The 57,671-nt window shown below is 63.5% G+C and carries 50 protein-coding genes, 1 tRNA gene and 1 riboswitch (2 of these 52 running past the window's edge); of the genes, 22 read left to right on the forward strand and 29 right to left on the reverse strand.

Going from position 1 to position 57,671, the window contains the following annotated elements:
- From BMY91_RS07120 to BMY91_RS07150, 7 genes are all read right to left on the reverse strand, one after another.
- Positions 1 to 169 carry the 5' end (the start) of a copper homeostasis protein CutC gene (locus BMY91_RS07120; RefSeq protein ID WP_090820321.1) on the reverse strand. 590 nt of this gene lie to the left of the window's left edge, so the window shows 169 of its 759 coding nt (coding positions 1-169); the start codon lies at positions 167 to 169; its stop codon lies off the left edge, out of view.
- Between the two features lie 35 nt (positions 170 to 204).
- Positions 205 to 621 (reverse strand): acyl-CoA thioesterase, encoded by a 417-nt coding sequence (locus tag BMY91_RS07125; protein ID WP_090820706.1) that lies wholly within the window; start codon positions 619 to 621, stop codon positions 205 to 207.
- Positions 622 to 695: 74 nt separating this feature from the next.
- Positions 696 to 2,774 (reverse strand): ABC transporter ATP-binding protein, encoded by a 2,079-nt coding sequence (locus BMY91_RS07130; RefSeq protein WP_090820323.1) that lies wholly within the window; start codon positions 2,772 to 2,774, stop codon positions 696 to 698.
- Entirely contained in the window at positions 2,771 to 4,504 is a 1,734-nt protein-coding gene (locus tag BMY91_RS07135; RefSeq protein ID WP_090820325.1) for an ABC transporter ATP-binding protein, read from the reverse strand. The genes BMY91_RS07130 and BMY91_RS07135 overlap by 4 nt, the downstream gene beginning before the upstream one ends.
- 227 nt (positions 4,505 to 4,731) lie before the next feature.
- The gene (locus tag BMY91_RS07140) at positions 4,732 to 6,822 is read right to left on the reverse strand and encodes an MDR family MFS transporter (RefSeq protein WP_090820327.1); all 2,091 of its coding nucleotides are present in this window, start codon (positions 6,820 to 6,822) and stop codon (positions 4,732 to 4,734) included.
- 9 nt (positions 6,823 to 6,831) lie between these two features.
- Complete coding sequence (locus BMY91_RS07145; protein WP_090820329.1) at positions 6,832 to 7,314, reverse strand: MarR family winged helix-turn-helix transcriptional regulator; 483 nt, start codon at positions 7,312 to 7,314, stop codon at positions 6,832 to 6,834.
- Positions 7,315 to 7,487: 173 nt separating this feature from the next.
- Positions 7,488 to 8,387: a LysR family transcriptional regulator gene (locus BMY91_RS07150; protein ID WP_090820331.1), complete on the reverse strand. Its 900-nt coding sequence runs from the start codon at positions 8,385 to 8,387 to the stop codon at positions 7,488 to 7,490.
- Between the two features lie 94 nt (positions 8,388 to 8,481).
- Here BMY91_RS07150 and BMY91_RS07155 point away from each other — a divergent pair, with 94 nt between their 5' ends.
- Complete coding sequence (locus BMY91_RS07155; RefSeq protein ID WP_090820333.1) at positions 8,482 to 9,510, forward strand: MBL fold metallo-hydrolase; 1,029 nt, start codon at positions 8,482 to 8,484, stop codon at positions 9,508 to 9,510.
- A 34-nt stretch (positions 9,511 to 9,544) separates the two neighbouring features.
- Positions 9,545 to 10,879 carry an MFS transporter gene (locus tag BMY91_RS07160; RefSeq protein ID WP_090820335.1) on the forward strand — a complete coding sequence of 445 codons (1,335 nt, stop codon included), beginning with the start codon at positions 9,545 to 9,547 and terminating at the stop codon, positions 10,877 to 10,879.
- 63 nt (positions 10,880 to 10,942) lie between these two features.
- On the opposite strand, the gene BMY91_RS07165 is transcribed toward BMY91_RS07160, so the two are convergent.
- Both BMY91_RS07165 and speB read right to left on the reverse strand, forming a co-directional pair.
- Entirely contained in the window at positions 10,943 to 12,646 is a 1,704-nt protein-coding gene (locus BMY91_RS07165) for a thiamine pyrophosphate-binding protein (protein WP_090820337.1), read from the reverse strand.
- Complete coding sequence (gene speB / locus BMY91_RS07170) at positions 12,643 to 13,713, reverse strand: agmatinase (RefSeq protein ID WP_090820708.1); 1,071 nt, start codon at positions 13,711 to 13,713, stop codon at positions 12,643 to 12,645. The genes BMY91_RS07165 and speB overlap by 4 nt, the downstream gene beginning before the upstream one ends.
- 229 nt (positions 13,714 to 13,942) lie before the next feature.
- Here speB and BMY91_RS07175 point away from each other — a divergent pair, with 229 nt between their 5' ends.
- Both BMY91_RS07175 and BMY91_RS07180 read left to right on the forward strand, forming a co-directional pair.
- Positions 13,943 to 15,916 carry an APC family permease gene (locus BMY91_RS07175; protein WP_090820339.1) on the forward strand — a complete coding sequence of 658 codons (1,974 nt, stop codon included), beginning with the start codon at positions 13,943 to 13,945 and terminating at the stop codon, positions 15,914 to 15,916.
- A 205-nt stretch (positions 15,917 to 16,121) separates the two neighbouring features.
- On the forward strand, positions 16,122 to 17,027 hold the full coding sequence (locus BMY91_RS07180) for a DUF559 domain-containing protein (RefSeq protein ID WP_090820341.1): 906 nt from the start codon (positions 16,122 to 16,124) through the stop codon (positions 17,025 to 17,027).
- 23 nt (positions 17,028 to 17,050) lie between these two features.
- Here the strand turns inward: BMY91_RS07180 and BMY91_RS07185 are convergent, their stop codons facing one another.
- Positions 17,051 to 17,626, reverse strand: coding sequence for a helix-turn-helix domain-containing protein (locus BMY91_RS07185; protein ID WP_024819844.1), 576 nt, complete (start codon positions 17,624 to 17,626; stop codon positions 17,051 to 17,053).
- A 266-nt stretch (positions 17,627 to 17,892) separates the two neighbouring features.
- Between BMY91_RS07185 and BMY91_RS07190 the strand changes: the two genes are divergently transcribed.
- The gene (locus BMY91_RS07190) at positions 17,893 to 19,428 is read left to right on the forward strand and encodes a sodium:solute symporter family protein (RefSeq protein WP_175538530.1); all 1,536 of its coding nucleotides are present in this window, start codon (positions 17,893 to 17,895) and stop codon (positions 19,426 to 19,428) included.
- Between the two features lie 610 nt (positions 19,429 to 20,038).
- A riboswitch (SAM riboswitch) is annotated at positions 20,039 to 20,158 on the forward strand.
- A 17-nt stretch (positions 20,159 to 20,175) separates the two neighbouring features.
- Positions 20,176 to 20,475, forward strand: coding sequence for a hypothetical protein (locus BMY91_RS07195; RefSeq protein ID WP_090820345.1), 300 nt, complete (start codon positions 20,176 to 20,178; stop codon positions 20,473 to 20,475).
- Here the strand turns inward: BMY91_RS07195 and BMY91_RS07200 are convergent.
- Positions 20,472 to 20,657, reverse strand: coding sequence for a hypothetical protein (locus tag BMY91_RS07200; RefSeq protein WP_090820347.1), 186 nt, complete (start codon positions 20,655 to 20,657; stop codon positions 20,472 to 20,474). The two genes, BMY91_RS07195 and BMY91_RS07200, sit on opposite strands and share 4 nt — an antisense overlap.
- A gap of 231 nt (positions 20,658 to 20,888) precedes the next feature.
- On the opposite strand from BMY91_RS07200, the gene BMY91_RS07205 reads away from it, so the two are divergent.
- The 3 genes from BMY91_RS07205 (at position 20,889) to BMY91_RS07215 (ending at position 24,127) form a co-directional block, all read left to right on the forward strand.
- Positions 20,889 to 22,091: a VIT1/CCC1 transporter family protein gene (locus BMY91_RS07205; RefSeq protein ID WP_090820350.1), complete on the forward strand. Its 1,203-nt coding sequence runs from the start codon at positions 20,889 to 20,891 to the stop codon at positions 22,089 to 22,091.
- 84 nt (positions 22,092 to 22,175) lie between these two features.
- The gene (locus BMY91_RS07210) at positions 22,176 to 23,069 is read left to right on the forward strand and encodes a matrixin family metalloprotease (RefSeq protein ID WP_177179864.1); all 894 of its coding nucleotides are present in this window, start codon (positions 22,176 to 22,178) and stop codon (positions 23,067 to 23,069) included.
- A gap of 122 nt (positions 23,070 to 23,191) precedes the next feature.
- Positions 23,192 to 24,127, forward strand: coding sequence for a matrixin family metalloprotease (locus BMY91_RS07215; RefSeq protein WP_090820353.1), 936 nt, complete (start codon positions 23,192 to 23,194; stop codon positions 24,125 to 24,127).
- On the opposite strand, the gene BMY91_RS07220 is transcribed toward BMY91_RS07215, so the two are convergent.
- Positions 24,124 to 25,269: an LOG family protein gene (locus BMY91_RS07220; protein WP_177179865.1), complete on the reverse strand. Its 1,146-nt coding sequence runs from the start codon at positions 25,267 to 25,269 to the stop codon at positions 24,124 to 24,126. The two genes, BMY91_RS07215 and BMY91_RS07220, sit on opposite strands and share 4 nt — an antisense overlap.
- Positions 25,270 to 25,339: 70 nt before the next feature.
- On the opposite strand from BMY91_RS07220, the gene BMY91_RS07225 reads away from it, so the two are divergent.
- The gene (locus BMY91_RS07225) at positions 25,340 to 26,131 is read left to right on the forward strand and encodes a gamma-glutamyl-gamma-aminobutyrate hydrolase family protein (protein ID WP_090820355.1); all 792 of its coding nucleotides are present in this window, start codon (positions 25,340 to 25,342) and stop codon (positions 26,129 to 26,131) included.
- 128 nt (positions 26,132 to 26,259) lie between these two features.
- Positions 26,260 to 29,208 (forward strand): chitobiase/beta-hexosaminidase C-terminal domain-containing protein, encoded by a 2,949-nt coding sequence (locus tag BMY91_RS07230; RefSeq protein WP_256212626.1) that lies wholly within the window; start codon positions 26,260 to 26,262, stop codon positions 29,206 to 29,208.
- 137 nt (positions 29,209 to 29,345) lie between these two features.
- Here BMY91_RS07230 and sucD read toward each other — a convergent pair whose 3' ends face one another.
- The 6 genes from sucD to BMY91_RS07260 all read right to left on the reverse strand — a co-directional run bounded on the left by sucD (position 29,346) and on the right by BMY91_RS07260 (position 37,291).
- Positions 29,346 to 30,248 (reverse strand): succinate--CoA ligase subunit alpha, encoded by a 903-nt coding sequence (sucD, locus tag BMY91_RS07235; protein WP_090820359.1) that lies wholly within the window; start codon positions 30,246 to 30,248, stop codon positions 29,346 to 29,348.
- Between the two features lie 12 nt (positions 30,249 to 30,260).
- A complete protein-coding gene (gene sucC, locus BMY91_RS07240) occupies positions 30,261 to 31,430 on the reverse strand; it encodes an ADP-forming succinate--CoA ligase subunit beta (RefSeq protein ID WP_090820361.1) in 1,170 nt (389 codons plus the stop codon).
- A 274-nt stretch (positions 31,431 to 31,704) separates the two neighbouring features.
- A complete protein-coding gene (locus tag BMY91_RS07245) occupies positions 31,705 to 32,394 on the reverse strand; it encodes a hypothetical protein (protein ID WP_090820363.1) in 690 nt (229 codons plus the stop codon).
- Positions 32,395 to 32,402: 8 nt separating this feature from the next.
- Positions 32,403 to 33,848 (reverse strand): putative Ig domain-containing protein, encoded by a 1,446-nt coding sequence (locus tag BMY91_RS07250; RefSeq protein ID WP_090820365.1) that lies wholly within the window; start codon positions 33,846 to 33,848, stop codon positions 32,403 to 32,405.
- Positions 33,849 to 34,045: 197 nt separating this feature from the next.
- Positions 34,046 to 36,589, reverse strand: a complete 2,544-nt coding sequence (pcrA, locus tag BMY91_RS07255) for a DNA helicase PcrA (RefSeq protein ID WP_090820367.1) — start codon at positions 36,587 to 36,589, stop codon at positions 34,046 to 34,048.
- Positions 36,590 to 36,658: 69 nt separating this feature from the next.
- Positions 36,659 to 37,291: a response regulator transcription factor gene (locus BMY91_RS07260; RefSeq protein ID WP_177179866.1), complete on the reverse strand. Its 633-nt coding sequence runs from the start codon at positions 37,289 to 37,291 to the stop codon at positions 36,659 to 36,661.
- A 107-nt stretch (positions 37,292 to 37,398) separates the two neighbouring features.
- On the opposite strand from BMY91_RS07260, the gene BMY91_RS07265 reads away from it, so the two are divergent.
- From BMY91_RS07265 to BMY91_RS07275, 3 genes are read left to right on the forward strand one after another with little or no spacing between them, the layout of a single operon-like run.
- Positions 37,399 to 38,625 carry a sensor histidine kinase gene (locus BMY91_RS07265; RefSeq protein ID WP_143054045.1) on the forward strand — a complete coding sequence of 409 codons (1,227 nt, stop codon included), beginning with the start codon at positions 37,399 to 37,401 and terminating at the stop codon, positions 38,623 to 38,625.
- On the forward strand, positions 38,622 to 39,767 hold the full coding sequence (locus BMY91_RS07270) for a hypothetical protein (RefSeq protein ID WP_090820373.1): 1,146 nt from the start codon (positions 38,622 to 38,624) through the stop codon (positions 39,765 to 39,767). Before BMY91_RS07265 ends, BMY91_RS07270 begins: the two co-directional genes overlap by 4 nt.
- On the forward strand, positions 39,761 to 40,402 hold the full coding sequence (locus tag BMY91_RS07275; protein WP_090820374.1) for a response regulator transcription factor: 642 nt from the start codon (positions 39,761 to 39,763) through the stop codon (positions 40,400 to 40,402). The genes BMY91_RS07270 and BMY91_RS07275 overlap by 7 nt, the downstream gene beginning before the upstream one ends.
- Here BMY91_RS07275 and BMY91_RS07280 read toward each other — a convergent pair.
- From BMY91_RS07280 to BMY91_RS07310, 7 genes are all read right to left on the reverse strand, one after another.
- Positions 40,376 to 42,040 (reverse strand): glycan biosynthesis hexose transferase WsfD, encoded by a 1,665-nt coding sequence (locus BMY91_RS07280; protein WP_090820376.1) that lies wholly within the window; start codon positions 42,038 to 42,040, stop codon positions 40,376 to 40,378. The two genes, BMY91_RS07275 and BMY91_RS07280, sit on opposite strands and share 27 nt — an antisense overlap.
- Positions 42,033 to 42,914, reverse strand: a complete 882-nt coding sequence (locus BMY91_RS07285; protein ID WP_090820378.1) for a septum formation family protein — start codon at positions 42,912 to 42,914, stop codon at positions 42,033 to 42,035. The genes BMY91_RS07280 and BMY91_RS07285 overlap by 8 nt, the downstream gene beginning before the upstream one ends.
- The gene (gene xrtS / locus BMY91_RS07290) at positions 42,904 to 43,494 is read right to left on the reverse strand and encodes an exosortase S (protein ID WP_177179867.1); all 591 of its coding nucleotides are present in this window, start codon (positions 43,492 to 43,494) and stop codon (positions 42,904 to 42,906) included. Before xrtS ends, BMY91_RS07285 begins: the two co-directional genes overlap by 11 nt.
- A 5-nt stretch (positions 43,495 to 43,499) precedes the next feature.
- On the reverse strand, positions 43,500 to 44,861 hold the full coding sequence (locus BMY91_RS07295) for a glycosyltransferase family 2 protein (RefSeq protein ID WP_090820382.1): 1,362 nt from the start codon (positions 44,859 to 44,861) through the stop codon (positions 43,500 to 43,502).
- A 91-nt stretch (positions 44,862 to 44,952) separates the two neighbouring features.
- Complete coding sequence (locus BMY91_RS07300) at positions 44,953 to 45,135, reverse strand: hypothetical protein (RefSeq protein ID WP_090820384.1); 183 nt, start codon at positions 45,133 to 45,135, stop codon at positions 44,953 to 44,955.
- Positions 45,136 to 45,177: 42 nt separating this feature from the next.
- Positions 45,178 to 46,494 carry a PVV-CTERM domain-containing choice-of-anchor G protein gene (locus BMY91_RS07305; RefSeq protein WP_090820385.1) on the reverse strand — a complete coding sequence of 439 codons (1,317 nt, stop codon included), beginning with the start codon at positions 46,492 to 46,494 and terminating at the stop codon, positions 45,178 to 45,180.
- A 142-nt stretch (positions 46,495 to 46,636) separates the two neighbouring features.
- Entirely contained in the window at positions 46,637 to 47,482 is an 846-nt protein-coding gene (locus BMY91_RS07310; protein ID WP_090820387.1) for an inositol monophosphatase family protein, read from the reverse strand.
- A 33-nt stretch (positions 47,483 to 47,515) separates the two neighbouring features.
- Here BMY91_RS07310 and BMY91_RS07315 point away from each other — a divergent pair, with 33 nt between their 5' ends.
- The gene (locus BMY91_RS07315) at positions 47,516 to 48,142 is read left to right on the forward strand and encodes a hypothetical protein (protein WP_090820389.1); all 627 of its coding nucleotides are present in this window, start codon (positions 47,516 to 47,518) and stop codon (positions 48,140 to 48,142) included.
- Here BMY91_RS07315 and BMY91_RS07320 read toward each other — a convergent pair.
- Complete coding sequence (locus BMY91_RS07320; RefSeq protein WP_090820391.1) at positions 48,081 to 48,908, reverse strand: DUF998 domain-containing protein; 828 nt, start codon at positions 48,906 to 48,908, stop codon at positions 48,081 to 48,083. The two genes, BMY91_RS07315 and BMY91_RS07320, sit on opposite strands and share 62 nt — an antisense overlap.
- 51 nt (positions 48,909 to 48,959) lie before the next feature.
- Positions 48,960 to 49,769, reverse strand: coding sequence for a DUF998 domain-containing protein (locus BMY91_RS07325; RefSeq protein ID WP_090820393.1), 810 nt, complete (start codon positions 49,767 to 49,769; stop codon positions 48,960 to 48,962).
- A gap of 107 nt (positions 49,770 to 49,876) precedes the next feature.
- Between BMY91_RS07325 and BMY91_RS07330 the strand changes: the two genes are divergently transcribed.
- The 3 genes from BMY91_RS07330 (at position 49,877) to BMY91_RS07340 (ending at position 50,810) form a co-directional block, all read left to right on the forward strand.
- Positions 49,877 to 49,949, forward strand: a tRNA-Arg gene (locus BMY91_RS07330).
- A 1-nt stretch (position 49,950) separates the two neighbouring features.
- Positions 49,951 to 50,409, forward strand: a complete 459-nt coding sequence (locus BMY91_RS07335; RefSeq protein WP_090820395.1) for a DUF6314 family protein — start codon at positions 49,951 to 49,953, stop codon at positions 50,407 to 50,409.
- Complete coding sequence (locus BMY91_RS07340) at positions 50,406 to 50,810, forward strand: NUDIX hydrolase (RefSeq protein WP_090820397.1); 405 nt, start codon at positions 50,406 to 50,408, stop codon at positions 50,808 to 50,810. Before BMY91_RS07335 ends, BMY91_RS07340 begins: the two co-directional genes overlap by 4 nt.
- Here BMY91_RS07340 and BMY91_RS07345 read toward each other — a convergent pair.
- Together BMY91_RS07345 and BMY91_RS07350 are read right to left on the reverse strand one after the other, a co-directional pair.
- Complete coding sequence (locus BMY91_RS07345; protein WP_090820398.1) at positions 50,807 to 52,720, reverse strand: ABC transporter ATP-binding protein; 1,914 nt, start codon at positions 52,718 to 52,720, stop codon at positions 50,807 to 50,809. The genes BMY91_RS07340 and BMY91_RS07345 overlap by 4 nt on opposite strands.
- Before the next feature lie 2 nt (positions 52,721 to 52,722).
- On the reverse strand, positions 52,723 to 54,384 hold the full coding sequence (locus BMY91_RS07350; protein WP_090820400.1) for an ABC-F family ATP-binding cassette domain-containing protein: 1,662 nt from the start codon (positions 54,382 to 54,384) through the stop codon (positions 52,723 to 52,725).
- Positions 54,385 to 54,594: 210 nt separating this feature from the next.
- On the opposite strand from BMY91_RS07350, the gene BMY91_RS07355 reads away from it, so the two are divergent.
- The 4 genes from BMY91_RS07355 to BMY91_RS07370 form a co-directional block, all read left to right on the forward strand.
- A complete protein-coding gene (locus tag BMY91_RS07355) occupies positions 54,595 to 55,317 on the forward strand; it encodes a hypothetical protein (RefSeq protein WP_090820402.1) in 723 nt (240 codons plus the stop codon).
- Positions 55,314 to 56,021, forward strand: coding sequence for a hypothetical protein (locus tag BMY91_RS07360; protein ID WP_090820403.1), 708 nt, complete (start codon positions 55,314 to 55,316; stop codon positions 56,019 to 56,021). The genes BMY91_RS07355 and BMY91_RS07360 overlap by 4 nt, the downstream gene beginning before the upstream one ends.
- 240 nt (positions 56,022 to 56,261) lie before the next feature.
- On the forward strand, positions 56,262 to 57,077 hold the full coding sequence (locus tag BMY91_RS07365) for an amino acid ABC transporter substrate-binding protein (RefSeq protein ID WP_090820405.1): 816 nt from the start codon (positions 56,262 to 56,264) through the stop codon (positions 57,075 to 57,077).
- Positions 57,078 to 57,671, forward strand: partial view of an amino acid ABC transporter permease gene (locus BMY91_RS07370; protein WP_090820407.1) — the 5' portion only. 66 nt of this gene lie beyond the right edge of the window; 594 of the gene's 660 nt are visible here — the first part of the coding sequence; it begins with the start codon at positions 57,078 to 57,080; its stop codon lies off the right edge, out of view. It begins immediately after the preceding gene.

Genomic DNA, 57,671 nt, shown 5'->3' on the forward strand with positions numbered 1-57,671 from the left:
GATGGATTTCCAAACGTCCGTCCACGTGCTCCATGCTGGCTTCCATGAGACCTTGGCTGGGTGTAATTCCGCCCAGTTCAAGGCTGCTGCACAGTTCGATGCGGTTGGCTCCCTCGGCGGCGGCAGTACCCGCACCGGCAGCGCTGACGACGGCGATTTCAAGTTTCATGCTGAAACTCTACGGGCAACTCGATAGGAGCCGGGCTACCCGCGGTACTGCTCCAGCTTTTCCTTTTGCTCGGGCGAAAGCCTCAGGACCCGACCCGTGGCTTCGGCAACGAAGGCCAGATGCGTGCTGGCTTTGACGCAGTCCTCCCGGGTCACCGGGTCCTTGATGACGTAGTGGAGATCGAAGCTGGCGCCCTTGATGGCCCCTACCCAGATCTCCACGACGGCCGGAATGTTGCGGTACTCAAGCGTCCGGACATAGCGGACCTTATGCTCCACCACGAGGGTCATGATGCCCTCTTCAACATCGTTGAACAGGGCGGCCGGTGGTTCCACACCGGGAAGGCCCGCGCCGCGCGGTGGCCCGAAGGCTGCGATGCGGGCTTCCTCCAGCATGCGGACAATCTGCACGTTATTGATGTGTCCATAGGCATCCATGTCGCCCCAGCGCATGGGCACAAGGACCTCAATGCGCCGGGGTGACAAGGAATCCCGGGTGTTCACTCCAGTGCTCAGTGAATCCGTGCTCAGCTGTGCACCGCCGTCGAGTCGTCCACTGCGGTCTCTTCCTCACCAGCGAACTGGGACATGTACAAGCGGTAGTACGCACCCTGCAGGGTGAGCAGGTGGTTGTGGTTGCCCTGTTCCACGATCTTGCCGTTCTCCATCACCAGGATGGTATCCGCGTCCCGGATGGTGGAGAGGCGGTGGGCGATCACGAAGCTCGTCCGGTCCGTACGGAGGGCAGCCATGGCCTTCTGCAGCAACAGCTCGGTACGGGTATCCACGGAGCTCGTAGCCTCGTCCAGGATCAGCAGCGACGGATCTGAGACGAACGCACGGGCGATGGTGATGAGCTGCTTTTCACCGGCACTGACGTTGTTGCCTTCTTCGTCAATGATGGTCTGGTAGCCGTCCGGCAGTGCACGCACAAACCGGTCCACGTAGGTGGCCTTGGCCGCCTCCATGATCTGTTCTTCCGTGGCATCCAGCTTGCCGTACTTGATGTTGTCGTAGATGGTCCCGCCGAACAGCCAGGCATCCTGCAGCACCATGCCCACCTTGGAACGCAGTTCAGCGCGGCTGAGGTCCTTGATGTCCACGCCGTCCAAGGTGATCCGTCCGGCGTTGAGCTCGTAGAAACGCATCACGAGGTTCACCAGAGTGGTTTTGCCGGCACCCGTGGGGCCAACAATGGCAACCGTGTGGCCCGGTTCCGCGCTGAAGGACAGGTCCTCGATGAGCGGTTTGTCCTCTACGTAGCTGAACGAAACATGATCGAACTCGACGTGGCCGTCGGTCTTGGAGGGCAGGTGTCGCGTTCCGGTCTCCTCAACTTCTTCGTCAGCGTCAAGGAACTCAAAGACGCGCTCAGCAGAGGCGACACCGGACTGCAGCATGTTGGCCATGCCGGCAATCTGGCCCAAGGGCTGGGTGAATTCACGCGAGTACTGGATGAAGGCGGTGGCATCGCCCAGGCTCATGGAGCCGGAGGCAACACGCAAGCCACCCACTACGGCAATGCCGACGTAGGACAGGTAGGACACAAAGTTCATTGCCGGGAAGATCACGCCTGAAACGAACTGTGCACCGAACGAGGCTTTGTACAGTTCGTCGTTCTTCTCGTCGAAGCGCTGCAGCATGTCTGCGTCCCGGCCGAAGACCTTCACGAGGTCGTGACCGGAGAACGATTCCTCGATCTGACCGTTCAGCGCACCGGTGTTCTTCCACTGTGCGGCGAAGAGCTTCTGGCTGCGGGCACCGATCACGCCGGCCACGATTCCAGAGAGCGGCAGGGCGATCAACGCGATCAGCGCCAATTCCCAGGACACGATGAACATCATGACCGTGATGCCCAGAACCGTCAGCACAGAGCTGACCAGTTGCGAGAACGCCTGCTGGAGACCCTGCTGGACGTTGTCGACGTCGTTGGTCACGCGGGACAGGATGTCGCCACGCTGCCGGGTGTCGAAGTAGTTCAAGGGGAGTCGGTTGAGCTTTGCCTGGACATCGTTGCGTAGCTTCTTGATGACCCGCATGACGATCCTGTTGAGCAACCAGCCCTGGGCCCACAGGAAGATGTTGGCCACGAAGTACATCAGGAGCACGATCGAAATCAGGAACGTCAACTTGGAGAAGTTGATCCCGTTGGTGAGCTCCATCTTGGACACCATGTCCGCAAAGTTGCCCTGGCCCTGCTGGCGCATGAGCTCCACGAACTGTTCCTGGGAGACCCCTTCAGGGATCTGCTTACCCATGACGCCGCCGAAGATCACGTCCATGGCGCTGCCCAGAACCTTGGGAGCGATGACGTTGAGGACCACGGATACCACCACGAGGCCGATGACGATGTACACGCCAACGCTTTCCGGCTTCAACAGGCCCATGAGTCGCTTGGCCGATGGCCAGAACGCCTTTGCCTTCTTGGCCGGGACATCGCCGAACATGCCGCCATCGGCTTCTGTGGGGACGTATTCCTCTTCTACGAAGTCTTCGTCCTCAAGCAGCTCGGTTGCGACCTCTGCCTCGGCCGTAGCCTTGGCGTCCTTGGCGGCCTCTGCCTTGGCAGCCCAGCCACGCTTCTTCTGCTGGTTCTGCTCGCTCATGCCACTTCCTCCACGCTCAGCTGGGATTCAACGATTTCCTGGTACGTGGGTGACGTTTCCAGGAGTTCGTCGTGCGTTCCGCGGTCAACAATTCTGCCGTTATCCAGGACAAGGATTTCGTCGGCATCCGCGATGGTAGAGACGCGCTGGGCAACGATGATGACCGTGGCGTCCCGGGTTTTGGCCTTCAGGGCCTTTCTGAGCCTGGCGTCTGTAGCAACGTCCAAAGCGGAGAACGAGTCATCAAACAGATAGACATTCGGTTTGGTCACCAACGCCCGGGCAATGGACAGCCTCTGGCGCTGACCACCGGATACATTGGTGCCTCCCTGGGCGATACGGCGGTTCAGGCCAGAGGATTTTTCCTCAACGAAGCCCTTGGCCTGTGCTGTTTCCAGCGCATCCCACAGTTCCTCATCCGTGGCGTCGGGCTTGCCGAAGCGCAGGTTGTGCTCAATGGTTCCGGAGAAAAGGTACGGCTTCTGCGGAACAGCCGAGACGCGGCTGGTGATCTCCGACGCGTCCATCTTGGTGACGGGAACGCCGTCGAGCAGGACGTCACCGGAGGCGACGTCGTAAAGCCGCGGCAGCAGAGAGACCAAGGTGGTCTTGCCGGCGCCCGTGGAGCCAATAATGGCCAGTGTCTTGCCGGGCTCTGCGGTGAAGGAGATGTTGCTCAGCACCGGCGCCTCGGCACCGGGGTACTTGAAGGTCACGTCCCGGAACTCCACGCGTCCCTTCTTTTCTGCCGGCACCACCGGGGAGGACGGATTGTGGATGGAAGGCTCGACGTCCAGCACCTCGCCAATGCGGTCTGCACACACGGAAGCGCGCGGAATCATCATGGCCATGAAGGTGCCCATCATGACGGCCATCAGGATCTGCAGCAGGTACTGGAGGAAGGCCGTGAGCGCACCCACCTGCATGTCGCCGGAGTCCACCCGCTGGCCGCCAAACCACAGCACTGCTGCAGTAGAGAGGTGCAGGATCATGCCGATGGCGGGGAACATCAGGACGAAAAGGTTGCCGATCTTCACGGAGACAGCTGTAAGGTCCTCATTGGCGTCTCCGAAGCGCTTCGCTTCGTGGGGTTCACGCACAAACGCGCGGACCACGCGGATGCCGATGATCTGCTCACGCAGCACGCCGTTGATGGCGTCAATCTTGGTCTGCATAGAACGGAACAGCGGCATCAGGCGGACTACGAGGTAGCCCACAACGGCCACCAGCACCGGCACCGAAACCCAGACGAGCCACGAGAGGCTCAGGTCCTCGCGGAGCGCCATGATGATGCCACCCACGCACATGATGGGGGTTGAAACCATGAAGTTCAGGCCCATCAGCACCAGCATCTGTACCTGCTGGACATCATTGGTGCCGCGGGTGATCAGCGTGGGTGCGCCAAAACGGTTGACGTCCTGGGCCGAGAAGCTGCTGACCTGGCGGTAAACGCTGCGTCGCAGGTCCCGGCCGATGGCCATGGCAACGCGCGCGCCGAAATACACGGCGATGATTGCGGCAAGCACCTGTCCCAGGGCGACAGCGAGCATGAGTGCACCGGTTTGCCAGATGAAATCAGTGTCCCCGCGGGAAACTCCCTCATCAATGATTCTGGCGTTGAGGCTGGGAAGGTAGAGCGTGGCGATGGTGGACGCCAGCTGAAAGATCAGCACGGCCACAATCTGCGGCAAATACGGCTTGGAGTAGCGCCGTATAAGGGTGACAAGCATGCCCACGGGTCCTTAGAAAGAGTGCGTGAATGAGATAAGAGAAGTGTCGCAGCCGGGGCTGACAGTATTAGCCTCCCTACTCTACGAAATCCGTTGCCCCGACGAAACAACTTACGGAAAAGATCATCCCAGCGGAGTAGTTCATGTGCCGTGGATGCTCCCGTTGGAGCAGGCAGCACAGCAAAGCGCCGGCTGGTTTCCCAACCGGCGCTTCACCGTACGTGGACTTAGCCCGCGTGCTTGCCGTGGTCCGGCCTGGCTTCAACGCCCTGGAGGAGCAGCAGCGCCATGCGTTCCTGCTGCCTGCGTTCGCGTTTGAGTTCTTTGCGGATCGCGGCCAGCTCCCCGGCAGTCTTCGCCTGCTGCTCCGCGATGGTTTGCTGCTCCCGCAACCGGGCCTGCAGTTCTACGTTGGCGCGGCTGAGCTGCAACTGCTGTTCGGCCAGAACGTACTGGGTCCGGGAGAGTTGCTCCTGCACTTCCTTCACGTCGGCCGTGGCGTGCGGACGTTCCTGCGTGAGAATCCGGGCGAACTCCAGGTCAAGGTCGGATCCGGAATCCTGCTTCGGAGCCGGACGTTCGGCACTCGGAGCCGGACGTTCGGCATCCGCACCCCGAGGTTCGGCGCTCGGAACCTGACGCCCGGCACCCAACGGGCGTGCGTCGTCGTCGTGCGTCCTGACCGCGTCCAGGGACGAGGTATCCAGCGACATTCCGGCGTCTCCCGAGGCCGTGGCAATGAGCTCCTTTTCGGGAGCAGCATCAACCGTGCGGCGCAGCGGACGTTCCTTGATGAACAGCACAGCCAAGAGGGCCACCACGCTGATGATCGCGGAGATCAGGAAGATCTGTGCGGTGGCGTCGCCGTAAGCAGCACGCATGATGTCAGCGATGGGCGCGGGCATATCGGCAAGGTCCATGCTGGCTCCGGACGCGCCTCCTTGGACGGGAATCCCGGCAGCGGCCATGCCTTCGACAGCGAGGTCCTTCACGTGGTTGGACATGATGGCACCCAAAACGGAGACACCGATTGCGCCACCTACGGAGCGGAAGAACGCCACCGAAGCACTCGCGGTTCCGATGTCCTTGGCCTGAACAGTGTTCTGAACGGCGAGCACCAGGTTCTGCATGAGCATGCCCAAGCCGAGCCCAAACACACCGGTGTAGATCGCCACGATCCACAATTCAGTGGTGTGATCCATGGTTCCTGCGAATGCCAGGCCGCCGATCAGGAGTACGGAGCCTGCAATCAGGAACCTCTTCCACTTTCCGAAGCGGCTGATCAGGATGCCCGAAGCCACGGAACCGATCAGGTTGCCCGCGATCATGGGCAGCGTCAGCAGGCCTGCCTCAGTGGGAGTGGCGCCGCGGGCCACCTGGAAGTACTGGCCCAGGAAGGTTGAGGAGCCGAACATGGCGATACCGACAGCAACCGAGGCAATGATCGCCAGGGCCGTGGTGCGCTCGGAGATGATCTTGAGCGGGATGATGGGCTGGGCAACCTTGGTTTCAACAAAGACCAGGACTGCCAGCAGCGCTACGCCGCCGCCAACCATCAGCGCGGACTGCCAGGAGAACCAGTCGTAGTAGTCGGGGTTGCCTGCGAAGGAAACCCAGATCAGGAGCAGGCTGACGCCCGAGGTCAAGAGGATGGAACCGAGCCAGTCGATCTTGGCGGGGCGCTTGATGTGCTGGATCTTCAACGTCACCTGGAGCAGGATGAGCGCGACGACGGCCAAGGGGACGCAGACGAAGAACGTCCAGCGCCAGCCCAGCGGGCTGTCAACGATGAAGCCACCCAGCAACGGGCCACCGGCGGTACCGACGGCCATGACGGCGCCCATGTACCCGGAGTACTTTCCGCGATCACGCGGCGGGATCATGGAACCGATGATGGCCTGCGCCAAGGCGGTGAGACCACCCATGGCCACACCTTGGATGACGCGTGCGGTCAGCAGCAGCGGAATGGTTTCAGACAGGCCGGCCATGACGGAACCGGCCACGAAGATGATGATGCTCAGCTGGACAAGAAGTTTCTTATCGAAGAGGTCAGCGAGCTTGCCCCAGATGGGCGTGGTTGCAGCGTTCGCCAGCAACGCGGCCGTGATGACCCACGCGAAGTCGGTTTGCGTGCCCTTGAGTTCGGACATGATGGTGGGCAGTGCGTTGGCGACGATGGTGCTGCTGAGGATCGCCGTAAAGAACGCCGCGAGGAGCCCGGTGAGGGCTTCCATGATCTGACGGTGAGTCATGGGCGCGGCAGCCTTGTTAACTGAGGCGTCCACCGCCTTGGTGTTGTGTACTGCTGGTGTGGCCATGCTTGGCTCCTAAGCTGTCTGGTTTGTTGTGATGGAGCCGGCCGCCGTTGCCCGGATTGAGTCCTTGAGGGACTCCGTGAGTTTGTTGATCACCTGGGAGGCCTCGAGGGCGTCCGCCTCGCTCCAATCCGCCAGGTAATCCCGCAGTCTCACGCTGCGTTGTTCTTCGAATTCGCGCAGTTTCGCCGCGCCCCTCTCCGTGAGGGCAAGGAGCTGGGCTCTGCCGTCCGCGGGATCGGGCCGCCTGACCACAAAGCCGAGTTCCTCGAGTTCGGTGACGTGCCGGCTCAGGACTGGGGCGCTGACACCCAGGCGCGTGGCCAACTGCGTGGCGCGGGTCTCCCCCTCGCCGATGAAACGCATCACCCCTTGCACGGCCATTCCGACGTCGGGAACTCGGGCCATGTGGGCGGTGACCACACAGCGCAGCGTGCGCTGAAGATCGAAAATCTGATGCACAAGATCGGTCGCTGTGGCAGAACCGACGGACATGATAGACACCCCTTTTTTGTTTGCCTAAAGCAACTATAGCTCAAACTGATTGCTTTGGGAAACTAAAGATGAGGTAATGGGCGTCCGCCACCGAGAACGCGGGAAGAGTGTCAGACCGCCGGAGAACTCCGGCGAATTCGACGGTTTCCGGCGAATTCGGCGAAGATCCGGCACTACCCGGCCAGCTGAATAGCCGCACGAATGACCTCGTTCACCCGACGGGGCCGTTCGATCCCCGGCGGCACGGCAGCCACGAGCCAACTCTCAGGGAGTTCATCCTCAATGGGCACCAGAACAACTTTGGCGTCTGCATATACCGGAGCAACCCCCGGCCATGCATGGGTCACGGAGATGGCCCGCCCACTGGCCACAACTCCGCGTATGGTCTGCGCCACCACGCTTTTCCAGCGGACGTTCGGTTCGATGCCCGCTGCGAGGAACATGGCCGTGACCCGTTCCGCGCTGGGTGGCACATTGAAGAGGATCACGTCCTCGCCCGCGAGGTCGGCGAAGCTCAGTGATGCCCTTCCCGCCAGGGGGTGGCCCGCCGCCAGCATGATCTGGGGGCGCGATTCCACTACTTTGACGACGTCGACCCCCGGAACCACCTGAGGGGAGTAAACAAAGGCCAGGTCCAGCTCCCCCTCCCCTACCCCCTTCTGCAGATCTTCAGCGGCGCCCTCCACAAAGTCGAGCTCCACCTCGGGCCACTTCTCGGCAAAATAGCCAATGAGTTCCGGGATCACCCGGGGCGAAATAGCCACCATGCAGCCAATGGAGACCCGGCCGCGCATCTCTTCATGGGAGCCCATCAGTGCTCCACCGCGCAGGTCGGCGGTTTCCCTGAGGATCCGCCGGGCACGGACGCCGAGTTCAAGTCCGGCAGCTGTGGGCTCAACCCTCTTGGCCCGGGTGCGGATCAGCAGGTCCAGGCCAAGGCTCTTTTCCAACTGTGCAATCGCCATGGAAGCGGCGGCCTGGGAGATGTTGCTCTCGCTGGCAGCTTTGGTCAGGGATCCGTGATCGAGCACGGCCACAAAATACTCGAGCTGGCGCAGGGTGAACTCAGCCATCAGTTCTCCTTATGAACTTCTTTGAATTGATTGATTATACAAGTGAAGTGAGCCGGGCCACTATGGAGGAAAGCCGAAGTCGAAGGAGACACCCGTGACATTGACGTCATCCCTGAAACCGCACATCGTTACCCTGGGCACCGCAGGCGGTCCCCGATGGTGGGCGGCCGCGGACTCCGGCGAGCGCACAGGAATAGCCACCGCAGTGGTGGTGGGAGATGCCTTCTACCTGGTGGATTTCGGCCAAGGTGCCGGACGCCGGCTCAGCCAGTCAGGCTTGGAGCTTAAGGACTTAAGGGCGCTCTTCATCACGCACCTGCACTCAGACCACGTCTACGACCTCGCCGGGCTTGGCATCTTCGGCTTGTACGCCCTCGCAGACCGTGCCACCAACCCGGTGAGGATCCTTGGACCCGGCAACCGTGGTGAGCTGCCCCCGGTGTCGCCCCGCGCCGTCGTCGATCCTCTTCCGCTGGCCCCGGAGAACCCGACGCCGGGCACCCGCCAGATGTTCGAACAGCTGATGGCCGCCCACGCTACGGACCTCAATGACCGCATCCTGGACAGCCTGAAGCCCAGCCCCCTGGACATCTTCGCAGCCGAAGACATCCGGATCCCGGCGACATCCGGCTATCACCCCAACAACAACCCGACGCCGGCCATGGAACCGTTCCAGATCTACCGCGACGAATTGGTGACGGTGACCGCCATCCTGGTGGAACACCCTCCCGTGGCACCGGCTTTCGCCTTCCGCTTCGATACCGCTGAAGGTTCCGTCACCATCTCCGGAGACACCGCCTACACAGAAAACATGATCACGCTGGCCACGGGCACGGACTTGTTGCTGCACGAGGCCATCGACTTCGACTGGGTGGAATCCCTCTACGCAGACAAAACCGACGACAGCAGCCGGGCCGCACGTGACCACCACTACAAGTCACATACGAGTGTCCGCGAAGCAGCAAAGCTGGCCGATGCCGCCGGCGCCAGGCACCTTGCCCTTCATCACCTGGTGCCCGGCCACGCATCCACGTCTGTGTGGCTCGAAGCCGAAGAGCACTTCAGCGGAAAGTTCACCGTTCCCAACGATCTAGACGTCATCCCGTTCGCACGCCAGCGCTGATGCGCGAACCCCATCACCGGAACTGAGGAAGCACATGAGCTCAGCACCATCCCAGGACACCCTGCCTGAAGCCACCGGCAGCGTGCCTGAACATTCCATGAAGTCCAAGGACATGCGCCGCATCCTGGCGTCCAGTTTCATCGGAAGTGCCATCGAGTACTACGACTTCATGCTGTACGCCACCGCCGCCAGTCTGGTCTTCAACAAGGTGTTTTTCGCCAACCTCGGCCCCGGCTTCGCGCTTTTCGCATCCTTCGTAACGCTCGCCGTGGGGTATGTTGCGCGCCCCTTGGGTGGCCTGATCTTCGGGCACTTCGGGGACAGGGTTGGCCGCAAGAAAATGTTGGTCCTCTCCATGCTCATCATGGGCTTCGGGACCACCATGATCGGTTTGCTGCCCACAACAGCACAGATTGGGATTGCCGCACCTATCGCGTTGGTAGTCCTCAGGCTGGTTCAAGGTGTGGCGGTTGGCGGGGAATGGGGCGGCGCCGCCCTCATGGCCATAGAGCACGCCCCCAAAAAGCACCGGGGATTTGCGGCAGCTTTCGCCAACGCAGGCGGTCCTGCGGGAGCGATTCTGGGCACACTGGCGCTGTCCCTGTTCGCAGCACTGTCCGGTGACGATTTCCTGGCATGGGGGTGGCGTATACCTTTCCTCCTGAGCGCCGCGTTGATCGCCGTGGGAATGGTCATCCGACTCAAAGTGTCTGAAACACCGGCTTTCCAAAGGCTTGAAGCCGAGGGATCCAAACGGCGGGTGCCGCTTCTCGATGTCCTCCAGCACAATCGCCGCGCGGTGGTGCTGGGGCTGCTCGCCACCACAGCTTTCTACGTGTGCCAATCGATGACCACGGTGTGGGGCGTATCCGTGGCCGTGGAAAACGGGGCAGACAAGAACGGCGTGCTCAACATCAAGGCTTTCGCGGCACTGCTGACCTTGATCATCTGCTTCTATTCGGCCCGCCTCAGCGACAGGATCGGCCGACGCCGGGTGCTGATCGGCGCATCCTTGCTGGGCGCCGTCCTCGCATACCCCATCCTGCTGCTGATCAACGACGGCGGGCTATGGGCATTTGCCCTCGCGATCGTGCTGGGCAATGGACTGGTGCAAGGCTTCCTCTACGGCCCCATTGCAGCGTACGTGGCCGAACAATTTCCCACCCGCAACCGCTACACGGGGGCTTCGTTGTCCTATCAAGGGGCATCGATGATCGGCGCCGGCTTCACACCGATGATCGTCGCCGGCCTCAGCCTCGCTGCCGGCGGTGGCTTGTGGCTCATTGCGGTGTTCTGGATCGTTGCGATGCTGGCCGCGGTTGTCGCCGTGAAGCTCACCCCCGAAGGCACACAGCGGGATCTCGATTAGTCGCTGCAAAAGCAGTCAGCCCCCGCGCGGTATTCCGTGCGGGGGCTGCTTGTTTTTGCGTACTTAGTCGTCCAAGTGGGTGGGGCCGAACATTTTCAAAAGCGTTTCAATCACGACGACGTTGGGTCCGTCCGCTTCGAAGGACGCTTTGAGAGCGTCCCCCACTTCCTCCGGGGCAACCCGGCGGGCCGGGACGCCGAAGGACTCGGCCAGCTTCACAAAATCCGGGCGGGCGAGCTCTGTGGCTGTGGCCTGGCCGAACGCGCCCACCATGTATTCGCGCAGGATGCCGTAGCCGCCGTCGTCCACGATCAGCCAAGTGACCGGAACGTTGTGCTGCTTGGCGGTGGCGAGTTCGGAGATGGAGTACATGGAGGAACCGTCACCGGACACAGCAAGTACCCGGCTCGGTTTGCCCGTGGTTTCCAGGCCCACGGCTCCGCCGATTGCTGCAGGGAAACCGTAGCCGAGGCCACCGGCGCCCTGGGCAGAGTGGAACTGACCCTGTCGGGCGTCCCAGCAGCTCCAGCCCCAGTAAGCAGAGATGGTCATGTCCCAGAACGTCTGCATGTCGGCCGGGACAGCCTCGCGGATGTCGGCCATGAACTTCAGTTCCTTGGCCAGGTCCTGTGATTCCAACCGGGCCTTGACCTTGGCCAGGGATTCCTTGACCACGTCTTCCGGACTGGTGCCATGCCAGGATCGCTGTGTCGTGTCCGCTGCCCCTGCTGCTGCGAGGGCTTCGTCCAGGGCTGCGAGTGCCTGGCCGGCGTCGGCACGGATGCCCAGGCCAGGCCTGTTGGATTCGAGGACGCGGGGTTCTGCGTCGATCTGGATGATGCGGCCGCGGGGTTCGAAGGTGAAGTAATTGGAGGTCACTTCACCCAGCGACGAACCAATGACGATCAGGACATCGGCGTCTTCGAGGACATCGGTCATGTACCGGTCTTCGATCCAGGACTGCAGGGACAGCTCGTGCGTCCACGGGAACGCACCGTTGCCACCGGGAGTACATATCACCGGCGCGCGCAGTTGCTCGGCGATCGAGAGCAACGACTTCTCAGCCCGGCCACGACGCGTACCGCCGCCAGCGATGATCGCCGGACGTTCCGCCGTCGAAAGCCACTTCACGGCTTCGCGGATCAGCTCGACGCGCGGCGGGTTGTCCGCTGCTTCGGCGAGGGCGTCCTCCACAGGAGGAACCATGATCGGGTCCAGCAGGACGTTCTGCGGGATTTCGATCCACACAGGACCCTGCGGGGAGGAAATCGCTTCGGTCCAAGCATCCTGGATGGCGGACGGGATGCCCGAGGCGTGCTGGATCAGTCGCTGGCTCTTGGTGACGTTCGCGGCCGAAGCCTTCTGGTCATCGAGCTGGTGCAGCATGCCCTTGCGACGCGCACCCAGGCCATCAAGCGGGATCTGGCTGGCAACAACCACCATGGGAACACCGGTGGCGTAAGCCTCCTGCAATCCGGCGAGGGACGTCAGCGCCCCCGGACCGGTGGACAGGAACAGCACACCCACCTCACCGGTGGCACGGGAGTAGCCGTCAGCGGCGAACGCCGAGTTGTTCTCCACCCGGGAAGACACGAAGTGCAGATTGCCGCGACCCATGGCGTCGAACAGCCCAAGAGCGTGCTGGCCCGGGATGCCGAAAACAGTCTTCGCACCTAGCGCCTCGAGGGTCTCGACGACGAGGTCCCCACCGTTGCGCTGGTTTGTCCCCTTCGTGGGAGCTGCTGTGCCGGGATCGAAATCGATCATCGCTGGTCACCGGATGTTCCGGGAGCCTGTGCGAGCTCCGCGATGCGGGCACCGAGGGCCTGCTGCGCGTAGCCGTTCGGGGCGCCGAGTCGGTCGCCTTCCACGGCGTTGTCCGCCATGAGGGTCACGAGCTCGTAGGCTACGTGGCTGCCTGCGACGCCAGTAATCTCTGCGTGGTCGTAGGCCGGAGCAACTTCCACGATGTCCGCGCCAACGAGGTTCATGCCGCGGAAGCCACGGATGATTTCCAGGAGTTCGCGGCTGCTGATACCGCCGGCCTCGGGGGTGCCGGTGCCGGGTGCGTGCGCCGGATCCAGGACGTCGATGTCCACGGAGATGTACAGCGGACGGTTGCCGATGCGGTCACGGATCTTCGCCACCGTCTCCAGAACGCCTTGGTAGTAGACGTCAGCGGAGGTGACGATTCCGAAGCCAAAGCGGTGGTCGTCGTCGAGGTCCTTCTTGCCGTACAGCGGGCCGCGGGTACCCACATGGCTGATGGCTTCCGTGTCCAGGATGCCTTCTTCCACTGCCCGACGGAACGGGGTGCCGTGGGTGTACTCGGCACCAAAGTAGGTGTCCCAGGTGTCCAGGTGTGCGTCGAAGTGGAGCATGGCGATGGGTTCGCCGGCACGCTCTGCCGCTGCGCGGAGGAGGGGCAGCGCAATGGTGTGGTCGCCACCGAGGGTAACCAGCTTGCTGCCGTTGGCGGTGAGGTCCAGGGCGTTCTGCTGGATGGTCTCGATTGCCTCGTTGATGTTGAACGGGTTCACGGCCATGTCGCCGGCGTCGGCAACCTGGATGTTCTCAAACGGGCTGACGTCCCATGCCGGGTTGTACGGGCGCAGCAGGCGGCTGGCCTCACGCACGTGGTTGGCGCCGAAGCGCGCGCCGGGACGGTAGGAAACGCCAGAGTCGAAGGGAACGCCAACTACCGTGACGTCGGCCTTGGAGACCTGGTCCAGGCGGGGCAGTCGGGCGTAGGTGGCGGCACCGGCGTAGCGCGGGATGCGGGATGAATCGATGGGTCCGAGGTTCCCGTTGGCTTCAATACGGAGCTCTTCCAAAATATGCCACTCCTTGTCATCGTTGGGGGATTGGATCACTGGCTGTGACACCCATCATACACTCGAAGTTGCCTAATATGCATCACCTGTTTACAAATAAGATTTGATGTGCGCGGCGTGAGATCCCGGTCACAGCGCGCGTAAAGATTCCATAAAAACCGGGGTCCCGGCGTCGAACGCGGCCATACGCTCCTTGCGGAAGCAGTACCGTGCTGCGCGAAAGGACACCGTGACCACCCTGACGAGGCCTCCGGCCGACCCGGCCGACCGGCCCAAGCACTCCTTCAACCTCAAATCGTGGCTGCTCGAAGGAATGCCGGACACCTCAGGCAAGCGCCAGGGACCGCACGGGAAGCCTGCCGACTCCCACAAGCCGCAGGCTTGGTGGAAGGTCATGTGCCTCACAGGCTTGGACTACTTCTCCACCCTCGGCTACCAGCCGGCCATCGCCGCACTTGCCGCAGGACTCCTCTCCCCCTTGGCTACCCTGCTCCTGGTGGTTGCAACCCTGGCAGGCGCGCTGCCTGTGTATCGGCGTGTTGCCAAGGAAAGCCCCCGCGGCGAAGGCTCCATCGCCATGCTGGAACGCCTGCTTCCTCGGTGGGGAGGCAAACTGTTCGTTCTGGCCCTCCTCGGATTCGCCGCCACGGACTTCATGATCACCATTACCCTTTCGGCCGCAGACGCCACGGCCCACCTCATCGAGAACCCCTTCGCCCCGCACTTCCTCGAAGGCCAGCAAGTGGTCATTACCATTGCGCTCATCGCAGGCCTGGGCATCGTCTTCCTGCGCGGATTCAAGGAAGCCATCAACGTAGCCGTCGTTCTGGTGGGCGCGTTCCTCGCACTGAACCTCGTGGTCATTGCCGTCTCCATCAGCCATCTCTTCACGGAATCCCGCGTCATCACTGATTGGTGGACGGCGCTGACCACCTCCCACGGGGATCCGATCATGATGATCGCCTTGGCACTGCTGGTCTTCCCCCGCTTGGCGCTGGGCCTGTCCGGATTTGAAACCGGGGTGGCCGTCATGCCGCAGATCAAGGGGCACGCAACAGACACCGACGCCAAGCCAACTGGCCGGATCAAGGGCGCTCACAAGCTCCTTACCACCGCAGCCATCATCATGAGCTCATTCCTCATTACCTCCAGCTTCACCACCGTCATGCTGATCCCCGCGGCCGAGTTCGAATCAGGCGGAAAGGCCGAGGGACGCGCGCTTGCCTATCTGGCCCACAAATTCCTGGGCGACGGCTTCGGAACCGTTTATGACATCAGCACCATCGCCATCCTCTGGTTTGCCGGCGCTTCCGCCATGGCAGGCTTGCTGAACCTGGTACCGAGGTACCTTCCCCGGTACGGCATGGCCCCGGCGTGGGCACGGGCCCTGCGTCCACTGGTCCTGGTATTCACCGTCATCGCCTTCATCGTGACCATCATTTTCCAGGCCGACGTCAACGCCCAGGGCGGCGCCTACGCCACCGGCGTTCTGGTGCTTATTACCTCCGCCTCGATCGCGGTAACCCTGTCCGCACGGCGCCGGAAACAACGCGCCCAGGTCATCGGCTTCGGACTGATCTCCTTGGTGTTCATCTACACCACGGTGGTCAACTCGATAGAGCGCCCGGACGGCCTGAAGATTGCCGCCCTCTTCATCCTGGGCATCATGGTTGTCAGCTTCATCTCCCGCATGCGGCGCGCGTTTGAGCTCCGGGCCACGCACATCAAAATGGACGAGAAAGCCTTGGAGTTCACCGCCAATGCCGCCGACGGCCCGGTCCGCATCATCGCCCACGAGCCCAAGCATCTCAGCGCCAGCCGGTACCGCGACAAGCTCCAGCACGCCCAGCAGGCCAACCACCTGCCAGTGGACTGCGACGCCGTGTTCATCGAAGTGATCGTGGACGACAGCTCGGACTTTGAGCAGGAACTCCAGGTTGTGGGCAAGCTCCGGCACGGGTTCAAGATCCTGGAAGTGCACAGCAACAACGTGCCGAACACCGTGGCGGCTGTGCTCCTCCATATCCGCGACGTCACAGGTTTCATGCCGCACATCTACTTCCGCTGGACAGAGGGCAACCCGATCTCCAACCTCAGCAAGTTCCTGTTCTTCGGCGAAGGCGAAATCGCGCCGGTAACCCGTGAAGTGCTGAGGGAAGCCGAGCCGGACATTACCCGGCGGCCGTGGGTCCACGTGGGCTAACCGCCCGAATCCGCTCGCCGCGCTCCTCCCCAGTTGGTGACCTACCTTGTGACCATCGCGCATCGTTAGCCCACGGATTTCCAGGGCCAGCGAGCCCAGGCTGCTCACGGAAAGGTCAGCAACTGGGGAGGACCGCAATTGCCACTTATCCACATAAGGGAAATGGACCGTTCCTGCAGCTGCCCAGCGTCGGTGAACTGGCCACATGGACATCTATCTATACCTTCAAGAGGTGGGCGGCGTAGCCCGAACCGGACAACTCCTCAGCGCAGGCTTCTCCCGGTCAGACGTCGCTTCGTTGTTATCCCGGGGAGCTAACCGCCCGCGACGGGGCGTGTACATGCTCAATGATCACAAGCCGGAGTTCGCCGCGGCCATCCGTCACAACGCTCTTGTCTCCTGCGCCAGCGCTGCAAAACACTTCGGGCTTTGGCTAAGAACCGCTCCAAGCCAACATCATCTGGCCTGCGATCATGGGCACGGCAGCGGGTTTATCCGGCACAGGACGGCCCGGTTCGAGGCACACCCCACCCTGCCCGTGGCGGCGCTGGAGGACGTAGTGCTTCACGCGATGACATGCCTGGAACCCCCGGCATCCACAGCCATGGCCACGTCGGCCATTCGCCTGCACGGCGTGCCGCTGGCATTGCTCAAGGAGCAGCTCCGCGGGGACAGATCCAGACCGGTACTGACGGCACTGCATGAGCTCGATCTCCGTGCAGAGTCGATCGTTGAGGTAGACGCGCAGCACTTACTCCGCACACATGGAATCGCTTTCGAGGCGCAGGTTTCCATACCTGGAATCGGTCGCGTGGACTTTCTTCTCGAAGAATTCCTCATCGTTGAAGTGGATGGCTTCGCGTTTCACTCCAACAGAAAGGCTCTGCGGAACGACTTGGCACGAAACAACGCCTCTACCGTCAACGGCTATTCCGTGCTGAGGTACCCGCCGGAGGTGATTTGGTTCGAGCCGGAGCGGGTGATTACGGAGATTCAGGCGGTTCTCGCGTTGCGTCGCGACGCTCCCTCCCAGTTGGTGGGCAACTTTGCACCTCTGGGCCCCGGGGTTCAAGGGTTCAGCTCACTCCCCCGGCTCCTGAACCGGAAGTAACTGGGAGGGAGCGCGCCCCGGTACTAGCGGCTGGCTGCAGGAACCAGCACCCACAGAACCTCGACGGTTTCATCCGTGGGGTTGATCCAGGTGTGGGGTTCACGGCCCGGGAAGGAGAGAGTGTCCCCTTCTTCGAGGTCGTATTCCTCATTGGTCAGGATGAGCTTGATCCGCCCCTTAACCACATGCAGGACATCGACGTCGCAGTCCACCGCGTACAACTCGTTCTCTCCACGGCCACGCGGTTCTATGGTGGCCTGCAGTATCTGCAAACGACGCTCTGAGCGCGCCGTGAGCAGGCGCTCCACTATGCCTTGGCCACCCAGGGAAATGCGGGGGCCGTCGTCGCGTTTGGTCAGATGGGTCTCGGGAGCCGCAAACAAATCACCCACGGACACGGACAGAACCTGGCACAGCGTGACCAGTGACGCGACCGACGGCGATGTCAGGTCCCGCTCCACGCGGCTGAGGAAGCCCTTGGTCAGCCCGGTAGCATCCGCTACTTGCTCGATGGTGAGGCGCTGCGCCTGCCGGGCTGCGCGGATTCTGGAACCGATGGCAACGGGAACATTGCTCGGTTCAACGGGTAGAGCCTTCATTCACGAACCTTTCAGGCCTGTCATGCGGCCCTGTCATTGGAGCAATAGTAGCCGGGAGACAGGCCAAGAACGCCAGAATACGCGGAAGCATGACCAAAGGATCTTGACTGTTACTCCCATCACAACATATCCTCATAGGCAACAAGTGTTGTCTGTGAGGCACACAACACATCCCCAATCTCCAATCATCAGCACAGAGACTTCGACGCTTCGCAGGAGTATCGTCGAAAACCCCAACCTCCGTGCATCAGCTACAAGGACCGTTCATGGAATCTTCGGCTATTAACATCGCAATCGTGGTGGTGTACCTGCTCGCCATGCTGGCATTCGGCTGGTGGGGCAAGTCCCGCACCAAGAACAACAGCGACTTCCTGGTGGCCGGCCGCCGCCTGGGACCCTTCCTTTACACCGGCACCATGGCCGCAGTGGTCCTTGGTGGCGCATCCACCGTGGGCGGCGTCGGCCTCGGCTACAAGTTCGGCATCTCCGGCATGTGGCTTGTGGTGGCAATCGGCTCAGGCGTGCTGCTGCTCAGCCTCCTGTTTGCCGGGACCATCCAGCGCCTGAAGATCTACACGGTCTCCCAAATGCTGAGCCTTCGCTACGGCAGCAAGGCCACCCAGACCTCCGGAATAGTGATGCTGGCCTACACGCTGATGCTGTGCGCCACGTCCACCGGCGCCTACGCCACCATCTTCGTTGTGCTATTTGACTGGGAGCGTTGGCTGGCCATCGCCGTTGGCGGCGCAATCGTGCTGGTCTACTCCACCATCGGCGGCATGTGGTCTATCACCCTGGCCGACCAGGTCCAGTTCATCATCAAGACTGTTGGCATCTTCTTCCTGATGCTCCCCTTCGTCATGAACGCAGCGGGCGGCATGGACGGCATCCGTGAACGCCTCGACGCGAGCTTCTTCCAGATCGACGGCATCGGCGTCCAGACGATCATCACCTACTTCGTGGTCTACACACTGGGTCTCCTGATCGGCCAGGACATCTGGCAGCGCGTCTTCACCGCCAAGACCCCCACGGTTGCCCGTTGGGGCGGCGCCACTGCCGGCGTCTACTGCATCCTTTACGGCATCGCCGGCGCCTTGATCGGCCTCGCTGCCCGCGTTGCCCTGCCTGACATCGACGTCGCCAACCTCGGCAAGGACGTGGTCTACGCAGAGGTAGCAACGCACATCCTGCCCGTAGGCATTGGCGGCTTGGTCATGGCCGCGGCTGTCGCAGCCATGATGTCCACCGCTTCGGGTGCCCTGATCGCAGCCGCAACGGTGGCACGCGCCGACGTCGTGCCGTTCGTGGCCAGCTGGTTCGGCAAGACCATCAACACTGATGACACCGAAAACCCGGAGCACGACGTCAAAGCCAACCGTTACTGGGTCCTGGGCCTGGGCATCGTTGCCGTGCTGATCTCCATGGCGGCGCAGGACGTGGTGGTTGCCCTCACCATCGCCTACGACATCCTGGTGGGTGGCCTCCTGGTTGCCATTCTGGGTGGCCTCGTGTGGAAGCGCGGCACGGGCATTGCCGCCGCGTGGTCCATGGCCGTGGGTTCAGTCCTGACGCTCACCCTGCTGATCCTCTTCGCCGTGGGAGCCATCCCCAGCGCGGACGGCGTCTACGCCAACGAGCCGATCTACTTCGGCCTGGCAGCCTCGTTCATCGCGTACGTGGTGATTTCGCTGCTCACTCCGCCTACGGACCCTGCCGTTCGTGAGGCTTGGGACAAGCGGGTTGCCGGTGCTGTTTCAGACGAATTGCCGCCTGAAGTCCACCCGGTCAGCAGCCACAAGTAACCAGCTACCAACAGAACGTTCGACGGCGGCGCTCCCCTTTTCGGGGCAGCGCCGCCGTTGTTGTGTCCCCCGGGAAGTGCACGTTTGCGGGGCCCACTCTGCGCCCCTCAGCCAAGGCAAGGGGCGTAAAACGGGCCCCACAACAAACACCCCCCGTTTGCGAGGCCCACTCTGCGCCCCAAAACCCCACCCAAACACGCACACCAGACCCCACAACACACACCCCCCGTTTGCGGGGCCCACTGTGCGCCCCAAAACCCCACCCAAACACGCACACCAGACCCCACAACACACACCCCCACATGCGGGGCCCACACAGCGCGCCTCAACCAAGGGAAAGGGCGTAAATCGGGCCCCACAACAAACACTCCCCGTTTGCGGGGCCCACACTGCGCGCCTCAGCCAAGGGAAAGGGCGTAAAACGGGCCCCACAACAAACACCCCCCCGTTTGCGGGGCCCACACTGCGCGCCTCAGCCAAGGGAAAGGGCGTAAAACGGGCCCCACAACAAACACCCCCCGTTTGCGGGGCCCACACTGCGCCCCTCAGCCAAGGGAAGGGGCGTAAATCGGGCCTCACACCAGGAGCGCCTGAGGTAGGGTTGTCACAGCTTCAAGAGATGTGGTGCCAAGCTCCGACTGGCCACACACCAACCCCATGTTCACGGGTGGTTCGGATGAGGAAGCGGCCCGCCCCGGACCAGAGACAACCGAGCGGGCAAGAGCACTCTCCCCAAGGAGCAGTCCCTTGCCGTACCAAGGCGATACCACCCACGCACCCAGCACCCCGGCCCTCCCCGCCGCCCGAACGGTGAGGGTGATTCCCGCCGTCGACCTCTTCCTGGGCACCGTGACCTTTCCGGGCGGGAACGGCACCAAGCATTTCAGATATCCCGAGCCGCGGCTGATCGCGCAGGCGCTGGCCCAGGCTGTCCGGCCAACGCAATGGTGCGAGGCTTCAGCGACGCTGACGGTGACAGTCGCCGCGGCCGGGAAACGCGAGGGCGTAGCGCGGCACTTCGCCCTCTGCCACGTAGAACCCGCCTAGCTTTCCTCTTCCCCGCGGAATTCCTCGGTGTCATCGAGAGGGACTACGCGTTCGTCGTCCTCGGGAGCATCCACGTCCTCCACCCAGGCTTCATCAACCTCCTGGTCCTCGGCGTAGTCATAGGCTGGGTCCGACTCGATGGTTGCCCTCGGGTGGCTGGCGTGTGATTCGGTGGTGTCCATGATGCAACCTCCGTCTCGTGGGCCGGTCAAAGCCCGGTAACCGGAATGCGGGGAGCTCCCCGCCCCTGTCCTTCCATCTGAGCACCGGCCCAGTCGAGGGTCAAGGGTGGCCGAATTTACGGTGCACCGAACATTCCAGCTAAGGAATACCGGCCAAAAAACCGCGGAAATAAGCGGTAGTGTGGTGCGTGCAATGGGGCCGCAACTACCCCACCCAGCACAGGAGAGAAAGTGCAAAAGCACCAGGAATCCCACAGTTCGTCGAGCCCTGCTCCGGACTCCATCCCCGAAAAAACCACCCCCGAAGAACCCGTCCCCGGAAACGCCGCGCCTGACACCACCGACGTGCTGCCGGCTGCCCCCACGTCTTCAGACATCAGGCGTTGGCGGCAGTATCTGGCCGACGAACGCGCCGAGGCGGCGGTGTACCGCGAACTCGCCCAACGGCGGGACGGCGAAGAACGGCAAATCCTGCTCGCCCTGGCCGAGGCTGAGGGCCGGCACGAGGCACACTGGCTCAAACTCCTTGGCGAGCACGCCGGCATGCCTAAAGCCGCCTCTGCCCGGAGCCAGTTCCTGGGCTTCCTGGCCCGCAACTTCGGCTCCGTCTTTGTGCTTGCGTTGGCACAACGGGCGGAAGGCCGCTCCCCATACGGCACCGAGCCCGCTGCGACGCCGGCCATGGTGGCTGACGAGCAGATCCACGAAGAAGTAGTCCGGGGCTTGGCGACGCGGGGCCGCAACAGGCTTTCCGGTACCTTCCGGGCTGCTGTCTTTGGGGCCAACGATGGCCTGGTGAGCAACTTGTCACTGGTGATGGGCATGGCAGCAACCGGGGTGCCCAGCCCGGTGGTGCTCATGAGTGGCGTGGCAGGTTTGTTGGCCGGCGCCTTGTCCATGGGCGCAGGCGAGTACGTTTCAGTACGTTCGCAAAGGGAACTGCTCAACGCCACCCTGCCCACGCAAGCAACTCTTACGGCAGCACCGTCTTTGGACATCGAACACAATGAACTGGTCCTGGTGTACCTGGCCCGCGGCATGACGCGCCAGGCCGCTGAACACCGCGCTGCCGAACGCATGGGAGTGTTCAGCTGCGACTGCGATCCAAGCCTCTCCTTGCAGCCGGAGAAACCAGCCACCGATGAGCATGAATCCGTCGGCTCGGCGTGGGGTGCTGCCCTGTCCAGCTTCTGCTTCTTCGCATCGGGTGCCATCGTGCCCATCCTGCCGTTCATTTTCGGCATGACAGGAGTGGCTGCCTTGCTGGTGGCGGGGGTGCTGGTGGGCATCGCGCTGCTGGCGACCGGCGCCGTCGTCGGCTTGTTGTCCGGAACCTCGCCGCTGAGCCGCGGGCTGCGGCAGCTTGCCATTGGCCTCGGAGCTGCAGCGGCCACCTACGGGTTGGGCTTGTTGTTCGGGGCTGCGATCGTCTGAGTTTGGACGGCTCTGCCCACAGCCCGTAATGTTGGGTCGTCCTCCGCGCTGCCCCGCGTGACTGGGCGTGAGGAATGGAGAACCGTGGACCCGGAGCGGGAAACATCGCGTGTGCCAAGGCACCGAAGCACGGCAACGGCGTGGCGGGTTGCCCGAGGCATCCTCATGGCCTGCGTCGCGGCGGTAGTAGCAGTGGTGGTCAGCGGGTTCCTGCACGGAGACCCCCGCATCACGTCCCTGTTCCCCGGAATCAACCTTCCCGGTGAACCGCAGAACGGGCAAAGCCAGGCACAACCTGCGCGCGCGCTGGACGCGCCACCCCCGGGACATGAGGAGGCGGACGCACCGCTGGCCTCACCTCCGGCGCCGGCGGTCACCAATGATTCGTACAAGTTCCTGGCTACCAACGACGACGGCACGCCGGTGGGCTACTCGCCCTGCCGGCCGCTGCACTACGTGGTGAACAACGCGTCGGCGCCCGTGGGCTCCGATGAACTCCTTGCCACGGCCATTGCCAACGTCTCCGCAGCATCAGGCATCCAGTTCGTGAACGATGGCACCACGGACGAGCTTCCGGTGGAGCGGCGCGAACCGTACCAGCCATCGAAGTACGGAGAACGGTGGGCTCCCCTGCTGATCTCGTGGACCACGCCTGAGGCAGCACCGGCCCTGGCGGACAAGGTGATCGGCACAGGTGGCAGCACCATGTATTCGCTCAACAAGGGCCCCAAGAGCTACATCACCGGCAGCTTGGAACTGGACACTCCGCAGGTATCCGAGCTCCTGGCTGACCCGGAAGGTGCCGACTACGTCCTGGCCGTCATGCAGCATGAACTGGGGCACGTGATGGGTCTGGACCACGTGGAGGATCCGGTCCAGCTCATGTACCCGGAAATCGGCGCCCCGGACGGCCTCGCCGCGGGCGATCTTACGGGCCTGCACCTTCTCTCCTCAGCCCCCTGCCGCAAGGACATCTGAGCACAGCCCGGGGGCCGGGACAGTTCCGGCATGGACTCACGGCGGCGCCGGACTTATGCTGACCGCACACTGCCGACGGCGGCGCCCCAGCTCCCGTCGCAGCCTCCACGTCAGGGGGTTCCATGGAACCTTACGGGCCGCCCCAGGGGCCGGACCCGGATCCCCCTCGGCCAAATTTTCTTCCGGTCAGTTCGCAGCCACCGGATCCCCCAACGCCGCGGCCACCCATCAAGCACAGCAGCATCGCGGCCATACTCTTCCTGTTCAGCGTCCTGGGCCTGGTCATTGCGGGAGCGTACTTCAGCGGGGACCTGCAGCAATTCCTCTACGGATCCAGCGCTACCCAGAGCCAGCAGCCGCGGCCTGGCCTGGTGCCGTTCGGCCAGCGCCAGGATCCGCTCCCTGGTCGGGAAGAAGCTGATGCTCCCCTTGGCACACCGGCCCCGGTGAATCGGCCCAGCAGCTCGTACAAATTCCTGGCGGTCAAGGATGATGGATCTCCGCTGGCCTACTCACCATGCCGGCCGATCCACTACGTGGTGAATTCCGATCTGGCATCCGCTTCCTGGCAGCCCCTGGTGGACGAAGCGGTCCGGCGTGCCAGTGTGGCCACCGGATTGAAATTCATCTTTGACGGTCCAAGCTCCGAGGTCCCCTCTACCAACAGGGCCGGATACCAGCCCGCCCGCTACGGGGACCGGTGGGCTCCTGTGCTCATTGCGTGGAGCACTCCTGAGCAAGTGCCGCGACTGACGGGCCAAACCGTGGGCTTGGGCGGGAGTTCCTCGATTGGCCTGAGCAACGGCTACAAGGCGTACGTGACGGGCACTGTGTCTTTGGATGCACCCCAGTTCGCCGGAATTGTGGACACACCCAACGGCCAGGAGATCGGCGTGGCGGTGATCATGCACGAGCTGGGACACCTGCTGGGACTGGACCACGTGGATGATCCCCGGCAGCTCATGTATGACCAGGCGTCCTGGGTCCGGGACTACGCTGCCGGCGACCGGACCGGCTTGGCCCGGCTAGGCACTGGCCCGTGCAGCAAGGACTTCTAGCCAGGGCCCCTGCCTGACACCACGGCTAGCGCTTCTTCCACCGTGTCCACAAGGAAGATCTTGTCCTCCATGGGTTTTCCTGCGGCGAGGCTTTGCAGCATGGGCCAGGCGGGAAACGTTCTTTCCCAGTGCTCGCGGCCCACCAGCACCATGGGGGTGATGGTTTGCGGGGCTCCGTAATAGTTCTCGCAGGCGTCCTGGAAGATCTCCTGCACGGTTCCGGCGGCTCCCGGGAGGAAGACTATTCCGCCATTGCAGAGCTCCAGCAGGATGGCTTCGCGAACAGCGTTGGCGAAGTATTTGGCGATGTGCGTCGCGAACAGGTTGGGCGGTTCGTGCCCGTAAAACCACGTGGGGATCCCCAGGGTGGGGGTGCCTTCCGGATAACGTTCAACGACGGCCGCTGCCTGGCGGGCCCACGCCGACACTGAGGGCCTGAACCCGGGCACTGCGGCGAGCTGCTCGACGGCGGCCGTGGAGTCGGCGTCGGGCAGTCCACTCAAGTAGGCGCCCATATTGGCGGCTTCCATGGCCCCGGGTCCGCCGCCGGTGGCGACGGCAAATCCGGCTTGGGCGAGCAACCGGCCAAGCCGCGCTGCCTCCGCGAATTCCGTGGTCCCGCGCTGGGCGGCGTGTCCTCCCATCACCCCTACCAGCTTGGCCTTTGCGAGCGCGCCATGGTCAAGCACATCGTCCAGGGCAGCGCCGATCGCATGGTCGTGAAGGGCTGCGGCGAGGGTGGCGTCCAGGCTGGCCCGCTGCCCGGGGAGAATGCTCCACTGGTAGACCTGTGCGTCCAGCGTGGATTCGTAGTCTGTTGAGGAGATGTCTTCGTAGAGCTCTGCGGCGGTGTAGAGCCGGCCCCGGTAGGGATCGAACGGAATTCCTTGGAGCTTGGGGAAGATGAGTGCCCCGCGGCGTCGCAAACTTTCTTCCACGCCGTCGTCGAACGTACACCCCAGGAAGATCGCGCCTTGGGGATCCAGGGCCTTGAGGGTCCGTGCGTGGCCCCGCAGGTCCAGCGACTGTGCGTGCCAGCCGTTCATGGACCCCGCTCCGGCGCTGACCAGCCGGTCGAAGTGGACCACGCTGTTGACGTCCAGTGTTCGCGGACTCGGGTTCAAGGCTGCGGTGCGGTTCATGGTTTCAGCGTAGTGCGGGACTATGACCACCCGTTTGCGCACGGCGGCGCATTCAGGTGCATCATGAAGCATGAAGAGCCCCAAAGATGTTCGGCCACGTGTTGGCGTTCCCGTCCGTCTGAGCAGTTCGGACACCCCGGATGCCCGCGTGGGCGAGGCCAACCAGCTCTTCACGTTCATCGTGGACCTGCTGCGCGAGGCGGGTGCGGATCCGGTACTGCTGACCCCGGTTTCGGCGGACAGTGCCGGTCGGCTGGCCAAAGAGATGGAAAGGCTGGACGGCGTGTTGCTGCCGGGTGGGGGCGATATCAATCCCCGCCTTTATGGACAGGATCCCGACGATTCCCTTTACGACGTGAACCCCGAGCAGGACCATCTGGACATGGATGTGGCCCGGGCGACCATCGACGCCGGGCTGCCGCTGTTGGGTGTCTGCCGTGGCCATCAGTTGTTGAATGTGCTGTACGGCGGAACGCTCTTCCAGGACATGGCGCCGTCCACAGTGAACCACAATGGCTTGGACCCGCAAGATCCTGCCGCCAGCGAATGGGCGTGGCACGACGTATTGGTCAGTGCTGGTTCCAAGGCCGCGGCACTGTACGGTTCCGCAGGGGCCACCACCGTGAAGATCGCCTCGGGACACCATCAGGCGGTGGACCGTGTGGGCGAGGGCCTCCTGGTGACAGCCGTTGCCGACGACGGAACAGTGGAGGCCTTGGAAGACCCCTCACGGTGGGTCGTTTCTGTGCAATGGCACCCTGAGGCGTCCCAGCTTCCCGACGCTGATCGGTTGATGCCCTTCAGGAACTTCATAGACGTGTGCCGGAACCCTACCCAGGCCCGGCCCGAAGGAGTACAGTAGCGCTCACTGCATCGCTTTCCGTTCCATCGAAAGCTCGGCATGAGCCTAATTTCATTCGAAATGACGTCCTGGGGGCGTCGTAAGTTTGCCGGCTGGGGGGCCCAACATCTGCTCAAAGGAGCATGGTTGTGGACCGTCCAAAATACGTCAGTCGTCCCTTTCGTCCGGATAGCCGGCCCCGTTCCTTCACCCCCCGTTCCTTCACCCCCCGTTCCTTCACGCAACGCCTGATCAGCCTGCTCTTGGGGCCCGCTTTGGTTGTGGGTGGCTTAGTCCTGGGCACTGCGTCTCCAGCGGCCGCTGCTGTTCCGCCGTGTGCTGGTACGGGCGGAGCATTGCAGATAGTTGCCCACACGGATGACGACCTGCTCTTCCTGAGCCCGGATTTCATGAGGGACATCCAAGCCAAGCGGTGCGTCCAAACCGTGTTCACCACAGCCGGCGAGGCAGGCGAGGGAGCGTCGTATTGGAGGGGTCTTGAAGCCGGTATAAGGGCCAGCTATTCGAAAATGGCGGGCGTAGCGGACTCATGGACAACCTCGGACGCCGGGGTGCCCAACAGGCCCCTGACCATGCAGACGCTGAACGGGGCGCCCAATATCTCCGTGGTGTTCATGCGGCTCCCGGATGGCTTCCCCGACGGTGACGGCAGCGCGGCCTACAACGACCAGAGCATCCTGAAACTTTGGGATGGGCGGCTCTCTTCCATCAGGCCGGTGGACAATGCTGCCACGTTCACCAAATCCCAGTTTCAAACGGCGTTGAACCGCCTGGTGGCCAACTTCCAGCCCACCACTTTCCGCACCCAGGACTGGACCGGAAACTTCAACAACCCGTACGACCACAGCGATCACTGGGCCACCGCCAAATTTGCGCAACTGGCAACCCGCAGCTACACGGGCCCCCACACTTCGCTGGCATACGACGCCTACGTCATTGATGAGTATCCGCAGAACGTCACAGGTGCCGAGCTGACCACGAAAGTGGACACGTTCGTGCGGTTCGCTGATTTTGACATGTACATCTGTAGCAGCCCGGGCGAAGGATGCCCGGATTCCCCCTACGATGAATGGCTCAAACGGCAATACATCACGGCCATCGAGTGGACGGGCAACGGCGCCAAGTCCGCTGGAACCACGGTGACCGCGTCGTCGCAGAAGGCCGCGGCGCAAAGCCCGGAGAAGGCCCGTGACGGCTACTTCTGGGGTGCCCCCATGGATGCGGCCCGGGAATGGGTCACCGCGGGTGAGAAGGCCGGAAGCTGGATCCAATACAGCTACTCCCCTACAAAGACCATCAACTCCGTGACTCTCTCTGACCGGCCACTCCTCACCGATCAGGTCACCGGCGGGACCCTTCAGTTCTCCGATGGAAGTACTGTCCCTGTTCCAGCCCTCCCAAACAACGGGTCCGGCCTCACCATCAACTTCCCCGCCAAGACGGTCAGCTCCGTCCGGTTCACCATCACGTCGGTGAGCGCAGGGACCACCAACGCCGGCCTGGCGGAGTTTGAGACCTACCTCGGTACGGACAACGTGGCACCCGTGGTCACCCCCACCCCTCCGGGAGGAACCTACGCCGTGGGACAAACAGTCACCCTGACGTCCAACGAGACCGCCACCATCTACTACACAACCAACGGCAGCACCCCCACCACGGCCAGCAGCAAGTACACTACCCCGCTGACGTTGAGCGGCCCGCTGACCCTGAAGTACTTCGCCGTTGACAGTGCCGGCAACAACTCGGCCGTGGTCACCCAGACGTACTCCACCGGCCCGGATATCACCAAGCCCGTGGTGACAGCCACTCCACCGGGAGGCGAGTACGCACCGGGCACCACCATCACGTTGGCCGCCAACGAGCCTGCCGGGATCCGTTACACCACAGACGGCACTGACCCGCTCACAGCAGGCCTGGCGTACACCGCGCCTATCCCCTTCAATGGCCCTGCCCCCATGACGTTGAAGTACTTCGCCCGTGACACCGCCGGAAACGCCTCCGACGTCGTCACGCAGACGTACACGGTTCCGCCGGACACCACGGCCCCCACCGTCACGGCCAACCCCACCGGCCGCGCCCTGGCCAGCGGTGCCACCATCGCACTGACGGCCAACGAGCCAGGCGCCATCTACTACACCACCAATGGCAGCACGCCGACGGCCACCGAGTCAGCCACCAATATCAAGTACGACGCCGCATCCCCCATCGTTATGGGAAGCTCCACCCTGGTGCTCAAGTACATCGGCGTGGATACTGCGGGCAACACCTCCCCTGTGGGCACCCAAAGCTACACCGTGCCCGCAGCCGGACCGCCGTCGGCCCATGACTTCAACGGTGACGGACGCGCTGACGTCCTGGCCGCTGACACCGCCGGCAACTTGTACCTGTACCCGGGCAACGGCTCAGGTGGGCTCTTGCCACGGCAGCTCGCCTTGGCCGCTCCTGCATGGTCCACCATCACGGACACCATTACTCCCGGCGATTTCGACAAGGATGGCAAGCCTGACCTCCTGGCCAGGGCCGGCGACGTCCTGTGGTTCTACCCCGGCGACGGCGCAGGGAGCTTCGGGGCCCGGAAGCAGGTCAGCACCGGCTGGAGCACCATGACGCAGCTCTTCTCCCCCGGCGACTTCAGCGGCGACGGCATCCCCGATTTCATCGGCCGGCGCAGTAACGGCGAGCTCCGGCTCTACGAAGGAAACGGGACCGGAGGACAACGTACTCCCTACACCGTTGGCTGGGGTTGGGACGTGATGAACGCCATCTTCAGCACCGGAGATTTCAATGGTGACGGCAAGGGAGATGTACTGGCGCGGCGCGCGGACACAGGCGCATTATGGCTATATCCGGGCAATGGTTCCGGGGGCTGGCTGCAGTGGACGCAGATTGGGACGGGCTGGGGAACCCGGACTGCGATGGCCGGGCCACGGGACCTTGACGGCGACGGCAAGAACGACGTCGTGGGCCGCATCGGAGACACCTTGTGGCTGTATCCCGGATCGGGAGGCGGAGCGCTCAGCAACGTTCCGCCTATCAGCCTCGGCACCGGCTGGCAGGCCATGAAAGTCATCGCCTAGCCAGCCCCATGAACCTGGCGCGGGTCGGAGTTTTCCCCCAGACTCTTCGGCCCGCGTCAGCTGCTTAAAGAACGACGACGGCCCGTCACCTTCCGTGGGGAAGGTGACGGGCCGTCGTCGTGGTTTAGCTGTAAAAGCTAGAGCGTCGCGAAAACTTCGCGCAGCAGCTTGGCGGTTTCGGACGGCGTCTTGCCGACCTTCACGCCTGCAGCTTCGAGAGCTTCCTTCTTGGCCTGTGCCGTGCCCGCGGAGCCGGAGACGATGGCGCCGGCGTGGCCCATGGTCTTGCCCTCGGGAGCGGTGAAGCCGGCAACGTAGCCAACAACCGGCTTGGTGACGTTGGCCTTGATGAAGTCGGCTGCGCGCTCTTCAGCGTCGCCACCAATTTCACCGATCATGACGATTGCCTTGGTCTCGGGGTCGGCCTCGAACGCAGCCAAGGCGTCGATGTGGGTGGTGCCGATGATGGGGTCGCCACCGATGCCGATCGCGGTGGAGAAACCGAGGTCGCGGAGTTCGTACATCATCTGGTAGGTCAAGGTACCGGACTTGGACACCAGGCCGATGGGGCCCTTGCCCGTGATGTTCGCCGGGGTGATGCCAACCAGGGCTTCGCCGGGGGTGATGATGCCGGGGCAGTTCGGTCCGATGATGCGGGTGATCTGCTTGCCGTCAGCGTCCACCTTGGACTGGGCGAGTGCCCAGAATTCGGCGGAGTCCTGAACCGGAACGCCTTCGGTGATGACCACTACGAGGCCGATGCCGGCTTCGATGGCTTCAACAACGGCGTCCTTGGTGAATGCCGGCGGAACGAAGACGATGGAGACGTCGGCGCCGGTTTCGGCAATGGCTTCCTTGACGGTGCCAAAGACGTTGATTTCCTTGTCCCCGTGCAGGACCGTGGTGCCGGCCTTGCGGGCGTTGACGCCACCAACAATGTTGGTGCCGGCCTTGAGCATCAGTGCGGTGTGCTTGGTGCCCTCGCCGCCGGTGATGCCCTGAACGATGACTTTGGAGTCCTTGTTGAGGTAGATAGACATTGTCGCGTCCCTTTACTTAGCTGCGTTGGCGAGCTCGGCGGCCTTGTCGGCGCCCTCGTCCATGGTGGCGGCCAGGGTAACCAGCGGGTGGTTGGCCTCGGTCAGGATGCGGCGGCCTTCCTCAACGTTGTTGCCGTCGAGGCGAACTACCAGCGGCTTGTTCGCGGAGGAACCGAGCTCAGCCAGTGCACCGACGATGCCCTTGGCCACGGCGTCACACGCGGTGATGCCACCGAAGACGTTCACGAACACGCTCTTGACCTGGGAGTCGCCCAGGATGACGTCGAGGCCGTTGGCCATGACCTCAGCGGAAGCTCCACCGCCGATGTCCAGGAAGTTGGCGGGCTTGACGTTGCCGTGGTTTTCGCCGGCGTAAGCAACGACGTCGAGGGTGGACATCACAAGACCGGCGCCGTTGCCGATGATGCCTACTTCGCCGTCCAGCTTGACGTAGTTGAGGTCCTGGGCCTTGGCTTTGGCCTCCAGCGGGTCAGCTGCGTCCTTGTCCTCCAGCGTGGAGTGGTGCACGTGGCGGAAATCAGCGTTCTCGTCCAGGGAAACCTTGCCGTCCAGGGCAACGATGTCGCCTGCGCCGGTACGGACCAGCGGGTTGACCTCAACCAGGGTTGCGTCTTCCTTCTTGAAGACATCCCAGAGCTTCAGAATGACGTCGGCCACTTTGCCGCGCAGTTCTTCAGCAAAACCTGCAGCTGCGACGATCTCGTCAGCCTTGGCCTGGTCGATGCCCACAGCGGGGTCGATGGCGATCTTGGCCAGGGCCTCGGGACGCTCCACAGCAAGCTGTTCGATTTCCATGCCGCCCTCTACCGAGCACATGGCCAGGTAGTTGCGGTTTGCGCGGTCCAGGAGGACCGAGAAGTAGAATTCCTCGGCGATGTCAGCACCCTGGGCGATCATCACCTTGTTGACGGTGTGGCCCTTGATGTCCATGCCCAGGATGTTGGTGGAGTGCTCAAGTGCCTCTTCGGCAGACTTGGCAACCTTGACGCCGCCAGCCTTGCCGCGGCCACCAACCTTAACCTGTGCCTTGACGACAGTTACGCCGCCGATCTTCTCGGCAGCTGCCTTTGCTTCTTCAGGAGTGTGCGCCACGATGCCGGCGAGCACGGGTACACCGTGCGCCTCGAACATATCGCGCGCCTGATATTCAAACAGGTCCACGGTTTAGTGTCCTTCTACGTCGAAGTAGTTTTCTGTTCAGCCGGGAACCGCGATGACCGCGATAGCCAGCTGCGGAAAGTACGCGGTGAATAACCGGGATTGAAGCCGGTCACATTGCGTAAGGTCCTCTCGGAACTTTAGCCCTTTGAGGAGTCCCGCCAGCTACACACTACCCGTTAAGTGAGTAACCTTACACTTCTATCGGATGTAGAAAAACCGCATACTGACGCGGTTTTTGGGCTGTTCGACGTCTGCTGAAGGCCCGCCAGGAGGGTTACTTCAGTGTCCCGCGGACCGTTTTGCCGCCGTCGGAAATCAACTGGTACCCATCCCGCGTCACGAAGAACGCCACGCCACCCGAGACGTTTCCGCAGGCGACCCCGCCGTTGTACGCCGAGCACCGGAGTCCGTTCCGTTCGATGTTTTGCCCGTCGGCCAACTGACGCAACTTGGCGATGGGCCCGTTTTTGCTGCCCTTGGGCCCGAACTCGGACTCCATTTGTGTTACGCCGGAACGACATGCGCCGTACACCGCCTTGTCTGGGGACAGGAGCACGGTACCGCCGAGGTAACCCAGCCCGGTGCCTGCGCAGTCATCGGCGATGTCAGCCGGGTCCGGTGTGGCGTATTTGGCCAGTTCGCAGTGCACCACCGGAACAACGGCGAATTTGTTGTTGGCCGCATCCGAGTACGAGTTGGCCTCATAAGGCAGGTTGAGGTGGCCACCCTTGGAGGACGTCATGGCACACACGATGTTCCGGTCTTCAGTGACGAACGCGGTGACATCCTCGCCCGCAGACAGGGTGGTCTGCTCCGTGACCGGAACCTGTTGAAGCTGTTCCAAGGGCGGCAACGGCGCCGGTGGAACGTAGTCCGGATCCTTGGTGGCGAAGGAGCACCCAGTAGCCACCATCAGAAGCAAGGCGGCAAGAATCCCCAACATAGTCCGTCGCATGCCACCCATTATGCCCGTCAGGCGCTGCTCCGCCCGCCCCCAAACCGTCGGCGGCCCGCCGCGGTCAACGCCGCTCCGAGCGTGAAGAGGCCCGCCACGGACCACATGATGGTGGGAAGGCTTCCGGACTGCAGTCCGGTGGCCGCGAGTTCAACGCCCGACGTCGACGCCAACGTCCCGGCCGGAGTCACCGCCGCTGGAGTCACCGCCGCTGGAGGTGCCGCCGCGTCGACAGCAGGAAGCGGATCCACCACGGCCGGCGGCTGTTCGACGACGGGTGGCCGGGTTGGGAGAACGGTCACCACGGTGGTGAAGATTCCTTGGTTGTACAAGCCCGAGTCACTGAAGTACACCCAGATCTGGAAACTTCCGGCACTGGTGGGGGTACCTTGCAACACACCATTGGCGTCGATGGTGAGCCCGTCCGGTCCCGGATCATGCCACCACAGGCTGCCGGCCATATGCCGCGGCGTTGCCCACCAGAAGCGATAGGGTGCCACGCCTCCGGTGACAGAGGCGATCTTCGCAGAATACGGCTCACCCAGCACTGCGGCCGGCACGGCGAAGCCCGTTGTCTGTGGCCTCGAGGCCCGAACAGTCAACGTAAACTCCGCATCGGTGGATTCATAGGAATCTGAGAACCGCACAGTGAATTTGTACGTTCCCGCGGCAGTCGGAGTGCCGGAAGCGGCGTTCTGCCCCCACGACATCCCCGGCGGAAGAGCACCTGAAACCACAGCCGTGCTGTATGGCTGGCCACCCACTGTCCAGACCAAGATGCTCTCGCTGTACCAGGCTCCAACGACGCCGTCAGTGAACTTCTCCGTGCCTGTCACGGTTCTGAATTGTGGAGGTGCGTAGTCGTAGAAGTCCACGGCGACCTCCTGGGCCGCTGATTGCGCGGGTTCCGAGGAGTCCAGCACCGTCACCTGCATGCGGAAGTAGCCCTCTTGCGTGGGCATGCCGGTGAACCTGAGGCTCGCGGGGTCGAATGTCAGACCGGGCGGGACGTCACTGACAGTGGCGGTGTACGGTGCAGTTCCTCCGGAAATCACCAACGGCGCGTCGTACGCCTTGGTGAGGTAACCCCTGTCCACATAGGACCGCACGGCCAGTGGATCAACGGCTTCCACGGTGGCCAGCGGATCAGTGACGGGTAGTTCCGCGGCCGGAGGCTGCGTTGCCGCAGGGCTTGCACTCGGCGCCGGTTCCGCGGCCGGAGTCTCGTCGGCGCTCGGCGCCGGGTCCGCACTCGGAGACGGGCTTGCACTCGGCGTCGAGTCCGCGTCCGGGGACGCGTTGGCGCTCGGAGACGGGTCCGCACTCGGGGACGGGCTTGCGCTCGGAACCACGCTGGCCGTTGCTGCCGGCTCACCCGGAGGCACTGACGGCTCCGTATCAGCCGATCCAGGTGGGGCGAACTGGAGAGCCAAGGCACCGGCCAAGGCCACAGCCAGCATCATTCTCGCGGCCTTGCCAATTAGTCCACGTTCCCCAACACCCGCGCGCATACGCGTCCTTCCCCCACAGGAATGCAACGATTCGGCGCCGCGCGGTTGGGGACACAGACAGCATCGGCCCCAGCGCAACGCCCGGTCAGTCTAGGGGTGTGGTGAGCCCATGACAATAGCTGGCGGCCTGCACCCGGGGCGAGGCGTGCTCAGGCATCAAGCTTGGTCAACGGCGCGTACCTCAACAGCAGGCGCTTCTCACCGACGTCGAACTTCACCTTGGCCACCGTCTTGTCCCCAGCGCCTTCGACGCCCAGCACTACGCCGTTACCGAAGCTCGTGTGGTTGACTTTGTCCCCCACCACCACGGAAATGACTTCCTTTTGTGGCTGCACCCTGTTGCGTGCGACGGCGGCCGGAACGTCGGCATCGAAGCCTGCGGTGGGACTGGCGGCAACGCCGCGGGAGGTGCCTGCTCCCCAGAACGAGCCACCGTAACGGTTGGACCCGATGGGGGCGCTCCCCCAACCACCTGCCTGGCGGCTCATGCCTTCGCGCTTCCAGTCCACCAGTTCGGAGGGGATCTCCTCCAGGAATTGGCTGGCGGGGTTGTACTGGCTCTGGCCCCACATGCTGCGGACTTCCGAGCGGGTGACATAGAGCCGTTTGCGGGCACGGGTGAGGCCTACGTAGGCCAGCCTGCGTTCCTCTGCGAGCTCTTTGGGATCCGTGGCTGAGCGCTGGTGCGGGAAGATTCCGTGTTCCATACCGGTCAGGAACACCACCGGGAATTCCAGGCCCTTCGCGGTGTGCAACGTCATCAGCGTGACCACACCCATGCGCTTGGCCTCGGCCACAGCGGCATCAATATCGGCTCCCGGGGCATCCGGGATCTGGTCGGCATCTGCAACCAGGGAAACCTGCTCAAGGAACTCTCCGAGCGTGCCCTCCGGGTTGTCGCGCTCGTACTCGCGGACCACAGCCACCAGTTCGGCGAGGTTCTCCACCCGGGATTCGTCCTGAGGATCGTTGCTGGCACGCAGGCCGGCCAGGTATCCGGTCTGCTCCAGGACAGCTTCCAACGCGGCGGCTGCGCCTGAGCCGGATGCCACCTCAGCGAGGTCGTCCAACAATTTCACGAACCCGAGCACCGCGTTGACGGAGCGGGTGGCCATGCCGGGAGCCTGGTCAGCACGACGGGCCGCTGCCATGAAGGACGTCCGTTCCCGCTCGGCCAAAGCAGCAACAGCACCCTCGGCGCGGTCGCCGATCCCACGCTTGGGTTCGTTCAGGACACGGCGGAGATTGACGTCGTCGTCCGGGTTCACCAGGACGCGCAGGTAGGCCAGGGCATCCTTGATTTCCTTGCGCTCATAGAAGCGCGTGCCGCCAACAACCTTGTACGGCAGGCCCACGCGGACCAGCACATCTTCAATGGATCGTGATTGTGCGTTGGTCCGGTAGAAGATGGCGACGTCGCCCGGACGCAAGCCGTCCTCGTCCTGCAAGCGGTCTATTTCCTTGGCAATGAACTGGGCTTCGTCGTGTTCGTTCTCCCCCACGTAGCCAACAATCTTCTCGCCATCGCCCTCTGCGGTCCACAGCCGCTTTTCCTGACGGTTGGGGTTGCGGGAAATCACGGAGTTTGCCGCCGTGAGGATGTTTTGCGTGGAGCGGTAATTCTGCTCCAGTTTGATGGTCCGGGCGTTCGGGTAATCGGCCTCGAACTCCACAATGTTCCGGATGTCTGCGCCGCGGAAGGCATAGATGGACTGATCCGAGTCACCCACCACTGTCAATTCGCTGGGTTGGACATCCGTGTCCGTTCCCAGACCCACGATCTCCCTGACTAGGGCGTACTGGGCGTGGTTGGTGTCCTGATATTCGTCCACCAGGACGTGCCGGAACCGGCGCCGGTAGGATTCCGCAAGCGCCGGGAAGGCCCGGAACATGTAAACGGTCTCCGCGATGAGGTCATCGAAGTCCATGGCGTTGGCCTGGCGGAGTCGCTGTGTGTAGCCCTTGAAAACCTCGGCGACTGCTGTTTCAAAGGGGTCGTTGTAATTCGCGGATGACGAGTATGAGTCGGCGTCGACCAGTTCGTTCTTGAGGGCGGAGATTTTGTGCTGGATGGCCTTGGGCGCGAACTTCTTGGGGTCAAGGTCCAGGTTCTTGGATACCAAGGTGATCAGGCGCAGCGAGTCCGCGGAGTCGTAGATCGAGAAATTCGAGTTCAGGCCAACGTTGGCGGCCTCCCGGCGCAGGATCCGGACACAGGATGAGTGGAAGGTGGAAATCCACATGCTTTTGGCCCGGCCGCCCACCAGGGCTTCGATGCGTTCGCGCATTTCCGCCGCTGCCTTGTTGGTGAAGGTAATGGCCAGGATTTCCCCGTGGTGGGCCCGCTTGGTGGCGATGAGGTAGGCGATCCTGTTACTGAGGACGCGGGTCTTTCCGGACCCTGCACCCGCCACGATCAGCAAGGGGCTGCCCGCGTGCTTTACTGCCTCTTCCTGCTGGGGGTTCAGTCCCTGGAGCAGGGCGTCAGCAGATGGCAACCCGGATCCGCCGTGGCCGCCCCAGCCGCCTGATGCCGGTCCTTGGGGAGCGCCCGATGACCCGCCGCTGCCCGCCTGGAGACGGGCGCCGGCCGCTCCTCCACCCGAGGGGGAAAGCTCCGGGGCAGCCTTGACTGCGGCTTTGGTGCCAGCTTTGAAGGGTCCGTCTGCGTAGGGGTCAAACAACATATCCATGGTGCCTACCAGTCTAGGCGGTGCCCCCGACACTCAAAGGCGCGGTGTCCACAGCCCCGGAAATTGCGGCTACTGGCCGGGGTCTTCGAGCAGCCAGCCACGTGTCACCAAACGGTCCCTCAGGGCAAGCCGCGTCAAAGGTTCCTGCCCGTCCTGAAATTTTCGCCGCACCGAGGCGAGGTGTTTCTTCACGCCGTCAACGGAAATTCCCAGAATGTGCGCAGTCTCCGCGAGGGTTCCCGCACCGCCGCCCAGATAGACGGAGACTACCTGGTGTTCCCTGGCGGATAACTGCGGTCCGGACTGCTGGTCCTCCAGGGCAGCGTCGACTTCATCCGTAATATATGAGAGCCCTTGGGCAGCGTGTCGGATCGCGGTCTCCACTACTCCGGCAGGGGCGGTCTTGGGTATGTAGGCCAGTGCACCGGCCCCCATCGCCTGACGCATCACTGCTGGATCCACCACCGAGCTGCAGACCACAACGTGGGGTCCGGCGGAGACGATTGCCTGGATCTTGGCCCGAAGTGGCACTTGGTCACCCAGCAGGACATCAAGCACCACGACGTCTGACAAGGCGCGCAGGTTTGCGGCAGCTTCAGCCCATGAGCCAAAACGTCCAACCACACGGATTCCGGTGGCATTGGCTTCCAGCCATTGGGCCAGCCCTTCACGCAGGACAGCGTGGTCTTCCACGATGTCCACTTCGATCCTGGGTTGGGACACCGGGTATCGCAACAACTGGCCCCTCCCCACATATGATTTGGAAATGTCGTCACTATTTTAGGTGACACGTTTCGGGGGAGACATTCATGGGGGCATGGATTACCCGGCTGCAAGCAGGCTGGCCGGGGGAGGGTCGCTCGGACCCGTTGGCTCGTGGCGGAGCCGTGGCGAGCTTCGTGTTTGTCGCGGCTTCCTGGATCTACCTGGAGCCCACCATGAGTGGACCACCATGGCACGGCACCGTTGCGGCCGTGCTGATGGTGATCCTGGTTGTTTGCCTCTCGGCGATGTGGTGGACCGATGTGTGGCCGCTGCGGATGGCGATCATTCTGGCCCTGATTACCCTCTCCGAGCTGCTGGCCGGCGTCAGTTACCGCCAAGACTCCGACTCCTTGCTCCTGGCGCACAGCATGGTGCTGGCCGCGAGTTCACCGCTGGTATTGTCCCTGCGTGCTACCTGGCGGTCGGCCGTCTTTACAGGGTTGCTGGCAGTGCTGGTTCTTGGGCACACGCTGATGTCTTCCGCTGTTCATGGCCTGGGTCCCACTACATTGCTGATAGTCGCCGGCGCCTGGTACGTCATGTTCGTGGTCCGGTACACCGCTCCCAAAGCACTGGAATCGTGGTGGAAGGACCAGGAGGTCCGGGCCGAATCAGCGGCTGCCCAAGCTGTGGCACGTGCCAGGATCGATGCCAGCGCCGCGGAGGCGCGGGTGCTGCATGACACGGTGTTGCGGTCGCTGACACTCCTCGCCCGCGGCGGAGTGGGGGCGGCACCGGATGAATTGCGGGACATGCTCTCGGCCAACGCGTACGACGCCGGCGGGCCGGGTTTGCGGACGACGTCCAGCGACGCCGGCGCACAGTCGGGAAGGGAACCCGGAGAAGCTCCCGCGGGCACCCAAGGTGCCCCTGCCGCCGTCGAACCTTGCAGTGAACTGGCCGTCCTGCTCACTGACAGGGCCCGCCATCATTGCCGGAACGGGTTCGTGGTGGACGTTTTCGGTGAAGCCGGAACCCTGCCGCCGGCAACGCAATGGGCGATCATCGATGCCGCCGAGGAATGCATGGTCAACGCCGCACGGCACGCAGGAACTGACCACGTTGACGTGCTGGTTTCCCGTTCCGGTTCGGTGGTGACGGTGCTGGTCAGCGATGCGGGGCGCGGATTCGATCCCGCCACCATCCCTGCGGAACGGTTTGGGGTGAGGAACTCGGTGGTGGAGCGGATGGGCGGTGTGGGTGGCCGGGCCAAGGTGATGTCCGCCGTGGGCCGTGGAACCACCATTGTGCTCGAGGCGGACGCGGCATGAGCCTCGCCCACCTCAGCGCGGCACGCGGAGTGGGTCCTCTTTTTGTTTCCCGTGCCGTCCTGGTCGTCGCCAGCCTGACTGTCTGGGCCATGTCCCTTGCCATCAATACTGCCTCGCTGGACGGCAGCCGCCTGGACAATGTGAGGTTTGGGGCGCTGGCTTTCGACCTTCTGGGATTCGCCATGGCGAGCATCGCATCGGATCCAAAGACACCCCGGCGGCAGCTGCCGTATCTTCGGCTGATCTGGCTGGCCTCGTCCATTGCCTCCGGCACCATGACGGCCCAGTCCGTGACGCTCACCTCCGGATACCTTTCCCTTGCTCTGAACGTCCTGCTGGGCACCGCTTTGGTATTCCTTGTGTCGATGCGCTGGGACCTCCTTGGATTTCTTCTCCTGGTGGCTGCCAATTCAGTCCTCAGTGGCGCCTACTACGCCACCACTCCGCGCTTCGGTTCAGGAGAAGGGCTCCTGATCTTCTTCATCACGCTGCTTCCAGGGCTCTTGGGTGGGCTCTGGGTCTTTATCCTGCACAGCCACGTGAACGGCACCATGGAGCGCCGAACGTTGGAAGCCCTCAACACCCTTACCGAACAGGCCCATACCCGGGACTCGCGGCGGGCCGAGGGCCTGGCGGAGACCCACCAGCAGATTCAGGAACTCTTTGCCAAGGTCGCTTCGTCGCAGGGAGTCCCCCTGGATCCTGACCTTTCGGAGCAGGCCCAAGCCCTGGCCGGGCAGCTGCGGAGCCAACTGATGCTCTCCCAATCCACCAATTGGCTCACAGAGTCGTTGGCGCTGGCCGGGTTGGAGTCCACCGTGCTGGTGGTGGCAGAAGCTGACCTCGTGGACCGGATCCCGCACGCCTCACGCTCCGCCGCGTTGGCCGCCACCATGTTGCTGGCCGCGCCCGTCAGCAATACCGGAAACGCCATGGATCACCGGCCGCGGCGAATCCACATCTTCGTGGAACCGGACGTGGAACCCACCGTTTTAGTGACGTGGCGGGTCACCAACCTGAACCCTAACCGCTGCACCCCAGCATTGTGGAACGAACTCGAATCATTGGGTACACCCCGCGTACACACCGATCCAGGAGGCGCCAGCATCATGGTCCCCGTCAAGGCTCCGAAAACATGGTGACCCGTGTCTTGGTGGTGGACCACCATCAGCTGATGATCGACACCCTGGACGCCTGGTTGCGCTGCAACGCCCCGGACCTGGTGGTTGCCGCCGGACTCAACTCAATCCAACCGGGCCAGCGGCCTGCAGGTGTCAGGGAACAGGACATAGGCGTTGCCGTCCTGGGCACACTGGACCACCACACTGAGCTGATTCCTGCCGTCCGTTGCCTCGTGGACGCCGGCCTCCGGGTGGTTGTCCTGGCCACCACCCTGGACGGATGGGAAGCAGGAGCATCCCACGCCGCAGGCGCCTTGGGCTACGTCCCGAAGGCCGCAGGACCGGCTCATATAGAGACAGCTGTCCGGGCCGCAGCGGCCGGAGAGCACTACGTGCATCCCGACGCCGCCGCCGTCATGGTGGACACGGCTCCGGTACGGATCAAGCTGTCACCCCGTGAACAACGGCTCGCGGAACTCTACTTGGGAAGCGAAGCCCTTCCTGTCCGCGGCGTGGCGGACACGATGGGAATCAGCGAACAAACAGTCAAAGCCCACCTGCACCGGATCAGGCAGCGCTACTCAGCTGCCGGGATCAAACTCGGCAACGTGATCAGCCTGCGGAAGCAGCTAAGCGCTGATGGCTGGATCACGTAGGGTGGCGGTGTTTTGCTCTGACGGCGGAAGTTCGGGCGACTGCTGGACCAGCTTCCGTGGTTCCGACGCAAGGATGCTGATCAGGGCAACCAGCAGTGGCACGCACAGGGCGGCAAGGAATCCCGTCAGCAGGAGTTGCCGGTAGATCTCAGGTTGTCCCGAACCCAGCATGACTACCCAGAACTGCAGCCACCCGGCCACCACAACCACCACTGCCAGCCGGCCCACGGCCGCCTTCTTGCGAAAAGCGACGGCGAAGCCCAGCAGAAGGGTTAGCAGTTGCAGTGCAACCAAGGCCACTGGTACCGCTTTCAGGGCGGTGAAGAGTCCCAGCACCACAGGGAACCGGCGGTCCTTGTCGAACGGCTGGTGCCCCTGCCCTTCCATGAACGAGCCGATGTACCCCAGCTCCGGCGTGAGCATGGCAGTAACTCCGCGTTCCCCCATCCCGATCAGCCGTTCAGGATGAGTGAGGTAGAAGGCAGCCAACTTCGCCGGCCCCACCTGTTCCTGGAATTCCTGGAACTTCGGATTGAACGCTGCTGACCGTGGCGATGCCACGGTGGTGCCACTCGCGGCAAGGAAGCCCGGATCAAGCCCCAGCCACTTGAGATCATCCTCAGGAACGGGACTGTGCGGCAGGAGCTCGGCGAAGACCGCGTTGTAGACGTTCAGGTCATGGGTGCGCTTTGGTTGGGCTGCAAGGAACGCCACCGCGAACGCTGCAATGCCCACGATCGCCGCACACGGCACCACCCGTTGCCGCCACCAGTTGTTTTCCGGCGCCCGCCGGCCCGAACGTCGCTGCGGAACATGCGGCAGCCACAAAAGCGCCAGGCCGACCACCGGCAGCCAGGACACCATCTCCGGCTTGGCAGCCACGGTGAACATAGTTGCCCCGACCACCCCCAGGAGGGCCAACCAGCGGTTTCCACGGCCGTTCCAGTAGTGCAACAGGGCCACCAGCACGGCCAGTGTTCCCAGGAACGCGGCGGGCTCGGGATAGGGGGAGATGAAGAAATCGGCAAAGACGCCGTCCGCCATCACCGCGGTTACCAGCGCCGCGATGAGGATCCGGAAGCTGACGCGGCCGGGGAGCACGGCAACCAACGCGGCAATCAAGAGACCAAAAACCAGGCAGCAGACAATCCCAACGGCACGCATGTCCACCCCGGAACCCCACCCAAACAGCGGGGTAATCAGCTTGCCCAACCACAGGAACGCAAGCTGCGACGAGTACACAGCTTCCCCGGAGCCAACTGCGCCGCACGCCTCACCAGCGAAATCGTGCGGGGACCAGCTTGGATAGATGAACCTGGTGAATTCCGAATAGTCCCACGGCCGGTCATTGCTGACCCCGAGGGAACAGACCAGCCCATGTCCGTCTCCTTGGTCTCCCATGCCCACGGGGCCGGGAACGAACAACCTCACCATCATGGCGGCCGCGGACGCCACACCCGCAAGGATGGCGGGGGCGCGAAAACCTCCGAGCGTCAGTTCTCCGGGTCCGAAGACGCGTGCGAGGAACGATGCAAGCCTGCGAAGCGGCCCGGGCTGGGGGCTCTTGCCCGAACGCACGGGAACGGGCGCAAACTCCTCCGTCTCCGGCTTCTTCGTGCCGGATTCGGTCTCAACCATTAGCCACTCCCCCATTCGCAGTTCCGCCCAAGGGGGCAAGTGTTCCAGTCCACGGTTCCGGGCTGGCCTGCAGCGGCGCTACGCCGCAGCGGACCGCACGGGCACCGCCGTCGATCCGGACTATCGGCCGTACTTCCACGTTGGCCGGCAGGGCGTCCACTTTGAGGAAGTCAAGGACGAACGGCAGGCACTTTTCCTGCTGGGCCGCAAGACTGACCAGCGAGGCATCCTGACCGAACCAGGCGCTCACATCTTCTGTGGTGTGCGGCTCTGAGCAGGTGGTGTCCGTGCCTTCGGCGCTGAGCACGCCGTCTTTGATGTCCTGGGCATAGCAAAGACGGATCTGTGCCGAGTGCGGCCCGGCGAGCGCGCCCTTCAGGTCAAGGGTGGTTTCCCGGGGAGCCTGTCCCTGCGAGGCCAACAGCACATCGCAGCGGACGCTCCTGCTTCCGGCGGCCCACTCGGAGCGGCTGGGGTAATAGCCCGTGATCGCCATGCCTTCGGTGGCGTCCCGGTCGGTGCCGGCAAGGTACTTGCGCAACTCGGCCGCAGAGCACAGCCGGTTGGTGAGGTTTTGAAGCTGCTCGTGGAGTGGGCGTTCAGCCTGGCCCATGAGGGGCTGCGGAACAGTGGTCACCAAAAACGTTTGTGAAGTGTGCGGCTCGGAACAGGCAAGTGGCGGGCGAGAGTCACTGCTGGCACTGAATTCCTCGGGTGTGGTGATCAAGTGGCACTGGCCCACCGTAGGGCTGTCCACGGAGACCGTGGATGAGTCGCCGCCGGAGGACGCCGTGGCATCTGTGGATGCGCAGGCGGACACTGTGAGCGCAAGGGCCACCAACGCCGGGAACAGGGTGGGGAGTTTATGACGCACGCCGGCCCTTGCGGTTTGATGCGGTGCGGTCTTTGCGCACGACGGCGGCCCGCACCAGGACGATGATTGCTGCCACGAAGCCCAGGATCACCACGAAGGATCCGAAGAAGTGGTGCATGAGGTCGAAGCCCTGCTGCCCCCAGCTCTGTTGGGCGGCGGCGATCATGAAGTACCGGATCGCGTTGCTGACGGACACCATGACCAAGGCTGTGATGGCAGCGGGCATGAGCCGCGCCACCGGGATGCGGCCCATGAGGAAAAGGACCCCGGCCAGCCCGGCAATAGGCGTCAGCAGCACAGCGCTGGAGCACAGCCCGGTGACCATGAGGGCGTAGGGCTGGCCTCCGCCCACGTTGTGGAAGATGATGTCATCCACACTGTAAGAGGCACCACCAAGGATGCCGTCAAATACGGTGGCCATGAGCCAGGCTTCGGCTGCCCTGATGTGCTCCTGCTGCAGCATGGCCACGGCGGCCGCTGCAAGGAAAAGCAGCCCTATGACGCCACCTCCCCGGCCCTTCCGCACTGGCAGGGCGCGAGGTCCCCGGGGGACGCTGATGTCGCTGATATCGGCGCTCATTGCCATTAGGCTTCCTTCGCTAGGAGTTTGACGTCGGACTCATGGTTGCGGCGGGTCTTGGCCCACCCCTGGCGGCCCGTGATGAGGCGGTAGGTCGCCCGAAGCACCGTCACGTAGTTCTGGTACATGTAAAGCCAGTAGCCAAGGCCCCACACCACGCCCAGCATAAAGTTCTTTTCAGGGGTGACCTGCCGCCTGTACACGAGTCCCCACAGGGCGAACGGCAGCACGCCCGTGGCGAAGATCAGCGGAATGATGAACCACGCCGCGGAGATCCAGGCCGCGAAGCTTCCCATGGTCAAGGCACCCTGCGCCACCATGGTGACAAACAGCGTGGGCCAGAGGACCAGGCCAACAATCTGGATGAACGGCTGAATCAGGAAGTAGCTGGACTCGATCGCCCCCACGTTGCTGAAATACGGCGATTCGAAGATCCGCTTCAGGTAGGTGCTGCACTGCATTCCCCCATGGCACCAGCGTGTCCGCTGGGTCAGGAGGCGGCGCAGGTCAGGGAGGGCTTCCTGGGCCACATGCGTGTCATGCATGTACACGGTTTTGTAGCCGCCCAGCATGATGTGGATGGCCAGTTCATAGTCCTCCAGGAGGGCGCCGTGCCACGGCTGCCCCGACGTCCTGGCGATGGCATCCAAAGCGGACAGCCGGGTGAACTGGCCGTTCCCACCCAGGCCAACGGTCAGCGTGTGGCGCCGCAGGGACTGCATGGCGGCGATGGTGGTGCGGAACTCCATGTCCTGCATCAGGACCAGGTAGCGGCCAAAAGCCCGCTTGATGCGCTCACGTCCTTGGCCGCCCGTCAGCGCGGGGTCTTCAAGGTTGGACATCCAGACGGCGGTCTGCGCGGCACCCACTTCAGGGTCGCCGAAGGCGAGCGGACCAGCTGCTTGCCGGAAGGCGTTGTCCGCAAGGTGGCCGTCGGCGTCGACCACCAGGACGATCACCGAGGAACGGTCGACGGCGGCGGGCAGCCAACGGTCCAGGGTCCGGTAGGCGGCGTTGAGGGCGTCTCCCTTGCCGGTTCGGGCGAGTGGCCGTCTGCGGCGCACCAGGTGAATCATGCTGTCGCGGTCCGAGGCGGCCTGGACGATGCCCGCAGTTGCGTCATCACTGTCGTCATCGACTACCCAGACGTGGGCTTCCGGAAACTTTGCCCGGAGCAGTTCAAGGGTCTTGCCGATCACCACTTCCTCGTCCCGGCACGGGATGAACACATGCCAGGAGAAAGTGCCGGGATCGCCCTCAGGATCAGGCTTGCGCCGCAGGAACGGCACCAGGATGACGAGGATATACGACAGAAAAACCACCAGGAGCACGAAAGCCAGCGCCTGTGCGGATTCGAGTACCGACATGTACGTCCGATGCTTGGGCAAGGCCGAAGGGCCTGTTCGAAAAAGGTGAGGTGGCGGGGCGGCTCTTGCAGGAGCCGCCCCGCCGGTGGTGCTACGGGTTGGGGCCCGTTTCCCGCTTCGCAGCCTTGAGCCTGCTGTTACGCAGGACCACGAAGCCGGTTATCAGCAGGGCAACACCTACCAGGATGACCCAACCAAGGGTTGGGGCACCGGTGACAGCGAGGGCGGTACCGCCGGCTGCCGTGCCGCCTGCAGTCCAGTTATGGCCGTACATAAGGCGTTCTCCTTTCGCTGTTGCGTGACGCGCTCAAGGCGATCAGGCAGCAGCTACCGCAGACCGGCGGCGCGAGCGGACGAACAGCCAGGTGAGCAGTGCCAGGAGGGCCACGCCACCACTGATGGCCATGGTGTCGGTGTTGACCAGCGGGATCGCCGCTGCGTCAAGGTTCGGGCCAACAGTGGCGTTGGCCAGGTTGACGGTGGCGATGCTGCCGCCGGCAATTCCCACCTGCAGGGCGCGCTGGGTGAAGGCGCCTGACGGTGCGGTTTCCTGGATGTTGACCTTCGCCGAGACCAGGGCGGTCAGCGCGTTGCCCAGCGGGGTGACCAGGTTGGCTGCGAGGCCGCCGACGACGCCGTTGATGGCCGTCTCCAGGGTGGTGACGGCAAGCAGGGCCGTCGTCTTCGCGACGTTGGGCAGGTTCAGCGGCGGAAGCGTGTCCGGCAAAGCCTGAACTGCGGCCCGTGTGCTGGCCAGGGTGGTGGCCAGGATGCTCTGGATCTTGGTGGACACAGCAGCAGGCAGGAAGGACACAAGGTCCGTACCTGCTGGCAGCGAGTTCAGATCGGCAACACCGGCGGCAGCCAGGAGATCGGCCTCGGTGATCTCGACGACGCCGCTGGCCAGCGGGTTGGTGATGGGCAGACCCACAGCAGTCAACGCCACGTTGGCAGTGTTGAGCAGCGGGTTGATGGTGTCCGCCACGCCCTCGACCAATGTGCCGCCAACCTGGGCCGAAACACCGGCAACAGAGTAGGCACCCTGCGGTGCTGCACCCTGGTCCTTCTTGGCTGCTGCCGCGAGGGTGGTGATGTCCAGCGTGACGTTGGCCAGGTCGGCACCGCCCAGGATGGCAGCAGTGCCGGCAGTGATCCGGGCTGCCGGGATGGCCGGGTCGCCCGAGGTGGGCAGGCCTGCGGGCAGGGTCACCAGGCCGGGAGCGCCGCTCACGGTACCGGAGAACGCTTCCGAGGAGCCGTCGTTGACGGCCTTGCCGTACTGGCTGACGGCGCCAACCTGGATGATGCCGTTGTTCTGCAGGAGCGGGATGTTGCCCGCGCCGACGTTAACGACGCCGAAGACAGCGCTGAGATCCAGCGGGTCGGTGTTTTCGATGATGGCCGGGCCCGTCGGCGGAGTGCCGATCTGCTCGGCCGTGGCTGCGCCGTTGGCTGCGAGGCCGGCGAAGTTCGGGATGGCCAGGACTGAGCCATCAATGATCTGGCCACTGCCGACGGAAATCACGTCAGTGGGTGCTGCGTTTGCTGCCGGTGCGGCCACGAGGCCGATTGCCAAAGCCGAGACGGCGGTAACGCCGACGGCTGTGGGCCACAGCTTGCTCTTGCTGTTCAAGTACTTCCCCCTTGCGAACGCTGCAGAACAGGGCTGTTCTGCAGCTGAGACCGTGGAGGCAATCGCCTCCCGGTGCAAAATAACAAGGGCAAACCGTGCAGCTTCGCGGGGGTACCCGAAGGGGTTAACGCCGCGTCAGGAGCTAAGCAAACTGCGGAACAGAGGTGAGGGCGGCGCTTAACTCGCGCACCGCCGTCGGGCCTCCCGCAACGAACCAGTTCATACCGTTGACCTTCACGACGGCGGTGTCCCCGCCGGCCGCACGGACAATCGCCTTCCCGGGCAGCCAGTCCCATTCGGGGCAGCTGTGCTGGAACCAGCACCCCAGTTCGCCATCGGCCACGCGGCCCAGATCGCAGGAGCCGGAGCCGAACATACGCAGTGACGCTGCGGACACGGCGGCGGCGTGCCAAGGCATGGCCGTGCGGGGATCAGCCAACCAGGTGGGGTGGATGTACGTGGCTGCGCAGATGTCGGCAACGGAGCGGTCCCCAGAACCGGAGATGGGCTCACCGTTCAGTGTGGCGGTGTGTTCCTGTCCGCCCAGCCACAGTTTGTCCAGCTCCGGTTGGTAGATGGCCCCGAGCAATACTTCAGGGTCAACCACCGGGTTGCCCCCATGGTCCGAATCGTCCCGTTTGAGGGCGATGGCCGAGCACCAGTACGTGGAGCCGTGCAGGAAGTTGTACGTGCCGTCCACGGGGTCGATCACCCAGGTGCGGCCACTGGTCCCGGCAACGGAGGCACCTTCCTCGCCCAGGATGCCGTCGTCAGGACGGCACCGCCGCAACTGTTCCAAGACGTACGCCTCTGCTGCATGATCGGCTGCGGTGACGACGTCGGACACTGAGGTTTTGCGTTCGCCCTGCAGGCCGCCCATCCGCATGAGCAGCGCCAGTTGGCCTGCTTCGCGGACCAGAGCGCTGGCCAGTTGGTAATCGTCGAGTGCGGGATCAAGTTCAGTCGCTGTGTGCCTGCCGGTGGTCATGGTTCCAGCTTAGGTGGCGGGATAATGAATCACATGGCCAAGACACCAGCCCAGCGCATCAAGAAGCACGGAGCAAAGGCAGTGGTTCCTGATCACTCGCTGCCTCCCGTGATCAACACCACTACGCAGCGCACCCCGCAGAAGGCGCAGAGCAACTCCAAGCTCATAGTCGTCGCAGGAGTGGTGGCCAGCCTGTTCCTGTTTTGGTACCTGCACCTGCTCACCCTGAACCAGATGACGCAGCTTTCGGGCGGCCTGGCCATGCCGGATTCGTTGATCGGCGGATTCTCCCAGGACTATGTTTCGCAGCTCCGCGATGCCATGGACGAGTCCGCCCGTGGCCAGTTGAACTATGTCCACAAGACGGCTGGCACGCTGTTCCCGCTGATCTTCGGCTTCAGCTGGCTTCTGCTGATCGGCACCAACGTAGCCCGTAAGTCATGGCGCTGGGCCATGTGGGCCGCTCCCCTGTTGTTCGCGGTGGCCCACCTATGGTCCAACGTCGCCATTGATTCGATGCTGGCCGCGGAAACGCCCGACGCCGGTTCGGTGGCTTTGGCGTCCGGCCTCACCATCGCGTCGTGGGTGCTGTTCCTGGTCAGCCTCCTGTGCGGCGTGGCTGCGGTGTTCCTGGGACGAAAGACCGCGAAGCAGCCCTGACTGCTTTCCGTTGCCGGGCCACGCGCCGTGCCACCACCAGGCCCACCATGGATAACCCCATGATGATGGGATAGGCCATGGTGCGTTCGATCGCGCCGGGCTCCTCCACACGCAATCCCACGGCGAGGATGTAGATGGTGGTTCCCAGGGACACCGCACCGCACACCAGGACGAACCAGGACATCTGCGTGTGCCTGCGCCACACGACGCCAAGGATAGCCAGAGACAGTGGGCCGGCGATGAAGTACATGCCGGCGCCCACCAAATGCAGTGAAAGGTCCGTGTCCTCCGGAACCAGGCCCACCATGGCCTGACCAACGCCTGCTATGAACACCAGCACCCTCACGGCCGCGGACGCAATCCAGGGAAATGATTCGGTGGACCTGAGGCCTCCTGCGGCCATCCGCGGGCTGATGACGCGGGCGCCGGGCTGGGCTGCGATGGACAGCACAGCCGTATTCACCAGCACTGCTCCAAGAATCATGGCCACACCCTGGAGCACGAACGAGGCATTCATCAGCCAGTTGAGCGGGGAACATACCTGGTACCCGTTGAAGGGTCCGCAGTAGGCCGCGCCGAGATCGCTGATGACGTGCTCCCGGCGCTCATAGCCCGGGCTGCCCAGCCACGCAGCGATGGCCACGGCTTCCACCACGAAGTAGTGGATGGGCGTGATCGCTGCCCAACCCCCAACCAGCTCGCGTCGCCCAGCGAGGTCAGGCAGAAGTCCGCGGTCACCGCCGCGCGGACCAGCCGCCGTCGTCATAGCGACAGGATAGACCCCGGTACTTTCCGGCGCAGCAGTTTCAGCCGCGGATCACTGGTGTCCACGGGTGAGCCTCTGGGTAGCCCTGAGTTTTTTGCGTTCCGTGTGGACGCGCTGGGCGATCACCAGGCCCGCAGCAGCCAGGCCGATGGTCACCGGGTAACCCATGAGCCGTTCAAGCGTTCCTGGCTGGGGCACGTCCATTCCTGTGAGTCCGCCAACAATCAGTGCGCCGATACACAGCAAACCGCACGCTGCGAGGAACCAACTGACGGGTGTCTGCCGGAACCACAGGACACCCAGCAGAAGCAGTGCGAACCCGCCGCCAATGAAGAACATCAGCGCGCCGGCGAAATGCCACGGAGAACCCAGGTCCTCCGGCACCAGCCCCACAAGGACGGTTCCACCACCGGCCACTCCGGTCAGGATGCGGATGGCAACGGCCAGGATCCACGGCACAGTCAGCACGCGCGTCGGCAACGATTCATCGGCCACCGCGCGGAAACGCCGCGCCGCCGCCCCGGGCCGGGCCGCCACGCACAGGAGCCCCGCGGTGAGGAACACCGCACCAAGGATCAAGCCCAGGCCCTGAACCACAAATGAAGCGTTCATGAGCCAGTGCAGCGGCGAACAAACAGCCCTGTCCTCATATACGCCGCAGGACACCGCTCCGAGGTCACTGATGTACCCGGTGGCCCTGCTGTAGGGCTCCGGGCCAGCCCACGCCTCAATAACGGCGGCCTCGGCTACGAAGTACTGGACCACGCTCAGCTGCGCCCACCCGCCAATGTTGGCCCTGATGCTCCGGACGTCGGGGAAGAAGGAACCGGCCGGTGCCGCTGCAGTCACGTGCCCTTTCATGCTGGCCAGCCTAGCCGTGTTCGGGCAGCGCCCCGGCAGCTTGTATGCTTGTAGTCGTGTCCGGGCCCTCGAGCTCCAGCAATGGAAGGTGAGCCGTGGACACACAGGCCCTCGTAGCTCAGTGGATAGAGCACGGCTCTCCTAAAGCCGGTGTCGTTGGTTCGATTCCAATCGAGGGCACTTGAACCACCAGCAGCCCACCCAGGACTTGCGGGCCTACCTGGCCGGCAGCTGGACTGTGGAGCGGACCCTCCTGGACCGCGCCTCCGGCACCCGCGGTACCTTTACCGGCGTCGTGCGCTATTCCCTGAACCCCGACGGCGGCCTGGACTACCGCGAAGACGGCACCATGCACTGGCCCAGCCATTCCGGCCCGGCCTTCCGCGAATACCTCTTCATGCCCGGCAGCGACGCAGCATCCATGGACGTGTTCTTCCCTGACGGCAGGCCGTTCCACGTGATGAGCTTCTCCGAGCAGGGCCATGAGGACAAGCACTGGTGTGACCCCGACGATTACCGGGTCAGCTACAGCTACGAGGGGCCCGATTCGTTCAGCTTCGCCTGGGATGTCCACGGGCCAGCCAAAGATTTGCTCCTTGAATCGCATCTGGTCCGTATCAACGCCGGGAGGCAAGAGTGACTGCCACGGACCTCATCGTTGTCAGCGCCGTCTGCGTCTATAACCGCCAAGGCCACTTGTTGACCGTTCGCAAGCGTGGGACGGACAAATTCATGCACCCCGGCGGCAAGCCCGAGCCCGGCGAGACCGCCGCTGAAGCTGCTGCCCGGGAGCTGTCCGAGGAAGTCGGCATCGAGGTATCCCCGGAGCAGCTGGAGCCTCTGGGCGTCTGGCTGGCGGTGGCCGCCAATGAGGCAGCCACGAACATTGAAGCCACTGTGTTCACCGCGCCCGGGACCTGGGAAGCCCACCCCTCGGCGGAGATCGCGGAGATCCGCTGGCTGGACCTCACTGCGCCCCTGCCCACGGACTTGGCGCCGCTGCTGACCGACCACGTCATCCCGCTGCTCACCTGGGGCTAGAGCTCCGGTACCGCTTCCTGCGCCACGGCGGTGGCCTCGGCGAACTGGGTTTGGTACAGCTCGGCGTACCGGCCGTTCGCGGCCAGCAACTCAGTGTGCGTACCCCGCTCCACAATCCTGCCGTCCTCCACCACCAAAATGGCGTCTGCCGCACGGATGGTGGACAAGCGGTGGGCAATCACGACGGCGGTGCGCCCCTCCAGCGCTTCGCCCAAGGCCGCCTGGACGGCGGCTTCGTTGGTGGAGTCCAACGCGGCCGTGGCTTCATCGAGGATCACAACCTTGGGCTGCTTGATGAGCAGCCGGGCGATGGTGAGCCGTTGGCGCTCACCACCGGAGAGCCGGTAGCCCCGCTCCCCCACCACGGTTTCCAGCCCATCCGGCAGGGACCGGATCATCGGTTCCAGCCGTGCCCGCCGGAGCACGTCCCACATGTCGTCTTCGGTAGCGTCCGGCCGGGCGAGCCGTAAATTGGATGCGATGGTTTCGTGGAACAAATGACCGTCCTGGGTCACCATGCCCAGGGTGTCGCGCAGGGAATCGAAACGGACATCCCGCACATCGACGCCCGTGCCGGGACCATGCCCACCCAGACGCACTGCTCCGGAATCGACGTCATACAAACGGGACAGCAATTGGGCCACCGTGGACTTACCTGCCCCGGACGAGCCCACCAGGGCTACGGTTTGGCCCGGCTCAACCCGGAAGCTGACACCATGCAGGACTTCCTCGCCACCGCGGGTGTCCAGGGTTGCCACCTCTTCCAGGGAAGCCAGGGACACCTTGTCCGCAGAGGGGTAGGAGAAGCGGACGTCGTCGAATTCCACGGCCACGGGCCCGGCCGGAACGGACACGGCGTCGGGCTTCTGGCTGATGAGCGGCTTCAAGTCCAGGACTTCGAACACACGCTCAAAGCTGACCAAAGCACTCATGATTTCTACCCGGGCGTTGGACAGGGCGGTCAGCGGAGCGTACAGGCGGGTCAGGAGGAGTGCCAGGACCACCACATCGCCGGGTGCCAATTGGCCGCCCAGGGCCAGCCAACCGCCCAGGCCGTAGACCAAAGCCAAGGCCAGCGCTGAAACCAGGGTCAGTGCCGTGACGAACGTGAACTGAAGCATGGCCGTCCGGATGCCAATGTCGCGGACACGGCCCGCCCTGGCGGCGAACTCACGAGACTCCTCGTCAGGCCGCCCGAACAGCTTCACCAAAGTGGCACCCGGCGCGGAGAACCTCTCGGTCATCTGTGTGCCCATCGCAGCGTTGTGCGCTGCGGCTTCACGGCGGAGGTCCGCCAGTTTGGAACCCATCCGCCGGGCCGGAATCAGGAAGATGGGCAGCAACACCATAGCCAGCACGGTCACAAGCCATGACGTGTTCAGCATGACCACCAGGGTCAGGGCCAACGCCACCACGTTGCTGACCACACCGGACAGCGTGCCGGCGAAGGCCGACTGCGCTCCGATGACGTCGTTGTTCAGGCGGCTGACCAGGGCACCGGTACGGGTCCGGGTGAAGAACGCGATGGGCATGCGCTGTACATGGTCAAATACCTTGGTGCGCAGGTCCACGATCACGCCCTCGCCAATAATGGAGGACAGCCAGCGGGTCAGCAGGCCAACGCCCGCTTCGCCCACAGCAACGAGGGCGATCAGCACGGCCAGCCAGATCACCGTGCCCACACCGGCGTTGGCGATGATGGCATCCACCACCTGGCCTGCAAGCACAGGTGTGGCGACGGCCAGGAACGCCCCGGCGATGGAGGCAATGACGAAGGCAATGAGCTTGCCCTTATGCGGGGCAGCGAAAGCCATGACCCGCTTCAGGGTTTCCTTGGAGAAAGGCTTGGAGCCGCTCTTCGCGGTGGTGATGTTGTACAGCGAGCTCCAGGCCACGCGGTCCATGCTCATGGTTATTTCTCCTGGCTTGGGATGTGGTGAAGTTCCTGGACCTGGCCGTTGTCCAAGTGCCAGCGCGAATCAAGGCGAACGTTCTCCAACAGCCGGCGGTCGTGGGTAACCAGCAGGAGGGCGCCTTCATAGCTCTCCAGTGCCTCTTCCAGTTGCTCGATCGCGGGAAGGTCCAAATGGTTGGTGGGCTCATCAAGGACCAACAGGTTCACTCCACGGGCCTGCAGGAGAGCCAGGGCTGCCCGTGTCCGCTCCCCCGGGGACAACGAATCCACCGTCCGCGACGTGTGATCCGCCTTCAGTCCGAACTTGGCCAGGAGCGTGCGGACGTCGGCACTGTTCCAGTCCACCAGCACGGCCTCGACGGCGTCGCCCAGCTGCTGCCCGCCGTCGAGCAGCCCGCGGGCCTGGTCGATTTCACCAATCGCCACAGAGGCACCCATGGAGGCATCGCCGTCGTCCGGTTCCTGCGTCCCCAGCAAGAGGCGCAGGAGCGTCGACTTGCCAGCACCGTTGGGTCCCGTGATGCCGATGCGTTCGCCACCGTTGAGCTGCAGGTTCACCGGACCCAGCGTGAAGTCACCTTGGCGTGCCACAACGTTGCGCAACGTTGCGACGACGGCACTTGAGCGGGGTGCCTGGCCGATGCTGAACTGCAGCTGCCACTCCTTGCGCGGCTCCTCCACCTCCGTGAGCCGGGCGATGCGGGACTCCATCTGGCGGACCTTCTGCGCCTGCTTCTCTGACGATTCGGTGCTCGCCGCGCGCCGGATCTTGTCATTGTCCGGGTTCTTCTTCATGGCGTTCCGGACGCCCTGTGAACTCCACTCGCGTTGGGTGCGCGCCCGGGAAACGAGGTCGGCCTTGGTATTGGCGAACTCCTCGTACCGTTCGCGGGCGTGGCGCTTGGCCACGGCACGCTCCTCCAGGAAGGCCTCGTAGCCGCCGTCGTATACGGCAACGGAATTCTGGGCGAGGTCCAGTTCCACCACCGTGGTGACGCAGCGTGCCAGGAATTCGCGGTCATGGGAAACCAGCACCACACCGCCCCGCAGGCCTTGGACGAAGGCCTCAAGCCTGGCCAGCCCATCGAGGTCGAGGTCATTGGTGGGTTCATCCAGGAGGACCACGTCGAAGCGGCTCAGCAGCAGTGCGGCCAGCGCGACACGGGCAGCCTGCCCGCCGGAGAGCCCTGTCATGAGGGCCTCCGCACCAAGGTCCAAGCCGAGATCTGCCAGGACGGCCGGGATGCGGTCCTCAAGGTCTGCCGCGCCGGATGCCATCCAGCGGTCGAAAGCCAGGGAGTACGCGTCATCCGATCCTGGTGCCCCGGAGCCGAGGGCCTCCGCGGTGGACTCCATCTCCGTTATTGCCTGCGCACAGCCGGTACGGCGGGCAATATAGGCAGCGATGGTCTCGCCCTGCGTACGCTCGTGCTCCTGCGGCAACCAGCCCACGAAGGCGTCCGACGGCGCCAGGCTGACGGTTCCAGCCTGTGGTTGATCCACTCCCGCGAGGATGCGCAACAGCGTGGATTTGCCCGCACCATTCGCTCCCACAACACCCACCACGTCGCCGGGCGCAACGGTCAGCGAAAGGTCCGAAAAAAGGGTGCGGTGGCCGTGACCACCGGCAAGATCCTTGGCCACCAAAGTTGCAGTCATTGTGTCTATCCTCCAGCAAGGGAACGCGGGAAATCAGGCCGCGATTCCCGCAGGCATGGAAAAACCCGCTGGTCCGGACTTGGGGGGTGTACGGACCAGCGGGTTCAAGCATCAAGCATAATTCAATGTGGCGTCGGCGTAAAATCGATTCGTACTCCCACTTAGGGTCCGCCCCGGTCCTGACCCGATACTCTTCCCGGAAAGCTCCACATGCCCTTACAATCCAAGGCGTTCCAGCGCTGGCTTCATGGCGTTGCGCCCGATGCCAGCACGGCTGACGTCTGCAGGATCGCCGGCATCAAACGGACAACCCTGGCCCAGCAGTTGGTCCGCGGCAAGGTGGCCGAGTCCACCCTGGTAAGCATCAGCCGGGGCTTCCACCTGAACCCGGTGGAAGCCCTGTCCACCTTTGACCTTTACTCGGATCTTCGTGGCGCCGCCGTGCCGCCCACGGGTTGCGAACTCGTCAGCCAGATCGCCACCATCGATTTGCTCCGGTCAGTGGTGGAGCGTAGTGAACCCGGTTCTGCCCCCGCCGCTTCCCTTTCCGAACCGCCGCACCCTACGTCGGTGCGGAACTGGGTGGACGCGATCGACGACGGCGAGTTGCGTCACCGGGTCAGTGACGCCACCGGGATCGCCCCACAGAATTTCTCTGCGCATCTGACCGCCAACAGGCTCCCGCCAGAGCTGGCCATCGCCACGTCGCGCGCTGCCGGAGTGGGGCCGGCCGGAGGGCTCGTGGCGGGAGGCCTCATTACAGAGGCTGAGGCCGGGTGGCCGCCGAATGCCCGCCGGGAAGCCTTGGACCGGATGTCCCAGAGCGAACTGGTAACCCTGGCCGGAGAACGGCTCCTGGCACTGGGCAAGACCCTCCGCCGGCAAGAACAAGACCACGAACGAACTGAACGAATTTGGGAGAACCTCGGATGACAGCTGTCCTGCCCTGGGTAACGCTGGCTGTTTGCCTGGCAATTACGATTGCCAGGGTCCCGAGTCTCATCCGGGGTGAGAACCGGGTGGTTTTCTACATCTTCGCGTTGATCACCTTGGACATCCTCCTCAGCATTGAGGGGCCCTACCTTGCCATCGACGCACTCTTGGGCGGAATCAACGTCACAAACCTGATCCTGCGGTTCCTGCTCTACGGAACGTTTCTGCTCATGGGTATCAAGATCGCCATGGGCTTCGGCTCGCAGTCCGCCGTCCGCGCCATACGCGGCCCCTGGGGGCTGACCGTCCTGGGTTTTACCGTGGCGCTGACCATCTTCTTCTTCGTCATCACGGACACGCGCGGTTCCACCGTGGGCATGACGGGGCTGACGTGGGGACCTTCAATGGAGGCCTACGCGGCCTTGGGCCGCTTTTATCCCGGCTATGTGTCAGCGTGCTTGTTGCCTGCGATCTGGCGGACCATCGTGGGGCGCTACCCTGCCTTGCTGAGGGGCGCCTCGGCCCTGCTCTTCCTCGGCCTGGCCTTGCTGTTGATCTCCCAGTTCTTCCCCCTGATCCCGCTGGTCCACCTGTGGTTGCGTTCGCTGATCAACTACTCCGCAGTGCTGGCCACAGCCATTGGACTGGCCGGAATTTGGTTCTCCAAGGCCTATTCGCGGCGAAAACGACGTCTCTCAGCGTAAGACTTTCACAAAACCATTAGATCGTGGCACAATCATGAATGTGTGAACGCGGCTGCAGCCTGACACCGGAATCAGAGAACGGGTTTCCGGTGGATGTGGCGCCCACGTGATCACAATTGGGGGGATGAGTGGTGGCGGGCTGTTGGGGACCGCCCCCACTCAGCCTTTTTAACGGCACTTTTGTTGCCTACCGCAAGCCGCTCAGAAGGCTGGGTTCCTTGCCGTGACTAAGATGGCTCCATGACCAGCCTTCGCACCCGTCGCTCTGTCCTCGCCGCCACCCTGGCATCAGCCGCCCTTGCACTTTCTGCGTGCGGCGGCGGATCGGCGCCCGCCCAGTCCGGCGGCGACACCTCCCTGTCCGATGTGAAGTCCAAGGGCGAACTCGTCATCGCCACCGAAGGCACTTACCGGCCTTTCAGCTTCCACGCTGAAGGTGCGGGCGAACTCACGGGATTCGACGTCGAGATTGCGCAGGCCGTAGCCGGGAAACTCGGTGTGAAGGCCACCTTCCAGGAGACCCAGTTCGATGGCATCTTCGCCGGCCTTGATGCCAAGCGGTTCGATACCATCGCCAACCAGATCTCCATCAATGACGAGCGGAAGGCCAAGTACAACTTCTCCACTCCGTACACCATTTCCACGGGCGTTGTTGTGACAAAGTCGGACAACACCAGCATCAACAGCTTCGCCGATCTCAAGGGCAAGACCACCGCCCAGTCTTTGACCAGCAACTTCTACAAAATGGCCGTTGAGGCCGGTGCCAACGTCCAATCGGTGGAAGGCTGGGCCCAGTCCGCCACCTTGGTGCAGCAGGGACGCGTGGATGCCACGGTGAACGACAAACTCACCTACCTCGACTATGCAAAGACCACTCCGGATTCCGGACTGAAGGTCGCTGCCGAGGCACCTGACAAGACGGAGAGCGCCCTGGTGTTCCGCAAGGGTTCCACCGAGCTCACCGCGGCAGTGGACAAAGCCCTTGCCGACCTCACGGCGGACGGCACCCTGGCAAAGATCTCCGATAAGTACTTCGGCGCGGACGTCACCAAGTAGATGAACTGGGACCTCATCTGGAGTTCCTTCGGTCCGCTCATCACCGGTGCCGTCACGGGGACCATCCCCCTTACGCTGGCTTCCTTTGCCTTCGGCTTGATCCTGGCGTTGGTAGTAGCCCTGATGAGGCTCAGTTCCAACTGGCTGCTCTCCGGAATCGGCCGGTTCTACGTCTCGGTGATCCGCGGCACCCCCCTGTTGGTGCAGCTGTTTGTGATCTTCTTTGGCCTGCCCAGCATTGGTATCCGGCTTGATCCGTGGCCCAGCGCCATCATCGCGTTCTCACTGAATGTTGGCGGGTACGCGGCGGAGATCATTCGGGCAGCCATTCTGTCTGTTCCCAAGGGCCAGTGGGAGGCCGGCCACACCATCGGCATGTCCCGTCCCCAGACCCTGGTGCGCATCATCCTCCCCCAAGCGGCACGCGTGTCCGTTCCACCGTTGTCCAACACCTTCATCTCGCTGGTGAAGGACACGTCCCTCGCTTCCCTGATCCTGGTCACCGAACTGTTCCGCAATGCCCAGCAGATCGCCGCTTTCAGCCAGGAGTTCATGGCCCTGTACCTGCAGGCGGCCTTGGTCTACTGGGTCATC

Origin of the sequence: Arthrobacter sp. yr096, from assembly GCF_900108925.1 — a bacterium.
Lineage (GTDB): Bacteria > Actinomycetota > Actinomycetes > Actinomycetales > Micrococcaceae > Arthrobacter.

Coding starts and splice junctions, on each gene's coding strand:
- BMY91_RS07140 (WP_090820327.1), bottom strand. CDS start 6,822: ATGGCCACACCAGCAGTACACAACACCAAGGCGGTGGACGCCTCAGTT.
- BMY91_RS07360 (WP_090820403.1), top strand. CDS start 55,314: ATGACAGCTGTCCTGCCCTGGGTAACGCTGGCTGTTTGCCTGGCAATT.
- BMY91_RS07220 (WP_177179865.1), bottom strand. CDS start 25,269: ATGAACCGCACCGCAGCCTTGAACCCGAGTCCGCGAACACTGGACGTC.
- BMY91_RS07160 (WP_090820335.1), top strand. CDS start 9,545: ATGAGCTCAGCACCATCCCAGGACACCCTGCCTGAAGCCACCGGCAGC.
- BMY91_RS07125 (WP_090820706.1), bottom strand. CDS start 621: ATGCGCTGGGGCGACATGGATGCCTATGGACACATCAATAACGTGCAG.
- BMY91_RS07355 (WP_090820402.1), top strand. CDS start 54,595: ATGCCCTTACAATCCAAGGCGTTCCAGCGCTGGCTTCATGGCGTTGCG.
- sucD (WP_090820359.1), bottom strand. CDS start 30,248: ATGTCTATCTACCTCAACAAGGACTCCAAAGTCATCGTTCAGGGCATC.
- BMY91_RS07275 (WP_090820374.1), top strand. CDS start 39,761: ATGGTGACCCGTGTCTTGGTGGTGGACCACCATCAGCTGATGATCGAC.
- xrtS (WP_177179867.1), bottom strand. CDS start 43,494: ATGAGCGCCGATATCAGCGACATCAGCGTCCCCCGGGGACCTCGCGCC.
- BMY91_RS07250 (WP_090820365.1), bottom strand. CDS start 33,848: ATGATGCTGGCTGTGGCCTTGGCCGGTGCCTTGGCTCTCCAGTTCGCC.
- BMY91_RS07310 (WP_090820387.1), bottom strand. CDS start 47,482: ATGACCACCGGCAGGCACACAGCGACTGAACTTGATCCCGCACTCGAC.
- BMY91_RS07135 (WP_090820325.1), bottom strand. CDS start 4,504: ATGCTTGTCACCCTTATACGGCGCTACTCCAAGCCGTATTTGCCGCAG.
- BMY91_RS07200 (WP_090820347.1), bottom strand. CDS start 20,657: ATGGACACCACCGAATCACACGCCAGCCACCCGAGGGCAACCATCGAG.
- BMY91_RS07300 (WP_090820384.1), bottom strand. CDS start 45,135: ATGTACGGCCATAACTGGACTGCAGGCGGCACGGCAGCCGGCGGTACC.
- BMY91_RS07280 (WP_090820376.1), bottom strand. CDS start 42,040: ATGGTTGAGACCGAATCCGGCACGAAGAAGCCGGAGACGGAGGAGTTT.
- BMY91_RS07315 (WP_090820389.1), top strand. CDS start 47,516: ATGGCCAAGACACCAGCCCAGCGCATCAAGAAGCACGGAGCAAAGGCA.
- BMY91_RS07270 (WP_090820373.1), top strand. CDS start 38,622: ATGAGCCTCGCCCACCTCAGCGCGGCACGCGGAGTGGGTCCTCTTTTT.
- BMY91_RS07165 (WP_090820337.1), bottom strand. CDS start 12,646: ATGATCGATTTCGATCCCGGCACAGCAGCTCCCACGAAGGGGACAAAC.
- pcrA (WP_090820367.1), bottom strand. CDS start 36,589: ATGGATATGTTGTTTGACCCCTACGCAGACGGACCCTTCAAAGCTGGC.
- BMY91_RS07365 (WP_090820405.1), top strand. CDS start 56,262: ATGACCAGCCTTCGCACCCGTCGCTCTGTCCTCGCCGCCACCCTGGCA.
- BMY91_RS07215 (WP_090820353.1), top strand. CDS start 23,192: ATGGAACCTTACGGGCCGCCCCAGGGGCCGGACCCGGATCCCCCTCGG.
- BMY91_RS07150 (WP_090820331.1), bottom strand. CDS start 8,387: ATGGCTGAGTTCACCCTGCGCCAGCTCGAGTATTTTGTGGCCGTGCTC.
- BMY91_RS07245 (WP_090820363.1), bottom strand. CDS start 32,394: ATGGGTGGCATGCGACGGACTATGTTGGGGATTCTTGCCGCCTTGCTT.
- BMY91_RS07295 (WP_090820382.1), bottom strand. CDS start 44,861: ATGTCGGTACTCGAATCCGCACAGGCGCTGGCTTTCGTGCTCCTGGTG.
- BMY91_RS07320 (WP_090820391.1), bottom strand. CDS start 48,908: ATGACGACGGCGGCTGGTCCGCGCGGCGGTGACCGCGGACTTCTGCCT.
- BMY91_RS07145 (WP_090820329.1), bottom strand. CDS start 7,314: ATGTCCGTCGGTTCTGCCACAGCGACCGATCTTGTGCATCAGATTTTC.
- BMY91_RS07225 (WP_090820355.1), top strand. CDS start 25,340: ATGAAGAGCCCCAAAGATGTTCGGCCACGTGTTGGCGTTCCCGTCCGT.
- BMY91_RS07350 (WP_090820400.1), bottom strand. CDS start 54,384: ATGACTGCAACTTTGGTGGCCAAGGATCTTGCCGGTGGTCACGGCCAC.
- BMY91_RS07130 (WP_090820323.1), bottom strand. CDS start 2,774: ATGAGCGAGCAGAACCAGCAGAAGAAGCGTGGCTGGGCTGCCAAGGCA.
- BMY91_RS07325 (WP_090820393.1), bottom strand. CDS start 49,769: ATGAAAGGGCACGTGACTGCAGCGGCACCGGCCGGTTCCTTCTTCCCC.
- BMY91_RS07185 (WP_024819844.1), bottom strand. CDS start 17,626: ATGAAGGCTCTACCCGTTGAACCGAGCAATGTTCCCGTTGCCATCGGT.
- BMY91_RS07190 (WP_175538530.1), top strand. CDS start 17,893: ATGGAATCTTCGGCTATTAACATCGCAATCGTGGTGGTGTACCTGCTC.
- BMY91_RS07265 (WP_143054045.1), top strand. CDS start 37,399: ATGGGGGCATGGATTACCCGGCTGCAAGCAGGCTGGCCGGGGGAGGGT.
- BMY91_RS07345 (WP_090820398.1), bottom strand. CDS start 52,720: ATGAGCATGGACCGCGTGGCCTGGAGCTCGCTGTACAACATCACCACC.
- BMY91_RS07180 (WP_090820341.1), top strand. CDS start 16,122: ATGGACATCTATCTATACCTTCAAGAGGTGGGCGGCGTAGCCCGAACC.